The organism is Aminobacter sp. BA135 (genome assembly GCF_050859125.1).
Classification (GTDB): Bacteria; Pseudomonadota; Alphaproteobacteria; order Rhizobiales; family Rhizobiaceae; genus Aminobacter; species Aminobacter ciceronei.
Genome location: NZ_CP139572.1, coordinates 2,488,170 through 2,545,840, shown reverse-complemented (window position 1 = coordinate 2,545,840; position 57,671 = coordinate 2,488,170). Strand labels below are relative to the sequence as shown.

Below are 57,671 nucleotides of genomic sequence, written 5' to 3'. Positions count from 1 at the left end.
GACGAACTGTGGCCGGCGATGGCCGATTGCGCCGCGAATATGGGCGTCGACGCTGTCATCCTGTGGAGCGGCCAGTCGGGCTCGTCGTTCGACGAGGCCTCGCTGCACCCCTATCTCAAGATGCCGCGCAAGGAAGCACGGCTCGAAAGCCGCGTCGTCACGACAGTCGAGTATCGCGGCGTCTCCGATGTCTATGCCACCGTTGCCGAAGCCGACGCACAAGGCCTTTATCGCCTGCTTGTGGCGCGCGGCGTGATCGAGGACACCTGGATCGAGACCCAAAAGACGTTCGCCGGGGTGGTCGCGCCGATCGACCATATCGAGATGGTGCCCGCTCCTTGCGCCGGCGCCATCCTCTACCACGTCAATCCGGGCGACACTGTCAAGGCGGGAGCCCATATTGCGACGATCGTGCGCGCGGCCGGCGAGGACGGCGGCAGGGTCGAGGTGCTGGCACCGCAGGACGGCTACATCCTGACCCGCCGCTCGCACCGCGCCACGCGCGCCGGCGACGACCTCGTCAAACTGGTCGGCGTGGCCCCCAGCAGCGATGCGCGAACAGGCGCGCTGGAGGCGTAACCTAAGCTGGCGAGCCGAAATGCAAGCAGGCAGCGGACCAAGGAGCCCTGCCCGCCGAAGCGGGCCCTACGCCTCAGCCGCTCTTTGCCTTCTTCGGCGCGCGGGCAGCCTTGACCGACATGTTCAGCGCCACCGCTGCCTGAACCAGCGCCTTCAGCGCCGTTTCATCGAGCGTGTCGCCCTCATGGATGTCGATGGCGCGGCGGGTGTTGCCATCGAGGCTGGAGTTGAACAGGCCCGACGGGTCCTCGAGCGAAGCGCCCTTGGCGAAGGTGAGCTTGACCACGCTCTTGTAGGTCTCGCCGGTGCAGATGATGCCGGCGTGCTCCCAGACGGGAACGCCGCGCCACTTCCACTCCTCGATCACTTCGGGGACGGCCTGCTTGATGAGGGCGCGGACGTGAGCGAGCGTCTCGCCGCGCCAGTCGCCCAGGTCCTTGATCCGCGCATCGATCAGTTGCGAGGCGTTCGGGCCTTCGCCGCTCTTGCCGTCCATGGTCATCTCCTCATTTCCATGATCGTTGTCCGCGAGGCCGGCGTCCGCCAACGCCCTGCCGCGCAGCCCAGCTTCGCTCGCCTGTCGGCGAGCGCGTTGCCTTATGCGCCGTACACCAGCCTGTCCTGCCTCGCACGCAGCTCGGCGATCTTCGAACCTGGCGCAACGGCGGCGTTGGCCGTGGTGATCAGTTCGCCCTTCTTGATCGGGGCCGTCACCGTGCCGCCCTGCAGCAGGCCGCAAGGGATCGCTTTGGCAGCACGGGCCTCGCCCGCCGTCATGATCCAGGCGCGGTAGGTGTATTCGCCGATGGCATCGAGCGCATCGCCCGGCTTCAAATCCTTCTTGGCCACCGCGCAGACGTCGGCCACGGGCTTCGCCAGCGGCACCATGTCGGCCTTGCCGTAAAGCACCACACGGGCACAGGTCAGCGGCACCTCGAGCGAGGTCAGGTGGTAGGGCCGATGGAAGGTGAAATACGGGCCATGGCCCATCTTCAAATCTTCCATGCGCTCGCGGATGCGCGGGTGTGACATGTCGGCGATGACGAAGACACCTGGAGCCACACCCTTGCCGATCGAATAGTCGACGACGCCGACCTTAGAGAGAACACCGCCGTCCTTCTCCGGGACCAGAACCTTGTTGAGCTCCGGCAAGGTCGCAGCCGGGCCGTGCATGCCGGCCTTGTCGGGCACCAGACCGGTGGCATTGGCGATCGCCGCCATCTCGACCATAGTCTTGGAGCCGTCGACGAACTCGACAAGCATACGCACGTTCATGTTGCGGCGGGCCGCTTCCTCGGCATAGTCGTGCGGCACCGCATCGATGTTGAGCGGGTTGTTCTTGCCCTTGCCGGCAGCGACGATGGTGTGGCCCATCGCCGAGACGAATTCGATCAGCTCCATGCAGGACGACGGCTCGTCGCCGGCGCCGAGCGAATAGGTGACGCCGAGCCTGTCGGCCTCGCTCTTCAGATAGGCGCCGATGGTGACGTCGGCCTCGACATTCATCATCACCAGATGCTTGCCATGCTCCATGGCGCGCAGGCCGATCTCGGCGCCGACGGCAGGAACGCCCGTCGCATCGATGACGACGTCGATCAGGCCGCTGTTGAGGATGAGATCAGCATCGTTGGTGACCGCGACCTTGCCGGCTTCGATCGCCTCGTTCAGCGCCGAACCGGAGGCAACTTCGCGGGCGTGACCCTTCTCCTGATAGGCGATGTCGACGGCGCGATGCGCGTTGGGCAGGTTGAGCTCGGAGATCGCGCCGACCTCGATGCCGGGCATGTGCGCCACCCGCGCCACAATGTCGGTGCCCATCTCACCCGAGCCGATCAGGCCAATGCGGATCGGCTTGCCGGACTTGCCACGCTCGGCAAGATCCCGCGCCAGGCCGACAGGGGCTACGTTGATGGTCATCCGATGGTTCCTCCCGAGCACGCTGATATGTCCAACCTAAAGCGCGACGGGTATTGAATTATGGCGCCCTGTCAACTCGAATGTCGCCGGCACAGTCTGGGCTGCCGTTTGTCAGGAGCATGGCAGCTCAATCTGGCCCGCCTGCCGCTTTGCCGCTATGGTCATCTGGCTTTGTCAGCATCTGGATTATCCCCGGGAGGAGCCGGGATCCCGAGCCGGCATTGCCGGGAAAAGCCAGTGTTTGAAATGCGATAGCAGCCGATCCGGAATCGATCCCCGAAGATCGGCACTGCGGGAGGAGAACATGGCAGAGAAAGTGCTTGTCCTGCTCGGCACCAAGAAAGGTGCCTTCATCGCCGAAAGCAATGCGGCACGGCAGAGCTGGAAACTGCGCGGACCGTTCTGCGAGACCTGGCCGATGAATCATGTCGTCGCCGACCAGTCGACCGGCACCATCTGGGGCGCCGGCGGCAATGAGTGGTTTGGACCGGCGGTTTGGAAGTCGACCGATCTAGGCGAGAGCTGGACGCATTCGTCGGAAGGGCTCGCATATGCCGAGGGCGAAGAGCCGATCAAGGCGGTGTGGAGCCTCGCCAAGGGTAATGGCAGCCTTTATGCCGGCGTGCAGCCGGCCGGCCTGTTCCGCAGCGACGATTCCGGCCAGAGCTGGCAGCAAATAGACGGCCTGCAACAACACCCGTCCCGGCCGCATTGGAACCCCGGCGGCGCCGGCCTCATCCTGCATTCTCTGGTACTCGATCCCGACGACCACGACCGCATCTGGATCGGCATTTCGGCGGCCGGCGTGTTCTACACTGGCGATGGCGGCGCGACCTGGGAGCCGCGCAATCTCGGCACCCGCGCCGATTTCATGCCCGAGGGCGAAAACTACCCAGAATTCGGCCAGTGCGTGCACAATCTGGTGATGGCGCCGGGCATGCCCGACCGGCTCTACCAGCAGAACCATTGCGGCATGTACCGGTCAGACGATGGCGGCAAGCGCTGGGTGAGCATCGAAAAAGGCCTGCCCTCGACCTTCGGTTTTCCGGCGGCAGCACATCCGCGCGACCCCGAAACGCTCTATCTCGTGCCGCTCAACGGCGACAGCGCCGGCCGCTACATGCCCGACGCCAAGGCGGCGGTCTGGCGCACCCGAAACGCCGGCAGCGAATGGCAGGCGATGCGCAACGGCCTGCCGCAGGAAAACGCCTATATCGGCGTGTTGCGCCAGGCGATGGCAACCGACCGGCTCGACCCCGCCGGCGTCTATTTCGGCACCAGTTCGGGCGCGCTGTTTGCCAGTGCCGACGAAGGCGAGAGTTGGGTCAACGTCACCCAGCACCTGCCGGCAATCCTGTCGGTCGAAACGCTGGTCGTAGACTGAGCGGCGGCCGTGGACAACAGCCCTGCCCCGGAAAGCCGAAAAGCAGCGCTCGCCACCGTCGTGGTGCGCCTGCCCGGGGTGCTGGTCGATCTGTTTCCGGGTGCTTCGAGGCGCGTCGAAGTTCCGGCTGAAACCGTCCGCGACATGGTCGACGAGCTCGACAGGCGCTGGCCCGGTATGCGCGACCGCATCTGCGACAGCCGCCCGGCGATCCGCAAGCATATGAACGTCTTTGTCGAAGGCGAACGCGCCACACTGACAACCAGGCTCAAGCCCGGTGTCGAAGTCTTCGTATTGACGGCGATCAGCGGCGGTTAGGGCCGCCGTCGAAATTGGATTCCTCTGTGCCGGCACATCGGCTAACATCCCCAAGCTATTGATCAAGCGGGGATACCAGATGCGGAAACTCGGTCTTCTCTTTGCAATGATGCTGACCTTTGCGCCTGCCGTGCCGCAGGTCGTAGCAGCCCAGGAGCGCATGGAAACGCTGCGCATGCGCCCTGGTGCTACGCAGACGACGGTGCGCGGCATTGTCTTCGGCCCGATCAGCGCCTCCTACCGGCTCGAGGCGCGAGCCGGCCAGCGCATGAGCCTCGACCTCAATTCGCGCAACACCTTCCTCTATTTCAACGTGCTCGACCCGCGCGGCCGCGCCATAGCGCGTGAGCAGACGCAGTGGGACGGACGCCTGCCCGCCTCCGGCCTCTACACCATCCAGATCTATTTGGTGCGTGCCGAAGCGCGGCGCAATCGGCCTGCCCCCTTCTCGCTCAGCGTCTCGATCTTCGGCCGCGGTGGCGAGCCCAGCCCCGGCCCGAACCCGGGTCCTGGCCCCGGGCCCCATCCGCGCTCCTGGCGTGTTGTCGGCGTGACGCCCAACGACGTGCTCAACATGCGCTCGACGCCTTCGCCGCGCGGTTTCCTGATCGCCGAAATCCCGTTTGATGCCAGCGGCCTGCGCAATCTCGGCTGCCAAGATCGCCAGAGCTGGTGCAAGGTTCGCTATCGCGGCCAGGAAGGCTGGGTCAACGGCCGCTTCCTGCGCCCGGAATAAGATCGTCGCGGAAGGGCCACCGGCGAAACGGTGGCCTCCATCAGGCGCTTCAGATTTCCGGCACGGGATCGACGAGAAGCGGGCCGCTGTGCAGGTAACGCGTCGTCTTGCGCTTGGAGGCGATGTCGGTCCAGACGCGGCCAACCTGCTCGGCGGTCAGCCCGGCAGCACGGCCGACTTCTTCCGCCGCAATGCCGTTGTTGAGCCCGTAGAGGCACAGGTCCATGCGATCATAGGGCAAGGAGAAATAGAACTCCTCCTGCGTCTGCTGTAGCGAATAGGTGTCGGTGGTCGGCGGCCGCCGGCGGATTTCCTCCGGCACGCCGAGATGGGCGGCCAACTGGTAGACCTGCGACTTGTAGAGATGGGCGATCGGCTTGACGTCGGCGGCACCGTCGCCGTTCTTTACGAAGAAGCCCTGGTCGTATTCCAGCCGGTTCGGTGTGCCGATGACGGCGTAGTTGAGGCGGTCGGCGTGGAAATATTCGACCTGCTTGCGCGTCCGCTGCTTCATGTTGGTCGAGGCGACGATGCCGAGATAGACATGCGGCGGCATGCGCAGCTTGCTCTGCTTGCCCTCGGGATCCTGCACCACCAGCGACGAAATGTTGTAGCCTTCATTTGTCAGCGCATTGGCGATGACGATCTTGCACGCCCAGCCGGCGCCGTATTCGGGCACCAGTTCACGGATGAAGGCGTCGCGGCGCTCGTAGCAGCCCATTGCCTTGAGCGTCGGGCCGATGTTCTCGACGACCGCTGCTATGCCGAACGTTTCTGCGACGAGGCGTCCGAGACGCAGGCTTTCGGGATCGGAATCGTCCTCCGGCATGAACAGAGCAAAGACGTTCTTGGCGCCGACGGCGCGCACCGCGAGGGCAGCGCTGACGCTCGAATCGACGCCGCCCGACAGGCCGAGCACGAGCCCGCGCCGGCGGAGCGTGCCGGTCAGTTGGCTGCGCAAGGCAGCTGATATTCTCGTCGCCTCGGCTTCGGGATCGATGGTCAGCATCGCCGCGCTGAAACTGCCGGTTTGCGCCAATGGCATGTTCATTGCGTCGGCTCCATGGATTCGGCGGCGAGACGCCGGCTGACCTTGCCGGTGTCGGTCCGGGGCAATTCGGATCGGAACTCGATGATCTTGGGCACCATGAAATCCTCGAGATTGGCTTGGCAGTGGCGCAGGATTTCACGCTGGGTCAGGTTGGGATCGGAGAGCACGATCAGCGCGCCGATGGCGTGACCGAGGATAGGGTCGGGTATGCCGATGACCACCGCCTCGGCGACACCGGGACAGGCGTGAAGAACGGCCTCGACCTCCTTGGGCGCTACCTTTTCACCACGCGTCTTGATGATGTCGTCCTTGCGCCCGACGAAATAGAGGAAACCTTCGGCGTCGCGGCGGAACAGGTCGCCGGTGTAGAGCAGCTTTTCCCACGGGTTGAAGCCCGGGCGCAGCATGCGGTTGGTCGCTTCCGAATTCTCCCAGTAGCCCTGCATGACATGCGGCCCGCGGATGACCAACTCGCCCGGTGTATCAGGCGGCACCGGCTGGCCGAGATCGTCGACAACGAAGGCTTCGGTGTTGGGAATGGCGATGCCGACCGATCCGGGGCGCCGGTCGAGCTCCGCCGGCGGCAGGTAGGTGCAACGCTTGCACTCGGTCAGGCCATACATGGAATAGAGCCGGGCGCCGGGGAACAATTCGCGCAGCCGGGCGATATGGGCCGGCGGCAGGGCGGCGGCGGTGTTGGTGACGTAGCGCAGGCTGGGCAGGAAGCCCGGTTTGATGTCGCGCATCTGCAGGATCAGCGCCGCCATTGTCGGCACGAGCGGGAAGCCGGTGACGTTCTCGGCGCGGATGACGTCGAAGATCGCCTGCGGGAAGGAGAACGACTTCTCCAGCACCAGCGTCGCGCCCATCTTGATCGACATGATCAGCTGGTACAGCCCGTAATCGAAGGCCAGCGGCAGGACGTTGAGGATGATGTCGTCTGGTGTGTTCTCGAGATAGGTGGTGATCGAACCGGCCGCCGCCTCGATGTTGCGGTGGGTCATCATCACGCCTTTGGGCCGGCCGGTTGAGCCCGAGGTGTAGATCAGCATGGCAAGGTCGACGTCGATGCCGCCATGAAGGGGCAGTGCGGCACTGCCTTGCAGGCATTCTTCGAATGAGACCGCACCTTCCGGTGCCTTGCCGCCGGCAGCCGTTGACACGACGATCAGTTCGCCGCCGTCATTCGCCTCGGTGACGACCGGCAGCAGCCGGGCCTGGGTCAGCACGGCGCGCGCGCGGCAGTTGCCGATGATGAAATCGAGCTTGTCGGCTTTGGTCGACGGGTTGATCGGACTGAAGACGGCACCGGCCTTGGCAATGGCGAACACCGACACCGCGGCTTCCCAGCAATTGTCCATGAAGACCAACACGCGATCGCCACGGCCGACGCCAAGATCGCCGAGCCTTGCTGCCAGCCGGTTCGACATGCTGTCGAGTTCGGCGTAGGTCAGGCGCATGTCGCGGGCAATCAGCGCGGTCTTGTCGCCCCGCAACCGTGCACTGTCGCGTAAGAATTGCTCCAGTCGCATTGCCCCCTCCCGCGCGCCTCAGGCCGCGCCAGCTGCCTGCTTTACCGGTTGCGTTGCTGCCTGCTTCGCCTCGATGAAAGCGGCGATGCGGACCAGCGAGTCGAGATTGGCTGGAACGATGTCGGAATCCGCCATTTCGAGCCCGAATTGGTCCTCGATATAGGTCACCAGTTCCAGCACGCCGGTGGAGTCGATCACGCCGCTTTCGATCAGCGAAACGTCATCGGCGAGCGCGTAGGACGTGTCCCCGAACAGGAAGTTGTCGATGATGAAGGCTTTGACCGTGTCCTTGATCTGCTGCGTCATGCTCTCTCCTTTTGTTTCATCGTCAGGCGGCCTCGGTGACATCGGACCTGGATCCGGCGAACGACCGGTGCCACAGCTGCGTCGACAGGATGCCGACAAAGGCAGCGTTGTCCCGGAAGCCCGATACCGCTTGCTGCCGACACTTTTCAGTCAGCTTCCTTACCGTGGAAACGTCGAAAAATCCTGAATCGGCGATCGCCTCGGAACTCATCGCCTCTCGCAGCCACGGCTGCTCGTCGGTGCCGACGAAAGATTGCGAATCCGGAGCGCGGTAGGGCTGCTTCGTGCGTTGGCCGATCGACGGCGGCAACAGGTCCTTGGTCGCCTCGCGCAAGATGTGCTTTTCGACCAGCCCCTTGAGCTTCATGCCGGGTGGCAGCCGGCTGGCGAACTCGACAAGGCGATGGTCGAGGAACGGGAAGCGGCCCTCGATGCCATGCGCCATCGACATGCGGTCACCCTGACTCGACAGGATGTAGCCCGGCAACAGGTAGCGGCTTTCGAGATATTGCGCCTGGTGCAGCGGATGCCAGCGGGCGAAACGCTCCGGCAGTTGCGAGGCGAGCTCGGCTGCCGCGTCATAGGATGCGAGTTTGGCGCGCAGGTCGCCGGAGAAGAACAGCTTGGCAGCAGCCGTGTTGCGCATGCGCGGACGATGCGAATAGAGCGGATCGTCGAGGCTGTCCTTGCCGGCGCCGAAGAAGGCGGCGAGATAGGACGCCGACTGCTTCTGCAACCCCGGCAGATAGGGGTAGAGCTTGCGGAACAGATGCGGCCGGCTGGCCGAACCGGGCTGGCGGTCGCAGAAGCGCCGCACCAGCGTCTCCTTGAAGATGTCGTAGCCGGCGAAGACCTCGTCGGCGCCCTCGCCCGTCAGCACCACCTTGATGCCCTTGGCGCGCACCAGCCCGGAGAGCTGATAGAGCGGCGCCGGTGCCGTGCGGATGACCGGCCGCTCCGTGGCATTGATCACCTCCGGGAAGATCGAGGCGATGTCGCCGGGCCCGACATTGACCGCGCTGTGGTGTGATCCGATGGCCAGCGCCATCTCTTCCTGGAATTCGCTTTCGTCGTGCTCGGCACTGTCGAAGGTCACCGAAAAGGTGCGCAGGCCCCCGGTCGCCATCGGTGCTGCCAACGCCGAGACGATGGAGGAATCGAGACCGCCCGAGAGATAGGAGCCGACGGTAACGTCGGCGCGCATGCGGATGCGGGTCGCGTCGGTCAGAAGCTCCCGGAGTTCCTCCGCCGCCTGCCTTTCGTCGCGCGGTGCACGGCCTACCTCGGCATCAGGGAAATCAAGCTGCCAGTAGGGACGCGTGGTGAGCCCGCTTTTGTCGGCGATCATGATGTGGCCGGGTTCGAGCTCGAACACGTTCTTGAACGCAGTACGCGGCGCGATCGGCGCCCACAGCGTGAAGATCTGGTCGAGCGCGATCTCGTCGAGTTCGGCGGTGAAGCCAGGCACCCGGGCAAAAGCCTTGACCTCGGAGGCAAAATACAAGGTGCCGCCGACTTCGGTGTAGAACAGCGGCCGCACGCCCATCCGGTCGCGGGCAAAGAACATGCGCTGCCGCGGCGCGTCCCAGATGGCGAAGGCGAAGTCGCCATTCATCAGGTCGACGCAGTCGGGGCCCATCTCCTCATAGAGATGCAGGATCACTTCGGTGTCGCTGCCAGTGCGGAAGCGGCGGCCGCGCGCCTTCAGTTCGTCGCGCAGTTCGACATAGTTGAAAATCTCGCCATTGAAGGCGATGTGGAGATCGCCGGAGGCGCTGGCCATCGGCTGCTGGCCGTCGCCAAGGCCGACGACCGACAGGCGTGCATGGCCAAGGCCAGCCGACGGACAGACGAACACGCCCTGCTCGTCGGGCCCCCTGTGGGCGATGCTGGCCGTCATGCGCCGCAGCAGCTGATCAGCCGCCGCCGGCTCGACATTCCCGAGATACCCGACAAATCCACACATACGCCGGACTCTGTTTCACTAGTGCGACAAGCCCACGTGTTAAACGCAGGTTAACCAATGGCAGGAAAGCACACTTCCGATATCAAAACACATCACAAAGCCGATAGTCTCGGTTTCGCGGCCGGAGATACGGTAGTAGATATTGATAGAAGGTTCTTTGTGTAACGAATTGTATGAACAAGTCATGTTGATGACAATTGCCCCTGACAGAAGCATTGATCGGTTGACGATCCAGGGCGCTGGGGTTGTCATGGAGCGGGCAAAGGACTTGGCGAGGGCAACCATGCATATCGTTGAGAACAACGGCGACAAGTCTGGCATCAGGCTGCACAAATTCATGGACATCGAGCTCGAGCTCGGGGACGACGTGCTCGTGCCGCGCGAGGAAACCGAAATCCTTGGCCGTGCCGCGCTCGGCCTGCTCGACGGCCGCGATCCGGCTGCCCGAGTGATTGACATGTGCTGCGGCTCCGGCAATCTCGGCCTGGCGATCGCCGCCAAGATGCCGGGCGCGCGCGTCTGGAGCGCCGATCTGACCGACAGCACCGTCGCCACCGCCCGTCGAAATGCCGACCGTCTCGGACTGGCCGACCGGGTGACCATTGCCCAGGGCGACCTGTTCGGCGCGTTCGACGGGACGGACCTAGCCGGGTCCATCGACCTTGTCGTCTGCAATCCGCCCTACATCTCGTCTGCGCGCCTCGAAGGCGATCGCAGCGAGTTGCTGGCTTCCGAACCGAGGGAAGCCTTCGACGGCGGCCCCTACGGTCTGTCGATCCACCAGCGGTTGATCCGCGATGCGGCACCCTTCCTCAAGCCCGGCGGCTGGCTCGCCTTCGAATTCGGCGTCGGCCAGGACCGCCAGGTGGCAGCCCTGCTTGCCCGGGCGCGCGTCTATGCAGCAGTGGAATTCGTGTCCGACGCCGCCAAGACACCGCGCGCGGCGATCGTCCGCAAGCTCGATCCCGCGTGACCGGGAGCCCGACCTTCACCCTTCCTAGATGTTTCCCGCCTAAGCCATTGCTGCCGTGACATGACCGAGGCTTCGCCCGATGCCTGAAATTCGTCCATTGCAGGCCGCCGATATGGCGGTTGTCGCAGACATGTTCCAGCGCGTGCTGCGCAAGCGGCGCACGCCGACGCCCGCCTCGCTGCCCGGCTATCTCCAGCGCCTCTATCTCAGTTCCACCGACGCTACGGTGGGGTCGCCATCCCTGGTCAATGTCGCCGACGACGGCAGCATTTCGGGCTTCATCGGCGTCACGTCACTGCCCATGCGGTTTGGTGACAGGAAGCTGAACGCTTCGATCTGCGGTTCGCTGATGGTCGACGAGGACCAGCGCAACGACCTGTCCGGCGCAAGGCTGCTCAAGGCATTTCTCGCCGGTCCGCAGGACCTGTCGTTCAGCGAGACGGCAAGCGACGTTACCGCCAATATGTGGACGACGCTGCGCGGCTCGATCCTGCCTGACTACAGCCTCGACTGGATCAAGGTATTCAGACCGGCAGCCTTCGCCGTTGCCGGTGCCAGACAGCGCCTGCCCATCGCACGCCTCGGCACGCCGCTGGCCCGCGCCGTCGATGCCTGTCTCGGCCTACGCCGCAGCGGCGAGTTTTCGCGCTGGTTCGGCGCCGGCGACGCGGCGGCCTCGCAAGGCCGCTACACAGTGGGAAGCATCGATGCCGACGGCTTCGCCGTACTGCTCGGCAAATTCACCTCGCGCTTCGCCGTTCATCCGGATTGGAACGAAAACGCACTGTCACGCATCATGTCGGATGCCGCGGCCAAGACGGATTTCGGCGACATCTACCGCTGCACGGTTGCGGCGCGCACAGGTGCCGTCATCGGTGCCTTTGTCTATTTCGGCCGGCCCGGTGGCATCGGCCATGTGCTGCAGGTTCTGGCCTATCCCGGCCAGGCTGGTGCCGTGATCGACTGCCTGATCAACCATGCCGCAGGTGCTGGCCTCGCCGGTCTCAGGGGCAGGACGCAGCCGGCCCTGCTGGAAGCCATGCTTGGGCGGCGCATCATCTTCATCAATGTCAATTCGACCGTGGTGCATTCGCGTGATCCCGAGCTCGTCCGGCAGTTCCAGACCGGCAACGGCTTCTTCAACGGGCTGGTGGGCGAGCACTGGAGCCGGATTTTCGGCGACCATTTCGACTGACGTAATCTAGAACGCGTAGGACAGGACGTCCCCGGCCTGGCTGCTCATCGGGCCGAAGCGGCAGGCATTGGGCACCGACCTGGCCGCGCAATAGCGGCTGACCGCGCGCGTCGTCGTGCCGCTGAGGACGCCGTTGACGGGTCCGTTGTAATAGCCGGCCTGCTTGAGTTGCTGCTGCGCCAGATAGATGTAGCCGTTCGGATGGGTCGTCCGCATCATGCGGACCAGCGACTGGCGCTGCTCGGCAGAAAGTTCGTGCATGCGCGCCACGATCGACTGGTAGCCCTTGGTGTCATTTGCGGCGGCGGCAAACAGCATCTCCTCGACGAGGCGATCGCCGCGCGACAGCCATGGCGACACGCCTGTCATCAGTTGCTCGGCGCGTTTGGCATCTGCCTTGATGAAGGTGGTGCGGCCATAACGGCGGCCGTCACGATAGTAGCTGATCAGATGACGCGCCGCCGCGACGTTGCCGGCGCCGGCTGCCTGTTCAAGCAGGGCTACGGCTGCCTTGGCGTCACGCTTGGTGCCCATGCCGTAAAGCATGGCGTCAGCGAGCGCGGTCGCAGCATCGTCCAGACCCGTCGCTTCGGCCTCACGCAAGGCGGCAACTCCGTCGGCCGGCTTGCCCGCATTGCGCAACAGGCTTTCCGACAGCGCCGAGCCGAGGATGAGCAGCCCGTAAGCATCGCCTGCCTCGGCCGCCTGGCGATAATAGCCGGCGGCCTTCTTGCCGTTGCTCTGCAGCAGCTTGCCTTCGCGATAAAGATCTCCGAGCCTGATCAGCCCTTGCGTCCGCCCGAGCGCCGCCGCCTCGGCATACCAGCGCATCGCCGCCTGGACATCGGGCGGGCCGCCATCGCCCCGGCTCAAAAGGTCGCCCATCACGATATGCGCCTCGGCTTCGCCGCTCTCGGTCGCAGCCTTCACCATAGCCCGGCCGGCAGCGACTTCCTGAGCTATGCCTTGCCCGCGCGCCAGCATGGCGCCGGCGCGGACGGCCCCAATGACATCGCCGAGCCCGGCGGCCTTGCTGTAATAGTCGAGCGCCTTGGGCAGATCCACGGCAACGGTCATGCCGTCGCTGTAGAAGTCGCCCAGGCGCACCAGCGCTTCCGGCTCGTTCAGGCCGGCTGCACGCTCATAGGCGGCGATTGCGCCGTCTGCGTCGACGGCACCCGACTGTGGCTCACGCAGCAGGTCACCAAGGCTGATCAGTGCCAGCGGATTGCCTGCATCGGCGAGCCGGCGGACCATGTCGCGCCCGCCCGAGACGTCGCGCAACGTACCCAAGCCATGCGCCGTCATCTCGCCCACCCGCAAGGCTGCGGAGATGTTGCCGGTGTCCGCAGCGCGCTGGTAGTAGGCAAACGCCGTGACAGGGTCCCTAACGACCGGAGCAGGCGTGGCGCCGCTGTAGACATCGCCAAGGAAAGTCAGCGCTTCCGCATCGCCGTCATCGGCCAGTTCCTTGATCGACGCCAGTCCGCCCTCGACGTCCTGACGCGTGCCCTGACCACGGAACGTCAGTTCGGCGACACGCAGCTTGCCGACCTGTTGCCCGGCCTCGGCAGCCTTTTCGTAGTAGCCGAATGCCTTGGCGTAGTCGGGCTTGCCGGTGCGGCCGCTGCCGAAGAGATCGCCGAGGCGCAGCAATGCGTCGGGATGCCCGAGCGCGGCTGCCTTGGCATAGGCTGCCTCCGCCCCTGGCATGTCGGGCACGCCGGCATCGGCATCGCTCATCAGGTCGCCCTGGGAGACCAGCGCATAGATGTTGCCGCGATCGGCAAGCGTTCGCACCAGCGCCAGCCCGGCTGCGCTGTCCCTGGCGATACCTTGGCCGCGCGCCAACATCTCGCCGCTGCGCAGGATGCCGGTTTCGTTGCCGGCCGCGGCGGCACGGCGGTAGTAGTCATAGGCGCGCGGCAGGTCGAGCGGGATCGCCCTGTTGTCGGCATGGCTGTAGAGGCCGCCAAGCGAGGCGAGTGCTGCCCCGTCGCCGGCCGATGCCACTTCCTCGATGGCCAGAAGCCCAGCGCTGATGTCACGTTCGGTGCCTTCGCCCAGCACGCGCATTTCACCGACGCGAAGCCGCGCCGCAGCACTGCCGGCATCCGCCGCCTGGCGGTAATAGTCGAACGCCTTGGCCGGATCGCGGTTGGCGTTGTCGGCGTTGCTGTAGAGATCGCCGAGCCGCAGCAAGGCGTCGGCGTTGACCGCTCGCTCCTGGGTAACAGCGCCTGGCGTGGCCGGCGCGCCCGCGTCGGGCGCGGTTTCCGCCGACAAGGCGGTGCTCGCCGAAAGTGCGGCGAACACCGTCATCAGAGCCACATGGCAGATACGCGACAATGCCAACTCCCTGACTGGCGCCTGGCATGCGGCGCCAGCAAAACTCAGTTCTGCACATCTCCCGCTGAAGCCGCCGGATTCTCCGCATCGACCGCCTTCAGATAATATTCGGCCGCCTTGCCACCGTCGGCCAGAACGCCTTTGCCGTCACGGTAGAGGTCACCAAGCCTGAGCAAGGCATCAGCGCGTCCCTGCCGGGCTGCATTCTCATAGGCCGCGACAGCGGCAGCACCATCGACCGGCCCGACCGCGCCGGACAGATGTAGGTCGCCAAGCACGACATAGGCATAGGGATCGCCTGCGACGCCGACCTGCCTGACCAGCTCGAGACCGGCCGGAATGTCCTGGCGCGTGCCTTCGCCGCGTGCGGTCATCTCGCCCTGACGCAGCCTACCGGTCTCGTCGCCGGCCATGCCGGCACGGCGGTAATAGTCGAACGCCTTGGCGGGATCGGCTGGTGTCGTCCCACCTAACCGATAGATGTCGCCGATGCGCACCAGCGCATCGGGACGCCCCAGCGCCGCTGCCTTCTCATAGGCCAGCACCGCTTCCTTCGCGTTGACCTTGCCGGTCGAGCCGTCGGCCAGAAGGGCGGCCAGCGACATCAGCGCCTCGCCATTGCCGGCATCCGCCACCGCCTTGACCATCTGCAGGCCGCCCACGACGTCCTTTGACGTCCCTTGTCCGCGCACCTTCATTTCGCCGGCATGGACGGCGCCCATCACGCTGCCGGCCTCGGCAGACTTGCTGAAATAGCCGAACGCCGTCACCGGATTGGCCGGCAGCAGTCCGCCTATGCCGCGCTGGTAAAGCCCGCCGAGCAGGTTCATCGCATTGGCATCGCCTTCGTCGGCGAGCGAGTTCATCTGCGCCAGGCCGGCGGCGACATTGCGATCGGTGCCCTGCCCGAGAACCGTCATTTCGCCGACGCGCAGCTTACCGGCCAGATTGCCGGCCCGCGACGCCCTGACATAATAGGCGAATGCCTTGGGTGGGTCGGAGGCGATCGCGCCGTTGCGGCTGTAGAGATCACCGAGCCTGACAAGTGCGTCGCTGTGGCCGAGCGATGCCGCCTTTTCGTAGGATGCGACCGAGGCGGCAAGGTCGACGGGGGCGACCGCCGCATCGCTGAGCAAATCGCCGAGCGCGATCAGCGCAAAGGTATCGCCATGATCGGCAAGACCGGTCAGCATCACCCGCCCAGCTTGATAGGACTGGGCAGTGCCGCGTCCCCGCGCCAGCATCTCGCCGGTGCGCAGGATGCCTGTCTCGTCGCCGCTGTCGGCGGCGCGGCGGAAATAGCCGAAGGCCTTGCCGAGATCGATGGCTATGACACCGCCATCGGCGCGGCTGTAGAGTGAGCCGAGCAGGACGAGCCCTGCCGGGTTGCGCGTGCGCGCCACCACCTCCTCGATCATCGCGAGCCCGGCCTGGACGTCCTGTGTCGTACCCTGGCCGGTAGCTGTCATCTCGCCGACGCGCAACTTGCCGACGTCGTAGCCAAGGCTGGCGGCCTTGCGGTAATAGTCCAGCGCCTTGTCTGGCTCCATCGCGACCATGCCCTGGGCGCCGGGGCGATAGAGGTCGCCAAGCAGCACCAACGCCTCGGGATTGCCGGCATCGGCGAGTGCTGCGATCATCGCCAGCCCCTTGCCAGTGTCGCGCGCAACACCTTGCCCGCGCGCCAGCATCTCGCCGACACGCAGCTTGCCGTCAGCGTTGCCGGCCTTGGCGGCCTGGTCGTAGAACAGATAGGCGCGCCTGGCGTCGGCCGCGACCACCCTGCCCTCGCGATAAAGGTCGCCGAGCCGCATCAGGGCTTCCGAGCTGCCCATATTCGCCGCCTGCATGTAAAGCTTCGATGCCGCGAACGGATCGGCCGGCGCGTCCTTGACGACGCCGATTAGGTCGGACGGTGAGATGACTGCGTAGATCGCGGCGGGACGGCCTGGGTTGTCGAGGCCGCGATAATAGGCAAGCGCGGCTTCCGCCGCCGCGGCCGTAGTCTTGCCGTCGCGGTAGAGGTCGCCCAAGGCGATGTAGGACGCCGCAAGCGCAAGAACAAAGCCATCCCGGCTTTCTTCGCTGGGCTTGGTGGCCTGGATTGCGTGGGGAGCGGCCGGGGGCGAAAGGCCCAACGCCGGCGATGTTGGAGCCTGTCCGGCGGGACTGGCTTCAGCACTTCCCGACACAACAACGCTGGCAACCAACAACCAGCCGATACGCATGGGCCCAAGCTCCCAACAGTGCGGACGCATCCAGGATGCGCCGCAGCTAATATGAAACAGTCATTGCATTTTTCCGGCAAGAGCATTCTTGAGCGGCACCGTTCACGAAGCCGTATCCTCCGATGCCTCCGCCCGCTTCTTCATGTTCATGCTTCGACGCGCGCATCACTTGATCCATTCGCCCATGCCGATCCCGTGGTCGTTTGGCGCAAAGACGCTCGCATCGGCAGTGGCGCGCACCAGCCGGAATCGCGCCGAGCTGCGCAAGGCCTTTTCGATCGCGTCGAGCGAGCCTTTCGGCATAACGCCGAGATCGTCGATATAGGCCTTCTGGCTGCGCGTGATGATGATGAAGGCCGAGCCCGCCGGCACCGCCCGCAGCCAGTCCCCGAGCTCGGCCGCCGGATCGGCGAGAACCGCTGAAATGGACTGCTTGCTCTCGTTGGAGATCGGCACATAAGTGAAGTTCTCGTAGTTCATGAACTGTTCGGGATAGTTGGGCGCGCCCTCGACAAGCACCGAACCGGCCGGCGCGTTGCTGTAGAGCCATTCCGACGCCTCCACTTCGGCCCGTGAGAAGGTGTACTGGCGGTCCTTGCCGTTGTTGGCGAGGACGAAAGCGACCGTGAGCACGGCGCCGAACGTGCCGATGGCAAAGCGCGCTATGGCGTCGCGTTGCGTGCCCGACCACGGGAAAAACACTGCCGCGGCAAAGAAGGCCAGGAACGGCAGTGCAAAGAGATAGACGCGGAACACGATCTCGCCGCCATAGGAGGTGGCAACGATCATAAAGGCGGGCGCCAGCGTCAGCACGATGGCCGGACCGTCGCGGAACCCCGCCACGAGCCGGCGCAGGCCGCCAAGAACCGCTGCCAGCGCGATCGCGCCGGTCAGCGCCCGCGACGCCCAGGACACCACCACCTGTCCTTCACTGACGATCGAGGTATCCACAAGGCGCTCGCTGATCTCGTTCGAGGTGTCGCCGAAACGCTGAACCAGCTCGGGCAGGATCGAGGCCATGTAGCCGTCGGCGTAGAACAGCAGCCAAGCGACTTCGACGAGGCCGGCAAAGACGAGGTAGCCAAGGCTCAATTGTCCGACGACCCAGAGGCCGCCAAGGGCCATGAGCACGACGATCGGCGTGAGCGGGTGGGTCGCCGTGATCATCACGATCAGCGCCATGGCCGCCAGTGAGGCTACGGCGGGCAGTTTTGGCGTGACGGCCAGCGTCACCGGCGGCTGGCCACGCGAGACGAAGGCGAAATAACGGCCGCAAAGCTTGGACAAGCCACGCCCGTTCGGGTCGGCCCAGCCGGGCACGATCCTGAGCGGGCCAACGCAAAGCGCGACCAGCAAGAGATAGAACAGAAAGGCGACGCCCTGCGGTGAGAAATAATCCTGGCCGATCCAGTTGCCGATGACGAACAGCCAGACCCCGCCCCACACCAGCCGTGGGTCGGCGGTGAAGCGGCGATAGATCTGCGGCAGCACCAGCACATAGAGCAGGTTGAGCGCCGGCGGCGAAAAGCGAGCGATGTCAGCCAGCTGGATAGGTTTGATGTCGAACAGGTTGGCGATCGCGGCGCAGAAGACGAACAGACCGGGCCAATTGGCATAGGCGGCGAGGAACGGCGCCTTGGGATCGATCTGGCCGTGCCGCTGGACGTAGTCGACGACACCGACATGCTTCCAGGCCCAGGCGTAACGCAACTCGTCATAGACGATGGCCGAGGTGCCATGAAGCAGCAGCACCAGCATGACGATCATCAAAAGCGGCATGCGGGTTTCGCAGACGCCGCGCTTCAGGCTGAAGGCGAAGCCGAGGCCGACGGCGGCATAGGCCACCCAGATGATACCAGGCAGGACCGAGATCAGGCCGTAGTCGTCGACACCGGCAGGATCGGTGACGAACAGGACGGCCAGCCACAAGGCAAAGGCGAGGCAAAGACAGATCAACGCGAGGTTGAACGGCGCTGTCGAGACACGGCCAGCATCCGCCAGGGGCTGCGCCTTCAGCGCCGGCGACATGGCAAGACTGGATTCCCGCGTCATCACATTCATATTGCGCCTCCATCGGTGGAGACGATCCTGAGAACACGATCGACATTGGACGCAATCCAGAGCCGGCCGACGCCCGAATGCGCCGGGCGCCGCACCCGCTCGCTAACCTGATGCAGCCAGACGAGGCCGACCATGGCACGGATCGCCGCGCCATCGCCGCTCCAGTCATCGTCCCCGTCCGAGCCGATGCCCAGCCACTGCCGCTCGTCGTCGCGCCACTCCGGCGTCCACAAGAGATCGGCAACGGCCGCGCCGAGCGGCTCGCTGCTGGTCATCATGCGCATGGCGACAGCCAGAACGCAGCCGTCGAAGCCACGTGGCGCGTTGGATCGCGCATTGCCCCATTCCAGCAGGCTGGCAAGCCGGGCGGCACTGCCCTGCCTCGAGGCGAAGTTCAGGTTTTGCGGCCAAAGATCGCCATGGCACCAGCCGAGACGCACCTGGCGACCGAGCCAGTAACGCCGCTGCTGGCCAACGAAACGTTCAATCGCCCGACGCCGTGCCGCTGCCAACATCGTCGACCCGCCGAGCTGCGCAAGCTTTGCCACCGGACGTTCGACCCATTCGTGCAACCAGACGTCGTCGATGGTCCGCATGGCGGCTGTCTGGCCGTGCAAGATGGCCACGGCCTTCGCCGCGGCTTCGAGGCCCGTCTGCCGCTCGGACGCGTCGCGCAGCAGCACACGCCCATCCGTCCCAGGTGCCATCGCCTCGATGCAATCTACGGCACCGCCGATGCGGGTGACTGACAGCCTCGTCGGCAACATCGGCCACAGCGCCTGAAGACGCATATCCGCGCGCAGCAGGTCGAGATTGTCGACCAGGCGCTCGAGATAGGCGGCGGCGATCGGGTCGCGCGCGCTGCGGAGAACGGCATAAGTGCCTTGCGACCGAACGGGCTCGTGCCGCACCGCCTCGTCCAGCACCGGTTCGCCGAGATAAATGATTTCCGTTCCTTCGGGTCCATGCTCGGATTTCAGCGCATGCCAGCCCGAGGCAGCGGAGCTTCCGGTCTTTGCCAGGAGCGGCCGGAGCTCGGCGTAACCAGGAACTGCAATACCCTTGTTGCGGCCGAAAGGCAGGAACTGGGACGAGAGCGACTTCAGCGAAGCGGCAACCGCCAGCCCCCAGTCGTGCATGCTGTGGCGGCGGCTGGTGACGAGGGCGAGCGCGCCGACGCCAAATGTGACCACCAGCATCGCCAGCAGCCAGGCATGCGCCATGCCGATCGGCCCTTCACTGCGCACCAGAAGCGCGCCGGCGCCGAGGGCTATGACCAGCGTCGCGACTTCGGCCGCCGCCACCGAACGCATCCAGCCCTTGGTGCGGGCGATCGACAGGTAGATCGAGAGCACGGCCGATACGACACTGGCCAGTGTGAACACCCTGAGGATCGCAGCACCTTCGGTGGCGTAGGCCGCACCGAACACCGACATGATGGGATGGGCGAACACCAGCATCAGCGCGACGAGGCCGAGCAGCGGCAGCACCGACATCACAGCCGCATCCGCCGCCAGCGCGCGCAGCCGGCCGGTGTCGCTGGCGCCCTCGGCGAGCAGCGACAGCCCCATCGAGCTGCCGACATAATAAAGCGAGGTGAAGATCGTCCAGGCGACGAAGAAGCTGGCGCTTTCGGCCGCGCCGACAAAATTGAGCACGACCAGCGGTGTCGCCGTCCAGGCCACCATCATCGACACCGAGCCGATGTAGTCCCAGCCGAAGAAGCGCGCCATGGCGCGGCGGTCAATCAGATTGGCATGGCCGGTTCCGGCTTGCGCCTTGGGCACGAGGCGCTTGAAAATCAGCAGGTTGACGGCGAGAACGAAGACCAGAACCGGTGCGGTCCACGACAGTGCGATGGCTTCCCATCCGAGCCCGGCGAGTGCCAGCGGGATGAGCATGGCGATCTTGACGACCTGGTAGATTGTCTTCGAGACCGGCACCCAGATCGACTGGCGCAGGCCCGACAGCGCACTGTCCTGCAGCGCGAACACCGACCAGACGGCGACGGTCGCCACGAACCACAAGATGACGCCCGCGCTCTCGGTCAGCACGTCGAGCTTGGGCATGAAGGCGCCGACGACCAGCAGGAAGACGATAGCGACGACGACCGAGGCGATGAAGGACGTGGCGTAGGCGAACAGGATCAACCGGCCGGCGCGGCCGCCGACAGTCGGCACGAAACGAACCAGCAGGTTACCAAAATTGAGCTGGGCAGCGTTGGACAGGTTGACGATGGTGGCGGTGATGGCGCCGCCGAGACCGATCGCCTCCTGCGAACAGTAACGCGCCGCCAGCAACCAGAACGCCAGCCCCAGCACCGCACTCAGGCCGCTGTTGGCGATCAGCGCGTAGCCGTTGCGCATCAGCGACGAGCCCATCAGCGCCTGCGGGAGGAGTGACCGCCAACCACTGCCGCCCGCCTGTGCCGTGGGCTCTCGCTGCCGCAGGGTGGGCGGGTGCGCGGTCATGACCCGGCACGCCGCCAGACACGAACATAATCGATCAGAAAATCGGCCGGGAATTTGGTCCTGGCGTCAGGCGACCCCGGCCAGTTGCCGCCGACGGCCAGGTTGATGAGCAGGTACATCGGTTCCTGCGAGATGCCGTCTGACTTGGCGTAGCGCCACATCTCCTTGCCATCGAGATACCAGACGACGGCATCCTTGCTCCATTCCAGGCCATAGGCATGCCAGTCGGCCGAAAGGTCGACCACCTTGGCGTTCTTGCCCTCGCTCTTCCAGTCCTTCTTCTTGTCGAGATAATGCAGGTGCATCTCGTAGACGTCGGGCGCATGACCCAGGACTTCGAGGATGTCGATTTCCGGACGCGGCTCCTGCGTCGACGGCAGAAGCCAGATCGCCGGCCACAACCCCTTGCCCTTGGGGATCTTGGCGCGGATTTCGAAATAGCCGTATGTGGTGGCGAAACGATCCGGCCTGGCGCGCTCGAGATAATCACGCCCCGTGGTCACCATACCCGAGGTGTAATCGAAGGTCCGCCCTTCATGGCCGGTCACCGTTTCCGGCCGCGCCGTCAGGCGCAGCACTCCATCGGCGACGCTGACATTGTCGGGCATGTACCACTGCAGTTCGTTGTTGGCGAGATTGGTACAGCCGTCCTTGTCCCACCAGTAGCAGCGGGTCCACTTGTCGCGATCGAGCTTGGGCTGGTCGAACTCTTCGGTGAAGATCCGCTCCCATTGCCCCTTGATCAGTGGCGGCTCGACGCCTTGCGCCAAGGCGCTCGCATGCCCGAACCACCAGACGCCCGCCAGCGCCACGCCCCACAACCCCTTACCCATGCACCAACCCGATAGGCCTGAACACACTGGCTCGTCGCGATAGGGGGGTGCCGGCCGTTGCCTGCGTGGTTCCGCGAAAGGCGGTTCGCGCGCATTGCCGGTTACCCGGAAATCTGTCGCTTACGATCTGTTAACTAGGACGGTTGCCAGACGCCGCGTCAAGCTGTTTCACCGCGTTCGGTAAATGACATGACCCATTCCAGCTCATATCCAAAATCATGTTCTGGGATTTTCCACGCATCGACTTGTTTGTCGAAATAGCGGCTATCTGTCCGGAATGCTTTATTTAAGTGGCTTTGACTTTGATTTGCGCTTTGGAGATTGTTTTCCATCACGAAGAAATAACAAAATTGTGATACACAATATCTTTATGGCAGTGCGGTAACCGTTTCTGAACAAAAGCGAATCCGGAAAGCAACTCCGGGGTTGCAAAGGTAGTGATATCTCACAAAATCTGCGACATTGGGTGGAAAGTGGGAGGCTTCTGACGGATACCGATCCGACAAATTTTGGCAGCGCACAGGACGTGCACGCCGCGGCGAGCACGCCGGCGGCTTTCGACGTGCAGAGCCCAGCGCCGCGCGACCTCTGGCATCGCCTGATGCTCGCCGATCCCGAAGCCCTGCCCTACCAGTCGCCGGCCTGGCTCGACAGCCTTTGCGCCCTCGGCAAATACCAGGACGCCAGCCGCGCCTACCGTTTTGCAGGCGGGCACCACTACGTGCTGCCGATGGTGCGCAACAGGCATCTGCCAGCCCGGCTGTCGGTCGCGGAGTCGATGCCTTATGCCTGGGGCCGCGGCGGCGTGCTCTCATCGCTGGTGCCCAAGGTCGAACATTTGCGCGCCATATTCGAGGATCTGGCGAAGCTGCCTTATCTCAGGATTTCGGTAAGGCCCAATCCGCGCCATGCCCATCTGTGGGCCGCCGCAGCACCTGCCCATGTCACCTCGGTGCCCGGCCTCGCCCACATCCTCGACCTCGATGGCGGCTTCGATGCCGTCTGGTCGACACGCTTCAAGAAGACGACGCGGACGCGGGTGCGCAAGGCCGAACGCGGTGGCATAGTTGTCGAGCGCGACACCACCGGCAAGCTGGTGCCCGTCTTCCACCAGCTGCTGCGCACATCCTTCGACCGCTGGGCCGACAAGCAGCACGAACCGCGCATGCTGGCACATCTGCGTGGGCGCAAGCGCGATCCGATGGAAAAATTCAGCTCGATCGCCCGGCATTTCGGCGAGGCCTGCCGCATCTGGGTCGCCTGGGTCGACGGCAAGCCGGCGGCGGCCGCCTTCGTGCTGCAATATGGCAACGTAAATGATGCCCGCGGCGCGATCGACCGCCATGCACTGGGCAGCTCAGGCGCCAACGACCTGATCCAGAAACTCGCCATCGAAGAGGCCTGCCACAGCGGCTGCCGCTACTACCATTTCGGCGAGACCGGCGCCTCGGCCTCGCTTGCGCACTACAAGCAGAGATTTGGCGCGACCCCACACGCGCACGCCGAATACTTCCTGGAAAAGCTGCCGATCACCGCCGTCGACGCCCGCGTGCGGCACGCGGCGAAATGGACGATCGGCTTCAAGGATACCTAGAGTTCTGTCCGGACGGAAAACGCTGTGCAGTTCTCCTGGAATCGCTATGTCCTGCCCCTCAGCCAGGGAACGCCAACAGCAGCATCCTTTGCGCGATCAGGTAGAATGCGGCGGCGAGCAGCAGCACCGGCACCACCTCGAACCAGAGCGGCCATCGCGAGCGGCCAGGGCGCAGGCTGGCGACTGAAACCTGCCGGATCGCGAGCGCGGCAATCGCCGAAACGGCCGCAACGAGCCCGGTCCGATAATTGCCAGCCACGTCTTCGGCGCGGAGCTGATCTTCCTCAATCTCGGCGCGCAGCTGCAACTGGCCGTCGGCGTCCACCGCCTCCGGCAGCCGCAGCCTAACATGCTTGACCGACGGATGTCCAAGCAGCGCCTCGCGGAAACGCTCGAGCATATCGGGATTGTATGGATCGCCCTGCTTGAAGGGCTGCAGGCGGCCCAGCTCGTCTTGTTTGAGACCGACAAGGCCACTGTAGGCGACGGCGCCAAACCGCGCCGACGCCCCCGGCTCGACGACGATACGGGCTGTCGCCAGCGCCTGCCCCGGGATCGGCAGCAACTCGCGTTCGGTGACGCGGACAAACGGATAGGAAGCGGTGCGCAACCGCCACAGCACCTCATCCTCGAGTGTTGCCAGCAGATCGCCGCGTGCGGGCTTGCCGACCGCCTCCATCATCTGCCGCGCAACGTCGTCGCGCACAGCATCAATGGCAACACCGTCGAGACCGTCGACCTCGACCATGCCGACGCGGAAAAGCGTGCCGGCCACGGGCTTTAGCGTGATCTTGTCGGGAGAGCGGAAACCAGTCGCAGCATCTGGCATTTCAACCCGGGCGTGGAGATAGCCCTGGCCGTGCATCAGCTCTTCCAGACGGTGACGTTCGGCTTCGACGGCAGGTTGCCAGCCTTGGATTGCCGCCCCCTCTGTGGCGCGCTGGAGTTCGGGAGCGTTCAGCGCCGAACGCAACACGCCGTCGAGACTGTCGTTGGACGTCGTCTCGAGTTCGATGGCTGGAAAATCGGCAGCAGTGGCCGGACCGGCAAACAGCGACAGCATCGCCAGCCAAGCCAGCGTCGCCACGATGGCCGGCAAGAAACATGCGCTTCGCTGGGCGTCTCGCGTTCTCACCCATTCAAAATACACCGCAACCACGCGCGCTGGAAATAGCCCTTAATTGTCCAGGCCCGTAGAGGTTGCTTACGCGGCCACCACGCGAGCGGATTGCCCGGCACGGTACAGCTCGCGCCTACTTCTTGTCGGGATCGTGCTCGGAACTGGGAGACGTTTCGCCCTCGTTACGACCGATCCTGCCGACGACGAGGGAGCCGCCGAGGGGCTGGCGTCGTAGCCGCGTCACGGCCACGACCTTGTCCATCTCGGCCTTGATTTCAGCCAACGTAGCCAGCGCCTCGTCCTCCCAGCGCTTCAACTCCGGATCAGGCATGCCTGACGCGGCCTCAGCCGTAGCCCGCGCTTCGCGTACGGTCAGGTAGTTCTTGTAGGCCTCATCCCACTTGCGGGTCAGGAGAACCCAGTCGTCGAAAGCGTCGGGGGCAGGAGGAGTTTCGGGTCGCTGTGGGCTAGGCAAGTTTGGTCCTCGAACAATCGGGCGCACGGAACATGTCACAGGCGCTGTGTCCGAACGCCGCTGATCGTGCTGGTGGCCCCCGCCTCCTGATTTCCTCCCAACCTAACATGAACGCCCCGGCCCGTCATTCAACCAGAGGCATTATCTCAGCGATTGCTAACAGACATATGTATGAATGTTGCGATTTCGCCGCACCGGCGCCAGGCGGCGGCAAGATCACGCTTTTCAAGCTGATCACAATATTGCGAACGGTTCGTGCACGGCATGGCTGGGTGCAACCATTACGGGACTGCGGCGTGCATCTCATCCGGAAATACCCGATTTTGCCGAGACTTCGAGTGAAAGGATTTAATATTAAAGCACCACCTAATACGCCGCGCATGAATTGACGTATGCCTGTCGCAGAGCGCATGCCAACGCGTTCGCAGCAGTTTAATTCAGATTAACATCTGTTTTTCTAATAATAAACATCGATGTGGAAAGTTCATACAAATCCACATCTATCAGATGAACCAATAGCGACGAAAGTTCACACGAATACTACATATGGTTTACAAAAACATAATATATGGTAAATTTCATATCGGCGAGTGGGGCTAACAAGACACTTGCGTCCAGATTTTTTGATCGGTAACGACCTCCCTGCGAAGTTGTGCTCGTCAGGCTGTGCTGTGCTGCGTCTGTAACATTTGGTTCGCGTCGTCATTGGATATGCCGCACCTATTTTGGGTTGGAGTAACCAGTATGACGGCGGCAGCATTTCCGCATCGGCCTGCAATGGAGGTCTTCAAGCTGGCAGGCTTGGCGACCAGCGGCACCCCGCGCATCAGTGTGGTGGTCCCGGCGAAGAACGAGGCCAAGAACCTCCCTCACGTCCTGCCGCACATCCCTGCATGGGTGGATGAGGTCATCCTCGTCGATGGCAACTCGACCGACGACACGATAGAGGTCGCAAGGTCGCTTCTGCCCGACATCGTCGTGCTGCAGCAGGATCGACGCGGCAAGGGTGCTGCCCTGCGCACCGGCTTCAACGCCGCAAAGGGCGACATCATCGTCACGCTCGACGCTGACGGCTCCGCCGATCCCGGCGAGATCCCGGCCTTCGTCGGCGCGCTGCTCGCCGGCGCCGACTTCGTCAAGGGCTCGCGCTTCATGCAGGGCGGCGATACCACTGACATGGAGTGGTATCGCCGGCTCGGCAACTGGGGACTTTTGACGCTCGTGCGCATCCGCTTCGGCGGCAAATTCACCGATCTCTGCTACGGCTACAATGCCTTCTGGCGAGACGTGCTGCCTTATCTCAACATCGAGGATGCGACGGGTTTCGAAATCGAGACCGAAATGAACGTCCAGGCACTGCGCGCCAACCTCAATGTGTTCGAGGTTGCGAGCAAGGAGTTCCCGCGCATCCATGGCGTCAGCAACCTGCGCACCATCCCCGATGGCTGGCGGGTGCTGAAGACGATCGTTCGCCTTGGCGTCTCCCGCCCGGCACGACCGGCCGTCCCGCCCCGCAGCACGGCCGGACAACACCAACCCAGCGTCTAGGCGAGCGATCATGACGGCGTCGGCGACTTCGGTATCAGTCATCATCTGCGCCTACGCCGACAACCGTCGCGAACAGCTTCATCGCGCCATCGCCTCCGTGCTCGCGCAACGCACCAAGGCGACCGAGATCATCGTGGTCATCGACCACAACATGCCGCTGTGGGCTTTTTTCTTCGCCACCTATCCGGCCATCACCGTCATCGTGAACGAAGGCGCGCGCGGCCTTTCGGGTGCCCGCAACACCGGCGTCAGGCGGGCGAGCAGCGAAATCCTGGCCTTCCTCGACGACGACGCGGTCGCCGCCCCGGATTGGCTGGAAAAGATGCTGCCGCACTATCGCAACCCCTCGGTCATCGGCCTTGGCGGCCAGGTGCTGCCGATGTGGCAGGTCGATCGTCCGCGCTGGTTCCCGGAAGAGTTCCAGTGGGTTGTCGGCTGCAGCTATCGCGGCCAGCCCGAAAAGGTCGAGCCGGTGCGCAATCCCATCGGCTGCAACATGTCGTTCCGCCGCAACATCGTCGAGTTGACCGGGGGGTTCCGCGAAGGCATCGGCCGCACCGCGGCCGATGCTGCCGGCTGCGAGGAGACGGAGCTCTGCATCCGCGCGCTCCAGGCCATTCCCGGCTCGCTCATCCTCTACGATCCTGATATGAGCGTGCACCATCAGGTTACCGCCGAGCGCGCCGCCTGGGGCTACTTCCGCAAGCGCTGCCTCGCCGAAGGTCGTTCCAAGACGCAGGTCGTCAGCGCCGTGGGCGCGCTGGACGGATTGTCCAGCGAACAACGCTATGTCATGCGCGTCCTGCCGGCAGGCGTTCTGCGTGGGCTTGGCGATGCGGTGCTGAAGCTCGACATATGGGGGCTGGCCCGCGCCGCCGGCATCTTCTTCGGCCTTGGCTACACGACGATGGGTTATGTTGGCGCCCGCTTGAGCCGTCCACGGAGGCAAGCATGAGCGTGCCCGAGTTTCACCCGATCAAGATCCTCGACGTCGACGTCTGCCGGCCGATGAACGATGTGCAGATGTTCGACGCGGCAACCGACCAGCGCTATGGCGGCGTCTTCTGCCTGGTCCGCCGCCAGGGCCGTCCGGTGACGATCATGGAGTTCGATTTCGACGAGGACGTGCTGACAACATTCGAGCTGCGCCGCCGCATCGGCGAGAACCAGGCTGTCCAGGACAGCAGCTTCCAGCACGACGCGCCGCTGCCAAAAAAGGATGGCCCGTTCGCCAGCGTCGTCATCGCCACGCGCGATCGTGCCGAAAGCCTGGCGCGATGCCTCGATTCACTACTGCTCCAGACCTATCAGCCCTTCGAGATCGTCGTCGTCGACAATGCGCCGTCCTCCTCGCAAACTGCTGATCTGATCGCCCGGCGTTACGGCGGTGCGCGCGCGGTGCGTTATGTCAGGGAAGACGTGCCGGGCCTTGGCCGCGCCCACAATGCCGGGCTTGCCAACCTGTCGTCCGAGCTGGTGCTGTTCACCGACGACGATGTCGTCGTCGACCCCAACTGGGTGGCGGCGATGGCCGCAAATTTCGACCGCGACGGCCGGGTCGGCTGCGTCACCGGCCTGATCCTGCCGGCAGAGCTCGACACACGCGCGCAATTCTGGACCGAGCGCCATGGCGGCTTCGGCAAGGGCTTTGCGCGTAAGGTCTTCGATCTCGCCGGCAACAGGCCGGCGGGGTCGCTTTTTCCCTTCACCGCCGGACAGTTCGGCTCGGGCGCCAACATGGCGTTCAGGACCGAGGCGCTGCGCCAGATTGGCGGCTTCGATTCAGCGCTGGGCGCCGGCACGCTGGCGCGCGGCGGCGACGATCTCGCCTCCTTCTACGCCGTGGTCCAGGCCGGCTTCCAGCTTGTTTACGACCCGCGTGCGCTGCTTTGGCACCATCATCGCCGCGGCGAGGACGGCATGCGCCGCCAGGCCTTCGGCTATGGAATGGGCCTCGGCGCCTATCTCACCAAAGTCGTCATCGACGAACCGGCGGCAGCCTTGCGGCTGGCGCGCGCCATGCCTGCCGGCATCGCCCACATGGCCGGCCCGACATCGCCCAAGAACCAGCGCCTGCCGGGCGACTATCCGAGCAATCTGGTCTGGCGCGAGAGGCTCGGCATCGCTGCTGGCGTGCCGGGCTATCTGCGCAGCCGCTATGCCGCACAACGCAGCCCGTCATCCGGCATCGCTCCCTCGGCAAACGGGCACGAGGTCGCCTTCAAGGGAGGATCGACAGCTATGCGCCCATCCGTGCCTATCCTTGTTTATCACAGCATCGACACCAGCTGTGCTGCGCCCTACCGGCGCTGGATGATGCTGCCCGACGAGTTCGAGCGCCACATGCAGGTGCTGGCCGAAGGCGGCTTCCGCCCGGTGACGATCTCGGCGCTGGCGACGATCTTCAGGGAAAAGCGGCCTTTGCCGCCGCGCACCGTCTGCATCACCTTCGACGACGGGCTGCAGGATTTTCTCATCGGCGCCATGCCCATCCTGGAACGCCACGGTTTTGCCGCGACGCTCTATGTCGTCTCCGGCTTGGTCGGCAAGACCAGCCAGTGGCTTGCTTCATCTGGCGAAGGCGATCGGCCGATGCTCGGGTGGGGTGATCTGCGCGCGCTGGCCTGCGAAGGCATCGAAATCGGCGCCCACACAGTCAGCCACCCGCAGCTGGACATCCTGTCGGCCAGCGATGCCGCACGCGAGATACATGACAGCAAGCTCGCCCTCGAACACGGCCTGAAGCGGCCAGTGCACAGCTTCGCCTACCCGCACGGTTATTCGAGTCGCACCACGCGCGCGCTGGTGCGCGGCGCCGGCTTCACCTCGGCGTGCCGGGTCAGGCATGCGATGACGACGACAACGGAAGACCCATACACCTTGTCGCGCATCGTCATGACCAGCGAGATCGGGCCAGCCGAATTGCGCCGCATGCTGACCCAGCCGGTGCTGCCGGTGGCGCCGCCGGCCGACCGGCTGGTGGCTTCTGGCTGGCGCATGGTTCGCCGCTTCCAGCATATGGCGCATGCCGGCGGCTAGGATCGAGTTGCAGAGCAATCGAAACGACAAGCCTGTTCAGGCGGCAGCCAGCTTGCCATCGGCTTTGACGATACGGTCGCGACCATTGGCCTTGGCGAGATAGAGGTTCCTGTCGGCGGCCAGGAGAAGCGCATCGAGGCTTTGGCCCCGCTGGTGTTTCGATACACCGATGCTGACAGTGACCTCGCGGCCGCTCATACCGACGATGGCTGATATCGCCTTGACCTTGCGCCGCAGGCGTTCGCACACCAGCGTTGCCTTGTCCTCGCCGGCACCCGCCAGCAGCACGACGAATTCTTCACCGCCCAGCCGCCCGGCAATATCCCCAGCGCCAATGCTCGAAGCCAGCGCCGCGCCGATTTCCTGCAGCACGGCATCGCCCATGGCGTGACCCTCGCGGTCGTTGATCGCCTTGAAATGGTCGGCATCGATAAAGAGCAGCATTCCGGCGCCCTTGCCATCAGCGTGGTCACTGACGATCTGCCTGGATTGAAGCAGGAAGGTTCGCCTGTTCAGCAGGCCGGTCAGGTCATCGAGGCGATTGGCCCGGTCGAGCTCGGCCGCGAGCTCGACCAGCCTGGCGCTGCGGCCCATGAAGAAATAGGACAACGGCCCCGCCACGGCGACAACGATCAGGCTTGTCAGCACGAGGTCGAGCAGCAGCCGGTCCGAGAAGAAGATCGAGTAGAAGATCAGGGTCAAAAGGTCGGCACCGAGCGTCGCGGCGGCCACGATCACGCAGGACTGCCCCAGCACCGACAGGCCGTTGAACCGTTCAGCGATGCGACTTGCCCCAACCATTCCCTGGCCGCCCTCCCTGTTGCGGCTTGGGATTAGCAGCAATTGGTAAAGGCCAGCCTGACTGGCTTTGTTAATTGTTTGTTTCGCTGGGCCTTCGGGTAGGCGAGGCAGCTGAGATACGTGTCAGCCAAAGCGCTCCATTGCGTAAGGCGCAGGATCGGTGAATGCCTTTTCGCCCATCATCATTTCGGCGAGCAGGCGTCCGGTGATCGGGCCGAGCGTCAGGCCGTGGTGGTTGTGGCCGAAGGCGAACCATAGCCCCTTGTGCCTGAAGCCCCGGCCGATCACCGGCCGCATGTCGGGCAAGCACGGGCGCGATCCCATCCAGGGTTTTGGCTCGATGCGCTGCCTGAGCGGGAAGATCTGGCGCGCCAGAGGCTCGGTCCTGTCGAGCTGGACCGGACTGGGCCTGCTGCCGCGCGAGGCGAACTCGACGCCGGTGGTCAGCCTGACGCCCTGGGCCATCGGCGCCAGCACGAATCCGCCATCGGCATCGACGACGGGATGGTTGAGCAAGGCGTCGCCCTCGGCTTCGAAATGCACGTGGTAACCGCGCTTCATCACCAGCGGGACCTTGTAGCCAAGCGGACGCGAGATCGTGTCCGTCCAGGGCCCAAGTGCCACGACCGCTTCCGGCGCCTCGACCCGACCGCTGCCGGCAGCGATGCTCCACCCTGTTTCCTCCCGTTGCAGATGAAGCGCATCGCCGCGCAGGAACACCCCACCCCGTTCGACAAAATGACGGGCATAGGCCTTCACCAGTGCGCCCGGATCGGCAACGGTGGCCGGATCGAGCCAGTGCACGGCGCCAACCACGGCATTGGTGAGATGCGGTTCGCGCTGTTGCAGCGCCTTACGGTCGAGGACTTCGTAGTTCAGCCCGAATGGGTGAAGGGCGGTGGCGGCTTCCCGCGCCTGCTCGAAGGTCTTTTCATTTCGATAGACCTCGAGCCAGCCGGCCCGGCGCAGTTGTGGCAATGCGCCGGCCTCCGACATCAGCGCCTCGTGCTCGCTCACCGACCGCTCGATCAGCGGCTGCATGTCGGCTGCGGCGCGAGCCAACGGCTTGGGCGCCGACTCGCGCCAGAACTGCCACAGCCACGGTGCGATGCGCGGCATCTGCCGCCAGTCGAAACGCACCTCAGTCGACAGATTGAACGCATAGCGCATCAGCTTCGAAAGCTCGCGCGGCGCACCATAAGGCACGACGCTGGAGCGTTCGATCAGCCCGGCATTGCCGTAGCTCGTTTCCTCGCCGGCGTCGCGGCGGTCGACGAGGATGACGGAACGGCCGCGCCGCTGCAGCTGCAGTGCGACCGAAACGCCGATGATCCCGGCACCGAGCACGATGACGTCGGCCTGCTGGATATGTGGCTGCGCCATCGGTTTCCTTGCTGTCATTGCCATACACTCAAAGGGTCATGTCACGGTCGAGCGGGAAGATCGGTCGTGCGACATTGCGATAGGGCATCCTGGAATAATCCATGGTGCAGAGTGCGCCGCTGTCGCAGACGATGACCTTGCCGGCGATAGGTTCGAAGGCAGCGCGGAAATGCTGCATCGACTTAAGCCCGACCACGCGATGCCGCGCCGGATCGATGCCAAAGGCCCGGAACTGCTGGAGGTCGCGCATCTGCGACGGCTCGGTAACGACCAGCACGGCGATGCCGTCGATCTGCACCACGGCCGTCGGGCCAAACGAGAACTCCAGCCCGCCCAGCTGTTCGCCGTCGCCGATCAGCTTGCCGTCGCTGATGACGAGCAGCTTGCCGGTCACTTCGAGCGGATCGCCGCCGAAGCGCGGATCGGTCTTGCCGCCGAGCCTGAGCTTGACGGTGTCGCCGACCGTGGCGCGGTGCAGTTGGTTGGCCGTCTCCGGATCGACGATCGGGCCGAAGCACGCATCATCTACGCCGACATGGAGCAGCGCCCCAAGCAAGGCGGTGGCATCGCCATAGCCGCCGGCGCCGGGATTGTCGGCATAGTCCGCGATGATCAGCGGACGGTCGCCGCGATAATCATGCGCGATCTCGGCAGCCTGCATCACCGTGTAGAAGGTGTTCAGCACATTGAAGCGGTTGTCCCAGATCTCGTCGGCGATGCCTTCGGCGAAGGTGCGGTGCCGCGCCGGGTCGCCGTCATAGGTGACGAGCACGGTCGGCCCAACCTCGGGAATGTCGGCGTTGGGAAATGCGCCATTGATGCTGACGGCAAGCGCACCAGGCGTCTCTTCATAGGCGCGGGCTCTGGCGATCCACTCGACCATCGGCCCGATATCTGTACGACCGGCATTGGCCTCCTCCAGCATCGGCCGGCGGACCAACAGCGTCTTCGGACGAATCTCGCCGGCCATCGTGCGCTGCAGCAGCTCGCCAGCGTGGTGGGCGATCGCCCGCATGTCGATGTGCGGATAGGTCTTGAACGAGATCAGTATGTCGGCGAGCTCGCACATTTTGGCCGTGACATTGGCATGCGGGTCGAGCGTGACAGCGATCGGCAGGTCCGGCCCGACCACGGCGCGCAGCTGCTCCAGCAGTTCACCTTCGCCATCAGGCGAGAAGTCGGTGACCATTGCTCCGTGCAGGCCAAGCAGGATGCCGTCGATCTTGCCCTTGTTGTCGGCAGCCGCCTTGACGATGGCGCCGCCGATCCGGTCGAAGGCATCGCGCGTCACCGGTCCTGCCGGTTCGGCCGCGGTGCTCAGAACATGCTCGACGGCCCAGCCATATTTGCGGCCGATATCGAGGAAGCCGGCAATCTCGGTATTCGCGTCGCCCCTGGCGCGAATGGCGTCGTCGCCGAACAACACGCCTTCGACGGTAAACGCGTCATAGCCGGTCTTGCGGACGCTGAACGTGTTGGTCTCATGGGCGAACTCTGCGGTCAGAACACGAAAGCTCATTATCGGTCTCCATCTGGTCGTTCAGGCATTTCGAATCGAACAGGCGCACTTATCCATTGCGTCCCTCGCCGAGGGATACGCAGCGCCTGATCAGGCTCAGCAGTTGGTTTGACGTGTCAGCAACGGTGGCCGCGCCGGCTGGCCGCGGCCACCGTTGCGGCTACTCCATGTGGAAGCGCATTTCGCTCACCCGGTTCTCGGTGTCGCGGCTGATCGTCCAGTGCAGGTGATAGCCGCCCATCTCCAGCCGGTAGCGTCGGCCGCCGCCGCCTTCCTGATGGGTGAGCTCGAGCGGCATTCCAGCCACCGCAACGCCGCTTGCCGCGATCTGCTCGAACCAGCCGTTGCTCCACAGGCGCCAGGCCTCTTCGCCAAAGCTCTCGCGCGGCGCACGGCGCTCGACGATGGCCTGCAGCAGCTCGTGGTCGCGCCTGGTCAGAGCTTCGTTGCCGTCGGCGATCGGCTCGTAGGGTGCGAGCGCCGGATCGACGATGCCGGCGATCTTCTGGCCTATCCGGGCGACCTGGGCCTCGTCAGTGTTGCCGAGCACGCAGACCGACAGCTTGCGCGCCGGGAAGCGAGCGATCTCGGCGCGAAACCCGTCCCAGGTGCCGCCATGCCGGATCTTGCGATGACCGCGTATCGTGGAATTCTGCCAGCCCAGCGCATAATTGTTGAACGACGGCTGGCCGCTCTTCATCAGCACCGGCTCGGACACCAGCGCGATGCTTTCAGGGCTCAGCACCGTGGGATTGTCGAGCTCAAGCAGCCAATGGGCGATGTCGCGCGGCGAAAAATAGAGCCCGCCATCGCCGGTGCGCTGCAGTGTCGGCGCCGCCCAGTAGCGGTTTTCCAACTTGCCGTCGCGGATACAGTGGCCGGCGGCGCGGTTCGGCACGATGTCGAACCATGAGGCCTCGCGCGCCGTCGCCATGCCAATCGGCTCGAACAGCCGTTCGCGCAGGAGCTCGTAATAAGGCTTGTTCGAAACACGGGCGACAACCAGCCCGGCCAGGATGTAGCCGGTATTGCTGTACTGATAGCCCTCGCCCGGTCGGTACATGAACGGCGAACGGCGGGCGAGGTCGATCAGTTGCTCGTCGCTATGGTCCTGCCACAGGTTGAGCGGCACGGCGCCACCCTCCCCGCCTTCGCCCGCCGAGAAGGCGATGTCGAAATTGCCGAAGCCGGCCATCATCGACAGCAGGTTGCGGATGGTAATGCCGGACCAGCTTTCGGGCCCTTCCGGAATATAGCGGATCAACGGGTCGTCGAGCTTGATGCGGCCGTCCTGAAGCAAAAACATCACCGCCGCCGAGGTGAACATCTTGCCGGTCGAGCCGGAATGGAAAACGGTATCAGGCGTCACCGGCACCTGGTTCTCGACATTGGCAAGGCCATAACCTCCGAGATGGACGATCTCGCCATCATGGACGATGGCGACGCCGAGGCCGGGAACCTGGCTGTTGTCGATTTCCAACTGCAGGTAGCGGTCGAGTTCTTCAGTGTAGTTCATGCTGATTTCCTGGTCTTCAAAGTCATCTGCAAACGATGCGAAGCGCCTGAAGCGTCTCGATGATTGGCGTTCATGCGACCGACCTCTCGTCGACAATCGCGTCGGGTACGGCAGTGAGCGGATGGTGACAGGCGACCTGATGCACGCCGCCTTGTGACCAAAGCGTCGGCAGCTCGCGGCGGCAGAGATCGGTGACGCGCGGGCAACGGTTGGCGAAGGCGCAGCCGGTCGGCAGGTCGTAGCCGCTGGGGATCTCACCGGCGAGCCGCGTCACCGTACGGCGCCGCTTCGGATCGGGTTCGAAGGTGCTGTCAAGCAGCGCTCTTGTGTAGGGATGCTTGGGCGCCGCGGTGCTCGGCAGGACTTCGACGATGCGGCCGAGATACATGACCAGGATCTGGTCGCAGAAATAGCGCACCAGTCCGAGATCGTGGGAGATGAACAGGTAGGTCAGCCCGAGATCCTGGCGCAGCCGCTCCAAGAGCGACACGATCTGCGCCTGCACCGAAACGTCAAGTGAAGCCGTCGGCTCGTCGAGCACCACCAGCGACGGGTTGAGCGCCAGGGCACGTGCGATGCCGATACGCTGCTTCTGGCCGCCCGACAACTGATGTGGATAGCTTGCCGCCAGCGCGTTGTTCAGACCGACCATGTCGAGCAGCGATGCGACGGTCTCATCGGCGGATCTTGGCATTGCGCCCTGGACGCGGAACGGTTCGAGCAGCGCGTCCCGGATCGAGTAGCGCGGATCGATCGCCGAATAGGGATCCTGGAACACCAGTTGCATGCGCTGGCGCAGGCGACGCATGTCTTGCCGCGACAGCGATGCCATGTCGACACCGTCGAACGTGACCTGCCCCTCGCTGGGCGTGATCAGGCGCAGCACCAGCCGCGCCAGCGTTGACTTGCCGCAGCCGGACTCGCCGACGACTCCGAGGATCTGACCTTTCTTCAACGCGAAAGAAACGTCGCTGACGGCATGGAACGTCTTGCGCTTGCGGAACAGCCCGCCATCACTGAAACGGCGGCTGAGCCCGTTGACGGTGAGAAGATCGCTCATGCTGCCTCCGCCACGTGGCAGGCCACGCCATTGCCGCTGACGCCTATGCGCAGCTCGGGGATCTCGATGCGGCAGCGGTCGGCGACACGGGCGCAGCGCGGATTGAACCTGCAGCCGGGCGGCTGTGCTGCGGCACTCGGGACCACGCCTGGGATGGCGCTCATCGTGCCGCGCGCCATATCGTGCCTGGGGATGCAGCGGATCAGCGCCTGTGTGTAGGGATGACGCGGTTGCGCGAAGAGTGCGTCGACCTCGGCCAGCTCGACCACGCGGCCGCAGTACATCACGGCCACGCGGTCGCAGGCCTGGGCGACGACGCCCATGTCGTGGGTGATCAGAATCAGGCCGAGGCCGCGCTGCCGCACGAGGTCAGTGAGGATCTGCACGATCTGCGCCTGCACCGTGACGTCGAGCGCCGTGGTCGGCTCGTCGGCGATCAGAAGCTCCGGGTCGCCGGCAAGCGCCATGGCAATGACGATACGCTGTTTCATGCCGCCGGAGAGCTGGTGCGGAAACAGGTCGTAGACCGAGGCGGGATCTGGGATGCGCAGGTCGGCCATCAGTTCCAGGCTTTTTGCCCGCGCCGCACTCCGGCCGAGGCCGAGATGCAGGCGCGCAGCCTGATCGATCTGCGGCCCGATCCGCATCATCGAATCGAGCGAGGTCATCGGGTTCTGCGTGATCAGCGCGATGCGCCCGCCGCGCAGCCTCCGCATCTGCCGCTCCGGCAGCCCGACGAGATTGGTGCCGTCAAAGCGGATGGTGCCGGCAGCGACCTGGCCGCCGATGCGCGGCAACAATCCCATGATCGCGGTTGCCGTTAGCGACTTGCCCGAACCGGATTCACCGACGATGCCGAGGATTTCGCCACGGTCGACGCTGAGCGTGACCTGGTCGACCGGCGCGAAGGCACCAAAGCTGATGCGCAGCATTTCCAGATCCAGCAGCATCGTTACGCCTCCCTGAACTTGGCGCGGACATCGAGCGCAGCGATCACCGCGTCGCCGAACAGGTTGATGAAGACGACCGTCAGCGCCACGGCGAGACCGGGAAGCAGGATCACCCAGGGCGCAATGAACAGCTGGGCCGTGCCGGAGCTCATCATTGCGCCCCAGCTCGGTGTCGGCGGCTGGGCGCCCAGACCGAAGAAGCCGAGAGTTGCCTCTAGGATGATCGCGTCGCCCGTTGCCAGCATCGCGGCCACCAGCACCGGCGCCAGCGCGTTGGGCAGGAGATGCGAGAACAGGACGTGGGCGTGGCCGGCGCCGAGGCTGATTGTCGCCTCGACGTAGGTTTCGCTCTTCAGCGACATGATCTGGGTTCGCGTCAGTCGGGTGAACTGCGCGAGGTAGGCGATGGCGATGGCGATCACCACGCCTTCCAGCCCGGGCCCGATGATCGCCACCAGCATCAGCGCGATCAGGATTTCGGGGAACGACCATGTCAGGTCGATCACCGTCATGACGATGCGGTCGAAGGTGCCGCCGAAATAGCCGCAGGTGGCGCCGAGGACGAGGCCGAGCGCCACGGAGATGCCGATCGCTGTGATGCTGACCGAGAGCGAAGTGCGGGCCCCGGTGATCATCCGCGACAGCACATCGCGTCCGAACTCGTCGGTGCCGAAAAGATGCGTCAGCGACGGCGCCTGGTTCATGATGCCCAGGTCCTGCTGGTCGTAGGGATATGGCGACAGCCACGGCGCAAACAGCGCGCCGATGACCAGAAGCAGCAGAAACGCTCCCGATATGCCGCCCTTGAAGGTCGAGACGGCCTTGAGCAGTGCCAATACACGATGTCTGATCATGCCCGTGCCTCGCGCTGGCGTGGATCCATCGCCGCCTGGACGATGTCGCCGATCAGGGCGCCGATGATGACGGCCATGGCCAGCATGAGAAGGCAGCCCTGAACCAGCGGGTAGTCGCGCTGGTTGAGCGCCCGGATCAGCAGCGAGCCGAGGCCGGGACGGGCGAAGACATATTCGATCGTGACGGCGCCCCCCAAAACCCAACCTATGCGCAGGCTGAGGATGGTGACGACCGGAACCATGGCGTGGCGCAGCACATGGCGCAGCTGGATGATGAAGGGCGGCAGCCCCTTGGCGTGCAGCAGTGTCACGAAATCCTGCCTGGAGGTCTCGATCATGGCGATCCGCGTAACGCGGGCCACGAGTGCGATACCGCCGAGGCCGGCGGCGATGGTCGGCAGGATGAGCGAACTCCAGCCGCGCGCGCCCGACACCGGGACCCAGCCGAGCCAGACCGCGAAGACAAGGATCAGCAGCAGGCCGAGCCAGAAGCTTGGCACCGTCGAGCCGAGCAGAATGAAGCCGGTGATCGTGTCGTCGACGCGGGTGCCCAGGTAACTCGCCGCGATCACGCCGGCGGCGATGCCGGTCAGCGTCGAAAACAGTAGTGCTGCGATGCCCAGCTCGAGGCTGTAGGGCAGGTTCCGGGCGATCAGGGCGCTGACCGGGCGCCCCTGGATGATCGAGGTGCCCAGGTCGCCGGTCAGCAGCCGCCCCATCCAGGTGACATATTGCTCGACCAGGCTGCGGTCGAGACCGTACTTCGCCGCAATCTGCAGGCGCTGCTCCGGCGTCGAGCCGGCGCGCATGAGATTGTCGATGGGGTCACCCGGCACCAGATGGATGATGAAGAACACCACCAGTGAGACGACAAAGAAGACAGGCAGCAGCAGGACGAGCCGCCTCAAGGTGAAGCCGATCATGACGTTCTGCCGACCCGCTCAGCCAATGACCTTGATGTCGACGGCCGTTGCCTGCACCAGCTGGGTGCCGCGCAGCTTTGCCGGCACATCGAGCATGGTCTTGTTGAACGCATAGTTCTGAACCGGCTCGTGGATCGGCACAAACAGGAAGTTGCCGATCAGGTTCTCCTGATACTTCCTGAAATTGGCCACCCGCTCGTCCTGCGTCTTCGACTGCTGCATGGCGACGTTGCGAAGCTCTTGCGATTTCTCGTCCTGCCAACCGGAGGAGTTAGGATAGGGGATGTTGGTGGTGCTGAAGAACCAGTCGAGAATGTCGGCGTTGTTCCAGCCATACTGACGCACCGCGAGCTGATGCTGGCCCTTCTTGAGCTGGTCGACGACCGTCGTGCTGTCGAAGATGTCGATCTCGACAACCATGCCGATTGCCTTGAGCTGCGCCTGGACGATCTCGGCAGTACGTTTGATCGCCGTCTCCGACTGCGCCGTCAGCTTGATCGTCAGCGGCTTGCCGTCCTTGACCCGGATGCCGTCATCACCTCGCTGCCAGCCGGCTTTGTCCAGAAGCTCGTTGGCCTTGGCCAGGTCGTGGTGGATTTCCAGCTTGGGATCGATCTTCGATTCCACCAGCGTGCTGATGAGGAACTGATGCGCTTCGAGGCCTATGCCGTTGAAGACGCTCTTGAGGATGGCGCCCTGGTCGACCGCCAATGCGGTTGCCTGGCGCACGGCGGCGTCGCCGAACGGCTCGGCTCGGGTGTTGAACGCGAGATAGGTGATCCCGAAGCCAGGCAGGCTCCGGAAGTCCAACATCTCTTCTGCCTGAAGTTGCGGCAGGAACTGGTCCGGCACGCCGAGCAGCAAGCCGACGCCGCCTGTCTTCAGTTCGAGGAAGGCCGTCGAGGCGTCGGGAATTTCGCGCAGGGTCAGCCGCTTGACGTGCGGGGCTCCCTTGTTGTCCGAGAGGTCGCTACCCCAACTGTAGTCCTCATTGGCGACCAGCACGGTTTCCTGCCCGACGGCAAAGCTCTCGAACGTGAAGGGTCCGGTTCCGACGGCCTCGGTCACGCCAAAATTGTCGCCGGCCGCGTCGTAGGCCTTAGGAGACGGGATGCCCATGAAGGACGATGCCAGATTGTAGATCAGATTTGGCTCCGCCCGCTTCATGACGAAGCGAACAGTATAGTCGTCGACGACCTCGACACGGTCGACGGCGTCGACAAGGTACTCGTTCGGGCTGCCTTTGAACTTGGGGATCCACCACGCTATGGTCGCGGCATTGAACGGTTCACCATCATGAAAGCGAACGCCTTGCCGCAACTTGAAGGTCCAGTTCATACCGTCGGGACTGTTCTCCCAGGATTCGGCGAGGTGGGGATGATAGCTCTGGTCGACATCCTGCTCGATCAGCCGGTCGTAGATCAGGGTTGCGACGGTGCTGAGCAAGGTGGCGCGAATTGGATCGTGATGAGGGGCGCCGATTTCGGCATTGCCGAGAGCAAACACGGCCTCCGGTTCTGATGCTCGCGCCGAATATCCCCCAGCCAGGCCGAGGCCCGCGGCCAGCGTGACCACCGATACCGAAGCAAGAAACCCACGTCGATTCATGTTCAACCTCCCTTGGAAAATCGGCAAAAGCCCGCCATGCCGCGGAAGCAGCATTTTCTCGACAACAGACAAGAATTCGCGATGTGGCATGGTCATGTGACCTGAGCCAGATGCGCGTCGTTTCCTCCCGGTTGCTGTGCGGTACTGGCAATATCCAGCGGCTCAGCAACGTTTTTCTTCCCCGCTCCTCAACGAGGGTGCGTTCAAGCTATTTTGAAAAAAAACAAACGTCAATCGATTCTGTGATAGAATTCTTACAAGAAATCCCGCCCCGCACAGGGAGAGCAAAATGACGGAATCGGTTCGCCGCAGGCTGGTCGAAAGCCTGGCTACCGCCACCAATGCCGAGAAGGCGCTTGCCAACTACATGTTGGCAAACCTCAACGGCGTGCCGTTCGAGACCTCGGCAACCTTGGCCGCCAAGGTCGGCGTCAGCGAGCCGACTGTCGGGCGCTTCTGCCGGACGCTGGGTTACGCCCGCTTCAAGGACCTCAAGGAGGATCTCCGCGACAACATTGGCTCCCAGCCCTGGCTGGCCGGCGACCGCCTGAAGGAGTTCCGCGACCGCAGCCAGAACGGCGATGCCCTCGCCCGCAGTCTGGAGCTGGAGATCGCGGCGTTGCTGAGGATCTACGAGCTCGCCAACACCAAGGAATGGGCCCGCGCCGTCAAGCGCCTGGCGACCTCGCCGCAGCTCTTCGTCGCCGGCTTCCAGACGGAGCGCGGCATCGCCCAGTACTTCGCCAACCAGCTGCAGTATCTCCGCCCAGGCGTCCAGCTCGCCGACATTGCCGGTGGCAACTTTTCGGAGATCTTGCTGAGCCCATCCAAATCGACATGCCTGGTGATTTTCGAGGCCCGCCGCTATTCGCGCCTGAACCTCCTGCTGGCGCAGGAAGCCAAAAAGGCGAAGATCCCGATCACGCTGATCACCGACGCCTTCTGCGACTGGGGCCGCGACCTTGCCGACGAAATGTTCGTCGTGCCCACCGAATTCGGCATGTTCTGGGAATCGACAGCGCAGATGGCCAGCCTCGGCAACCTCTTGATCAACGGCATCTTCAACGAACTCGGCGTCGCGATCGAAGGTCGCATGAACAAGGTCTCGGAACTGCACGGCAAGATCACCGGCTATGTCGGCGACTAGCCGAAGTGCCCAAGCCTTGTTGCTTCAATCCTCTGGCGTCACCTGCCCCAGGATCCAGTCGAACAGCTGATTGGTCAGCTGGCCCGCCGCCTTTCGTTCGGGAACCACGAAGTAGTAGCTCTTTTCGGTCTGCAGCGGCATATCGAGAACGACCTGCAGCTTGCCGTCGCGCAGCTCGCTTTCGACGAGATAGCGCGGCAGCAGCGCCACCCCCAGGCCGGCAACCGCCGCCTCGATCAACATGGTGAACTGGTCGAAGCGATGGCCCTGATAGGCGCCTTGCGCCTCGACGCCGGCGGACTGGAACCAGTTGGCCCAGGCCTTTGGTCGCGTCGCCATGTTGAGCAGTGGCGCATGCGCCAGCGCTTCGGGCGAGCCGATGTCGCGGCCTGCGAGAAACTCCGGACTGGCCGCCGGCACGATCACTTCGCGGCAGATATAGCGGCACACGGCATTGGCCCAGACCGGCTGGCCGTAATGGATCGCTGCGTCAAACCCCTGTTCCTCCAAGTCGAACTGCTCGGCGCGCGACACCACGTTGAGCGCGATGCCGGGATGGGTTTTCAGGAAGCCCGGCAGCCGCGGCACCAGCCAGCGGCTGCCGAAGGTCGGCAAGGTGGCGAGGCTGAGCAACGATACGCCCGAACTGGCCATCGCCCTCAGCATCGCCGCCTCGCCCTGCTCAAGCAGCTTGCGCGCGTCGGGCAGGAATTTCTGACCGGCCGCCGACAGCACCACGCGCTGGCGCACCCGCTCGAACAGCAGCAGGCCGAGCTGGGCCTCGAGATCGCGGATTTGCCGGCTGACAGCGCTTTGCGAGAGGTTGAGCTCGCGCCCTGCCAGCGTGACGTTGCCATGGCGGGCAGCGGCCTCGAAGGCCTGCAGCTTGCCCAGGTCGGGAAGGAGCGTGCGCGCAGCAGTCATTCGGTTTCCGCATCAACTTAGATGGATTCAGCGCAATTCAGTGCCGACAGAACCGTATATAGCATTGTTCAAGCATGAAGTCGCCCATGCCGAACGTGAAACAGAGGGTTCGAATGTCTCCGTCTCCCTTCTTGTCGCCTGATGCCATCCGCGCCGCCTTCTCGGCCGCCATGTCGGCGATGTACCGCGATGAAGTGCCCGCCTATGGCACGCTGATGGCCCTGGTCGCCGACGTCAACGAAGCCACCCTCGCCAGCCAGCCGGCGCTGCGCGCCAGCCTGGAAGCGACAGAGACGCTCGCTCGCATCAGCGAGGAGCGCCACGGCGCCATCCGCCTCGGCACCGAAGCCGAGCTCGCCATGATGCGGCGTGTCTTCGCCGTCATGGGCATGCTCCCGGTCGGCTATTACGATCTCAGCGAAGCCGGAGTGCCGGTGCACTCCACCGCCTTCCGGCCGGTTGGCGAGACCGCGCTCAACATCAACCCGTTCCGGGTGTTCACCTCGCTGCTGCGGCTCGACCTGATCGCCGACGAGGGCCTCCGCGCCACCGCCGAACAGACCTTGGCCCGCCGGCAGATCTTTTCCGACGCGGCCGTGGCACTCGTCGACAAGGCTGAACGTGACGGTGGCCTGTCGCAGGAGGATGCCGGACTGTTCGTCATTGAAGTGCTCGACACGTTCCGCTGGCACAGCGAGGCAAGCGTCGATCAGACGCTCTACGCCAGACTGCACGACGCGCATCGTCTCATCGCCGACGTCGTCTCGTTCAAGGGCCCGCACATCAACCATCTGACGCCGCGCACGCTTGATATCGACGCCGTGCAGGACCAGATGCCATCGCGCGGCATCGTTCCCAAGGCCGTCGTCGAGGGGCCGCCCAGTCGCGCTTGCCCCATCCTGCTGCGCCAGACGTCGTTCAAGGCCGTCGAGGAGCGCGTGTCATTTCCGGACGAAAACGGCAAGCTCCAGACAGGCTCGCACACCGCGCGCTTCGGCGAGATCGAGCAGCGCGGCATAGCGCTGACGCCCAAGGGTCGTGCCCTTTACGACAAGCTGCTGAACCGGGCCCGCGCCTCCGTGCGCCCCGCCCCTGATGGTTCCAACGCCGACGCCTATCGCGCAGTGCTCGCCCTGAGCTTCGACGAATTCCCAGACGACTGGAACACCATCCGCAAGGCCGGCCTCGGCTATTTCCTCTACACTGTCGACGACGCAGTCGCCGGTGCGCGCGGCAGCGACATCGAAAGCCTGATCGCCGCCGGTGCGGTGCGTTTCGACGCAATTGTCTACGAGGACTTCCTGCCGGTCTCGGCCGCCGGCATCTTCCAATCCAACCTGGGTGACGACGCTGTGCAGGAGTTCGCGGCCAGCCCCAACCAGCGCCTGTTCGAAAAGGCGCTGGGCGCTGTCGTCCTCAACGAGTTCGAGCATTATGCCGGCATCGAGCGGGCATCAATCGAGCGCTGCCTAGCGACGCTGAAGGCGTTTTCGGACGCGGCTTGATGCTGGCGCGCGAACACATCGACAATCTCGGTACCCTGCTCGGCCCGGGCGGGCTGTTGACCGGCGAAACCGAGATGGCCGGCTACGAAAAAGGCGCGCGCTACGACTGCGGACGCGCCGCCTTCGTCGCGCGGCCTGTTTCGACGGTGGCCGTCTCGACTGTCGTCGCCTATTGCGCGCGCCATGCCATCCCGCTGGTGCCGCAATCCGGCAACACCGGGCTCGTTGCCGGTTCGACGCCCGACGACAGCGGCACGCAGGGCGTGTTGAGCCTCGATCGCCTGCGCTCGACCTTCGAGCTCGACCTCGACAATCGCAGCTTGCGCGTCGACGCCGGCTTCCGCTTGTCCGAAATCAACGCCCGGCTCGAACCGCACGGCCTGTTCTTCCCAATTGATCTTGGCGCCGACCCGATGGCAGGCGGCATGGTCGCGAGCAACACAGGCGGCGCGCGTTTCCTGCGTTTCGGCGACGTCCGCCGCAACACGCTGGGCATGAAGGTGGTGGTCGGCGACGACGCCGGCACCGTTGTCGATTTCGGCGCCGGACTGCGCAAGGACAACACCGGCGTCGACTGGAAGCAGCATTTCATCGGCACGGCAGGTGCGTTCGGCGTCATCACCGAATGCATCTTCAACTTGGAAAGGCTGCCGCAGCAGGTGGCGACCGCCTATCTGGTGCCGCGTTCACCCGAGCATGTGACCGTCTTGCTCAACGCCATGGAAGAGCGCCTAGGCACCTATCTCAGCGCCTTCGAAGGCATGTCGGGCGCAGCGATCACCCGCACGCTCGCCCATGTCGAAGCGCTGCGCAATCCGTTCCCCGGCGGGGCCGTGCCCGATTTCGTCATCCTCGCCGAGGTTTCCAGGTCATGGCTGCCACGCGCGGCCGAGCAGCCGCTCGACGCCGTGCTCGAAGAGGTGCTGGCGGACATATGGAGCCTGCCGGAGGAGCCGCTGGACGACGCCTTCGTCGGTCCCGCGCACGAAATGTGGGCGCTGCGCCACGCGCTGTCCGAAGGCGTGAAGTCGTCGGGCTATGTCGTCGGCCTCGACCTGTCATTCCGCCGCGGCGAGCTGATGCGCTTCCGCCAGCGCATGAGCGACCTGCTGGCCCTGGAATTCCCCGCTGTCGCCATCTGCGATTTCGGCCATGTCGGCGACGGCGGCGTGCATTTCAATCTTGTCGTGCCAAAGCTTGCGGACGGGACGAACGACATGGCAACCACCGAGGCGCTGCGCGACCGTGTGATCTCGGTCGCCGTCGAGGAGCATGGCGCGAGCTTCAGCGCCGAGCACGGCCTTGGACGCCGCAACCAGCATTTCTACGACCGCTACACGCCGGACAAACTGAAATCGATGGCCGCGCAGCTGAAACAGGCGGTCGCCCCCGCTCCGATCGGCACGGCCCGGCTGGGCTGATCATGGCGCACAGCGCCGCAATGAACCCGACAAACAAAAGGACAAGATAATGACCATAGCAAAAGAAACCGCCGCTCTTCTGGAGCGGCTTGGCGTTGCGGCAGCTGCCTTCACCGGCGGCGACCTGATCGTGCGCAGCCCGGTGACGGGCGACCAGATCGGCGCGCTCAGGTCGATCTCATCGGCAGAAGCGGAAGCCGTAATTGCCCGCGCCGACGCCGCCTTCAAAGCCTGGCGCAACGTGCCGGCGCCAAAGCGCGGCGAGCTTGTCCGCCTGCTCGGCGAGGAGCTGCGCGCTTCAAAGGCCGATCTCGGCCGCCTGGTCTCGATCGAGGTGGGAAAGATCACCTCCGAGGGCCTCGGCGAAGTCCAGGAGATGATCGACATCTGCGACTTCGCCGTCGGCCTGTCGCGCCAGCTTTATGGTTTGACCATTGCCACCGAGCGTCCCGGCCATCGCATGATGGAAACCTGGCATCCGCTCGGCGTCACAGGCGTCATCTCGGCCTTCAACTTCCCCGTTGCGGTGTGGTCGTGGAATGCAGCCCTGGCCTTTGTCTGCGGCAATTCGGTGGTCTGGAAGCCGTCGGAAAAGACGCCGCTGACCGCCCTTGCCTGCCAGGCGATCTTCGAGCGTGCGGCAAAACGTTTTGGCGCTGATGCGCCCGCAGGCCTGTCGCAGCTTTTGATCGGCGACCGCGCCATCGGCGAGGTGCTTGTCGACCACCCCAAGGTGCCGCTGGTCTCGGCCACCGGCTCGACCCGCATGGGCCGTGACGTCGGCCCGCGTCTGGCCAAACGTTTCGCCCGCGCCATCCTCGAGCTCGGCGGCAACAATGCCGGCATCGTCTGCCCTTCGGCCAATCTCGACATGGCGCTGCGCGCCATCGCCTTCGGCGCCATGGGCACCGCCGGCCAGCGCTGCACCACCATGCGCCGCCTGTTCGTCCATGACAGCGTCTACGACCAGCTCGTGCCGCGGCTGAAGAAGGCCTATCAGAGCGTCTCGGTCGGCAGCCCACTGGAAAGCTCGGCGCTCGTCGGCCCGCTGATCGACAAGGCGGCCTTTGACGGCATGCAGAAGGCGCTGAAGCACGCGACTGAGGCCGGCGGCGAAATCACCGGCGGCATGCGCGTCGACCAGGGCCATGACGGCGCCTATTACGTCAAGCCGGCTTTGGTCGAGATGCCTGATCAGACAGGTCCGGTGCTGGAAGAGACTTTTGCGCCGATCCTCTATGTCATGAAGTACTCCGACTTCGATGCTGTGCTCGACCTGCACAATGCGGTCGGCGCCGGCCTGTCGTCGTCGATCTTCACGCTCGACCTGCAGGAAGCCGAGCGCTTCCTCTCGGTCGAGGGTTCGGACTGCGGCATCGCCAATGTCAACATCGGCACCTCGGGTGCGGAGATCGGCGGCGCGTTCGGCGGCGAGAAGGAGACCGGCGGCGGCCGCGAGTCAGGCTCCGACGCCTGGAAGGCCTATATGCGCCGCGCCACCAACACGGTGAACTACTCCAAGGCGCTGCCGCTGGCCCAGGGCGTCAGCTTCGACATCGACTGAGCAAGCCGACACCGGTTGCGGCGCTGGCATCGGCCACGCCACAGCCGCCGCATGACTTCGAGCGCCGTCCGCGAAAACGGGCGGCGTTTTCCAGAACCGGCCCCAGCCCGGCCGTCACGCGCGTTCCCGAGCCGGGTCAAGCTCTCCCAGTCACCCACGGACACCCGCCGATGCCCAGCACTCAAAAGCCGCACTCACATGGGCCACGCTCTCACGGGCTATGGCAAGCAACAGCACCGGCAGCACCGGCAACCTCAGCGCTCGGTGGACATGTATCGACCGACATCGTCATCGTCGGCGGCGGCTACACCGGCATGTCCTGCGCCCTGCATCTTGCCGAGGCAGGCCGGCAGGTGGTGCTGCTGGAAGGCCGCGAGATCGGGTTTGGCGGCGCCGGCCGCAATGTCGGCCTGATCAATGCCGGCCTGTGGCTCGCGCCCGACGAGGTCTCCGCGGCCCTCGGGCCCGATCATGGCGAGCGGCTGCTCAAGCTGCTCGGTGACGGGCCGGCGCAGGTCATGGAGCTGATCGACAGGCACGGCATCGACTGCGAGCTGGAGCGCAACGGCACGCTGCATTGCGCCGTCGGCGCTTCGGGCCTCGCCGAGATCAGGGAGCGCGAGGCGCAGTGGCAAAAGCGCGGCGCGCCGGTCAAGCTGCTCGACGCGGCCGAAACCGCAGCACGGCTCGGCACGTCGGCCTATCTCGGCGCTTTGCATGACGCACGCGCCGGAACGCTGCAGCCGCTGGCCTATGCGCGCGGACTGGCGACCGCCGTCGTCAAGGCCGGCGTGACGCTGCATACGTCCAGCCCCGTCGAGACGGCGGAACGCAAGGACGGGCGCTGGCACCTGACCACCCCAAGCGGAAGCATCGACGCCAATTGGGTCGTCGTCGCGACCGATGCCTACAGCACCGGCCCGTGGCAGATGGTCCGCACAGAGCAGGTCCACCTGCCCTATTTCAACCTGGCGACACAGCCGCTCGCGCCTGGGCTGCTGCGCAAGATCCTGCCTGGACGCGAAGGCGCGTGGGACACCAAGACCATCCTCTCTTCCTTCCGCATGGATCGTGCCGGGCGCCTAGTGTTCGGCAGCGTCGGCGCTTTGCGCAATTCCGGCACCGCCATCCACAAGGCCTGGGCCCGCCGCGCCCTGTCAAAACTGTACCCCGAGCTCGGCGACATCATCTTCGAGCACGAATGGTACGGGCAGATCGGCATGACCGGCGATGCCTTGCCAAGATTCCACACATTCGGCCCCAATGCCGTCGGTTTCTCCGGCTACAACGGACGCGGCATCGCCCCCGGCACCGTGTTCGGCCGCGAACTCGCACTGCTGATCACGGGCGAGAAGACCTACGCCGACCTGCCCCTCCCGGTCTCCGACGTCACGCCCGTCCCATTCCGCCGGAGCCGCGAAGCCTGGTACGAAGCCGGAGCCCAGGTCGCCCATCTGGTCTGACGCCAGTCAGGCAAGCCTCAGCTCCGACGACGCGCACGCCAACTGCATGGAACGTCATTCAGCGGCGGTCGGCGCCGGCCTTCTTCCTGAAGTTGGGCCGGCGTTGCTCGTCGGCATCTGTCGCTCCTCACGGGGAGTTTTGCGAGCGCCCTCGATCGGCTGTCAGCGGTTCACCAGTCTCCCGCCGACCAGAGTCGTCCAGTAGCTGATACCGTGGACGATCGCGCCGTCGTTGAAGTCGTAGGCGGGGTTGTGGAGGCCGGCGGAGTCGCCGTTGCCCAGCCAGATCATGGCGCCTGGGCGCTTTTCCAGCATATAGGAGAAGTCTTCGGCGCCCATCGTGCACTGGCAATTGCCGTTGACCTTGTCGGCTCCGGCGACGTCGGAGGCAACTGAAATCGCGGCCTTGGTCATCTCGGGATCGTTGACGGTCACCGGGTAGCCGGGGCGCCAGTCGATCTCCGCCTGGGCCTCGAATAGGCGCGCTGTGTTGGCGACGATGTCTCTGAAACGCTGCTCGACGGCCTTGCGCGTCTTCGGGTCGATCGTGCGGATCGTGCCGCCGACGACGGCCTGCTCCGGAATGACGTTCAGCGCCAGGGAATTGCCACCTGAGATATAGGTGACCGACACGACGACCGGGTCGAAAGGATCGACGTTGCGCGAGGCGATCGACTGCAGCGCCGTCACCAGATGCGCAGCGATCAGCACGGGATCGCGCGATTCATGCGGCGAAGCGGCATGAGAGCCCTTGCCGATCAGCTTGACCACGAAGCGATCGGCGGCCGCCAGCATCGGACCCGGCCGGATGGCGAAGGAGCCGACAGGCAAACCCGGCTCATTGTGCATGCCGAAGACCTCCTCGATGCCGAAGCGCTCCAGTAGCCCCTCCTCGAGCATGACGCGCCCACCGGCGCCGCCCTCCTCTGCCGGCTGGAAGATGAGCACCGCCGTGCCGGCAAAATCCCGGGTCGAGGCAAGGTGGCGCGCGGCACCCAGCAGCATCGCCGTGTGGCCGTCATGGCCGCAGGCATGCATCTTGCCGGGGTTCTTCGACGCATGGGCCAGGTTGGTCTGCTCGGCGATCGGCAGCGCATCCATGTCGGCGCGCAGGCCGATGGTACGGCCGGCACCCAGTTTGCCCTTAACCACCGCGACGACGCCCGTCTTGGCAATTCCGGTGACGACCTCGTCGCAGCCGAATGACTTCAGCTTGTCGGCGACGAAGGCCGACGTCGCGGGCAGATCGAACAGCAGCTCGGGATTCTGGTGGAGGTGGCGGCGCCACTGCCCGGCTTCTTCGGCAATCGTCTCGATCGTCTGTACTGACATCTTTTCCTCTCAGGCGACTCAATCTGGAGTGTCGGCGCCCTTGGTCGATGACCCGCGCCTGCGTTCACATCTTCGAGGCCTAGGACGAAACGCTTGCCTTCACAAGACGCCAGTGCCACTGACGGCCAAAGCCACGAAAGACGGTTCGCCATGCCTGTGATTGAACAGATTGCTCAGTTTGCCCAAGATCTCACCGCGATACGCCAGGATTTCCACCAGCATCCCGAGCTCGGCTTCGAGGAGCATCGCACCTCGCAGCGCGTGGCGGATCTGCTTGCAAGCTGGGGTGTCGCGGTCGAGCGCGGCATCGGCGGCACCGGCCTCGTCGGCGTCATCGACGGCAACAGGCCGGGGCGCAGCATCGGCCTGCGAGCCGACATGGACGCGCTGCCGATGGACGAACTGACCAACCTGCCCTACGCCTCGAAGAACCCCGGCGTGTTCCATGGCTGCGGCCATGACGGGCACACCACCATGCTGCTTGGCGCTGCGCGCTACCTCGCCGGCAACCGCCATTTCGCCGGCCGCGCCGTGCTTATCTTCCAGCCGGCAGAGGAAGGTCTCGGCGGTGCGCGCGCCATGCTGCGCGACGGCCTGTTCGACCGCTTCCCCTGTGACGAGCTCTACGGAATGCACAATTCGCCCTATCAGGAGCATTCCCAGCTGACGATCCGGCCGGGCAAGGCGCAGGCCGGCGCCAGCTTCTTCGACATCACGATCCACGGCCGGGGCAGCCACGGCGCCATGCCCCAGGCCAGCCGCGATCCGATCACCATCGGCTCGGGCCTGATCAAGGAGATGCAGGAGATCGTCTCGCGCAACACCGACCCGACGCATCCCGCTGTCGTTTCGGTGACGCAGTTCCACGCCGGCTCGGCCTACAACGTCATTCCGGAAACGGCAGTGCTGCGCGGCACCTTCCGCTACTTCGACGACGCCGACGGCGTGATGATCGAAAACCGCATCCGCAAGCTCTGTGCCGGCTTTGCGCTCGCCCACGAAATCGAGATCGTGGCCGACATCCGCAACATCTTCGACGTGCTGTCGAACGATCCGGAGCGGGTCGGCAACCTGATCAAGGTGGCCCAGGAGATCGTCGGCGACAAGGCACAGCCGAACGCGGAACTGACGATGGGATCAGAGGACATGGCCGATCTCCTGCGCGTCGTTCCGGGCGCTTTCTTCAATCTCGGGCACGGCGGAACCGTTCCGCTGCACAATTCCGGATTTATTTTCGACGACACGATCCTGCCCGTCGGCGCCAGCTTGCTGGCCCGGCTTGTCGAGGTACGCGGCGCCGCGTGAGGCGCCCGCGCCAATAAAATCAATTTCTTGATCTGAGGACTTCGCTCAATCCCGGCATCGCTGTCGGGATGGGCGGAGCTTTGCCGTTGCGATCCGCGCTGCCGCCTGGCTGGCGGCATCGCGAAGTCGGCTCATTTTTTAGCTTGACCGAATGCAAAGACGAGAGCATTGGTTGCGTAAAGTGGAACTTGAGTTCCATTAAATGGAACGACTCGGAGGAGCAATGTCGGTCCTGAACAATGCCGCAGACGTGCTGAGGTGCTTCGGCAACGACTGTCCCGACCTGACGGTTTCGGACGTCGTGCGGCTGCTCGGCATGCCGAAAGCAAATGCGTCGCGCCTGCTGAAGGCGATGCGCGAGGCGAACATGCTGGAGACGATCGGCGACAGTCACCGGCATCGCCCGGGTCGGCTGATGCTCGATCTCGCCGCCGCCTACCGCCGTTCCTCGCTGCTGATCGGCCGCGCCAGCGAAGTCGTCGCCGAAGCCAGCAACACCTTTGGCCATACCGGATACATCTCGGTGCGCGACGGCAAGGAAGTGACTGCCGTCGCCGACTTCCAGGGCACCAACGCGCTCCGCGTCGTCAGCAACATCGGCCGCCGCCTGCCTGCCCATCTCAGTGCGACCGGTCGGTCGCTGCTGGCGCGGCTTGGCGAGGAGGCAGTGCATGCGCTCTATGCCGGGCACAGCGCTTTGCATGACCTGAGCGAGCAGCTTTCGAAAGTGCGGCACCAGGGCTTCGCCTATTCGAGCCAGGAAGCCACGCCCGGCGTCGACGCCATCGCGATTTCGGTCGCCGATCCCCGCACCGACGAAGCCGTCAGCCTCTGCATCGTCTACCCCCACGCACTCGTCGACACCAAAGGCCGTGACGAGATGATTGCCGCCCTCGCCAAGGGGGCCGCCCGCATAGCCGAGGACCTGGGCGACAGCGCCTTCGTCGCCCCCCGGATCTGAAGAAAAGGACATCAGTAATGAGTGATCTGCCCAACCGCTGGCGCGTGGGGTTCGACATTGGTGGAACCTTCACCGACTTCGTGCTCTATGACAGCCAGAACCATTCCGTCACGCTGCACAAGCGCCTGACCACGCCGCACGATCCGTCCCAGGCGGCACTGCTCGGCCTGCAGGAACTGCTGGATTTGCAGAGCATCCGGCACGCCGACGTCGGCGAGATCGTTCACGGCACGACGCTGGTCACCAACGCTGTCATCGAACGCAAGGGCGCGCCGGTCGGCCTGATCACCACGCGCGGCTTCCGCGACCTGCTCGAGATGGGCACCGAGCAGCGCTACGACATCTATGACCTGTTCGTCTCCTTCCCCGATCCGATGGTCAGCCGCGACCTGCGCCTCGAGGTCGACGAGCGCATGAATGCGTCGGGCGAGGTGGAAACCGCACTCGACGAAGCACAGGTCCTGCAGGCGGCCAAGGCGCTCGTCGCGCAGGGCTGCGAGGCGGTCGCCATCGCCTTCATGCACTCCTATGCCAATTCGGTGCATGAGCGCCGCGCCGCCGACATCATCCACGCCGCCTTCCCCGAGCTGTCGATCTCGATCTCGAGCGAAGTCGTCGCCGAAATGGGCGAGTACCAGCGCATTGTCACCACCTGCGCCAACGCCTTCGTGCAGCCCTTGATGCACCGCTATCTGACCAAGCTAGAGAAATCGCTGCGCGGTGCTGGCTTTGCCGGCGCGCTCAGGCTGATGCATTCGGCCGGCGGCCTGATGTCTCTGGAAACCGCACGCGACTTCCCGATCCGGCTGCTCGAAAGCGGCCCGGCCGGTGGCGGTCTCGCTACCGCCCTGTTCGGCAAGGCTGCCGGCCTGTCCGACGTCATTTCCTTCGACATGGGCGGCACCACCGCCAAGGCCTGCATGATCGAAGACGGCCGCGCCGAAATTTCGCCGATGATGGAAGCCGCGCGCGTCCACCGTTTTGTCAAGGGTTCCGGCCTGCCGATCAAGGCCCCCGTCATCGAGATGATCGAGATCGGCGCCGGCGGCGGTTCGATCGCCGCCATCGACGACGTCGGCCTGCTGAAGGTCGGCCCGCATTCCGCCAGCTCCGATCCGGGCCCGGCCTGCTACGGCATGGGCGGCAAGCAGCCGACGGTCACCGACGCCAACCTCACGCTCGGCTATTACGACCCCAACTTCTTCCTCGGCGGTCGCATGAAGCTCGACCTCGAGGCCGCCCGTGCAGCGATTGCGCGGGTGGCTGAACCGTTGAACCTGACCATCGAAGAAGCCGCGCTCGGCATCCACAAGGTGGTGGTCGAAAGCATGGCCTCGGCCGCCCGCGTACACCTTGTCGAACGCGGCAAAGATCCGCGCGAATACTCCATGGTCGGCTTTGGCGGCGCCGGTCCGGCCCATGCGGTCGACGTGGCACGTGCCATGGGCATCAGCTCCGTGCTGATCCCACCGGCATCAGGTGCGGCATCTGCCCTCGGCTTCCTTGCCGCCCCACTGTCCTTCGAGGGTGTGCGATCGCTGCGTGTCGAGCTGAAGACTGGCTTTGACACGGACGCCGTCAATGGCGTGCTGACCGCCCTCGAAGACGAGGGACGGCACCAGCTGACCCGCTCCGGCATCGCCGCAGGCGACATCGTTGTCGAGCGCAGCGCCGACATGCGCCTCGTCGGCCAGATGCACGACATCAGCGTGGCGCTGCCCACGACGACTCTTGGCGAAGCCGATCTGCCGGCCATTCGCGAAGCCTTTGTCCGCGCCTACTCGGCCCGCTACGCCGAGCCTTTCGAGGGCGCGCGTTTCGAATCCGTCAACTTCCGCGTCCGCGTCGCCGGCCCGACGCCGCAGTTGTCGCTCACCGGCGCCACCGGCGGCGGCGATACTGCAGCTCGGATCAAGGGCCATCGCGTCTGCTGGTTCGACGAAGGCAAGTTCGAGACGGCCGTCTACGATCGCTACGCGCTGCGCAGCGGCGACACCATTGCGGGTCCGGCAATCATCGAAGAGCGTGAATCCACAACCGTTGTCGGCCCATCCGACAGCGTCACGATCGACGCCGGCCAGAACCTCTGCGTCCAGGTCGGTGCGCTCAAGGCCGCCGATGCGTTCGTCACCGACGACATGACCCGCGCCGAGGCTGTCGCCCGCATCAAGGGCGATCCGATCGGCCTCGAGATCATGTGGTCGCGTCTCGTCAACGTCGTTGAGGAGATGTGGCTTACCGTCTGCCGCACCGCCTTCTCGCTCGTCATCGCCGAGGCGCAGGATTTTGCCTGCGAGCTGCTCGACAAGGACGGCGAGACGCTGGCCCACAGCCCGCGCGCCATGCCGGTGTTCAACCTGACGCTGCCGCGCGCGGTCAAGGCCCTGCTGGAGCGCTATCCGGCCGAGACGCTGAAGCCCGGCGACGTGCTGATCACCAACGATCCGTGGCTCTGCGCCGGTCACCTGTTCGACATCGCCATCGTCACGCCGGCCTTCCGCAATGGCAAGCTCGTCGGCCTGATGGGCACGGTCGGCCACGTCTCCGACATCGGCGGCACCAAGGACTCGCTGCATGCCCGCGAGATCTATGAAGAAGGCCTGCAGATCCCCCCGATGAAGATCTTCGAGGAGGGACGGCCCAACGAGACCCTGATCCAGCTCATCCGCCAGAACGTCCGCAACGGCGAACAGGTGCTGGGCGACATCTTCTCCTTCGTCGCAGCCAACAAGCTCGGTGCGGAACGTCTCGATGCCTTCATGCATGACTATGGCATGCATGACCTCGGCGCCCTCGCCGAAGTGGTGCAGGGCCTGTCGGAAAAGGCGATGCGCGACGCAATCCGCGCACTGCCCGATGGCGAGTACCGCTCGGTCATCACCAACAATCCGCTCGGCGAGACCATCACTTACCCCGTCCTGGTCAAGGTCGAAGGCGACAGCATCACTGTCGATTTCGACGGCGCCCCGCCGCAGTTGCCACAGGGTGGTCTCAACTCGACGCTGAACTATACTGCAGCCCATGCGACCTACCCGCTGAAGTGCATGCTGACGCCTGCGGTGCGCGGCAATGCCGGTTGCTATCGCCCGTTCACGGTGACGGCACCAGAAGGTTCGATCCTGAATCCGACATATCCGGCGGCCGTGAACCTGCGCACCCGCACCGGCTGGTATCTCGCGCCGAACATCTTCGCGGCCCTGTCATCGGCCTCACCCGAAATGGTCCAATCCTTCACCGGGCTTGCGGTTGCGGCGAACGTCTACGGCCAGACCAAGGATGGGCAGTTCTATTCGGACATGCTCTTCTGCGGCGGCGGCCAGGGCGGCTCCGAGCGCGGCGACGGCCACTCTTCGCTGTTGTGGCCGACCTCGGCTGCCAACACCTCCATCGAGCTGATGGAAAGCCGCGTGCCCGTGCTGGTGCTGGAGAAGGCGTTCCGTGCTGACAGCGGCGGTGCCGGCAAGCAGCGCGGTGGCCTCGGCCAGGTCGTGCGCTTCCGCAAGCGCGAAGAGGACGGACTGGAGATGCTCGTCTCCGTCTACCCAGAAGGTGTCGACAACCCGATCGACGGCCTGTTCGGCGGCCAGGCCGGCGGCGGTGCCCGCGGCCGGGTGCTCTCCACCGACGGCCGCGTGCTGCGCGACTGCGGCACCGGCGAATTGGTGTCGCTGCATCGGACCGACCAGGTGGTCGAGCTCGTGCTCGCCGGCGGCTCCGGCTACGGCAACTCCGCCGAGCGTTCCCCGGCAGCGATCTCCCGCGACCTCGCGCTTGGCTTCGTCACGCCCGACCACGTCGCGCTCAACTACCGCCACGAACCGGGAACGTCCGGCACCGTGGCACCGCAGGAAAATGTGGCCTGGGCCTGACTGCCCCATCGAGATCCGGCGGCGCCCAGCCAACTGGCGCCGCCCATTTGCAATGACGACCAGACATTCGACAGGAGCAATGCAATGACCTCTGACCAGTTCAACATCTCGCGGCGCGGCCTTCTGGCCCTCACCGGCGTCGGCCTCGCCACCACGGTTTTCCCGCGTCAGCTCTTCGCCCAGTCGGGCGGCGTCCTGATCATCGCCGCCGGCCAGGACATCCCCAATTTCGACCCGCACACCGCGACCGGCTATTCCGCATCGTTCTTCATGCGCAACGTCTATGACCCGCTGGTGCGCATCTCGGGCAACCCGCCGGTGCCCGCCCCCGGCATCGCCGAGAGCTGGACGGTCAGCCCCGACGGCACGGAATTCACCTTCGTCCTGAACAAGGCCGCCAAGTTCCACTCCGGCAATGCCGTTACGGCAGACGACGTCGTCTACTCCTTCGCCCGTGCGCTGAAGCTCGCCAAGGGCAACTCCTGGATGATCCGCGATATCGTCACCGCCGAGGGCGTGACGGCCGTCGACGCCGGCACGGTCAAGTTCAAGCTCACCGCCCCCTTCGCGCCGTTCCTGCAGGTTCTGCCCTGGATCTTCATCGTCGAGAAGGCGGTGGTCGAGGCCAATCTCGGCAGTGATTCAGGCGAAACCTATCTTATGACCAATGCGGCCGGCTCCGGCCCATTCTCGGTTGCCCGCTTCGAGGTCGGCACACTCTATCAACTGGCCCGCGCGCCTGAGGCCTGGCAGGCCGGCGGCGGCAACCTCGAAGGCGTGATCTGGCAGATCGTCCGCGAAACCGCCACCCAGCGCCTGATGATCCAGCGCGGCGAAGCCCACATCGCCACCGACCTCACCAGCGAGGATATGGACGCGCTGAAAGGCGCCTCGGGCGTTGTCAGCGTCATCGAGCCGGAATACCGCACCTTCTCGATCAAGATGAACACCCAGCACGGCCCCTGCGCCGACATCAACCTGCGCAAGGCGATCTCCTACGCCACCAACTACCAGGCGATCCTCGACGCCGCGGGTTATGCCGACCTGATGAAAGGCCCGCTGCCGATGGGCATCCTCGGCTTCGACGCCAACCTTGCCGCCTATGGCACCGACATGGCCAAGGCCAAGGAGTTCATGGCCAAGTCGGCCAAGCCGGAAGGCGGCTTCAAGCTCAAGATGTACCACGTCTCGGGTCTTGAGCAGCAGCGCCGCTGGGCGCTGATCATGCTCGACAGCCTCAAGCAGCTGAACATCGACCTCGAGATCGTGCCGATGAACTGGCCCGACATGGTCACCGCCTGCAAGTCGCCGGAAACCTTCCCCGACCTGTTCCCGGTCTACCAGACGGCAAACTACGGCGACCCCGACAACATCGCCTATGCGGCCTACCACTCCTCACGCAACGGCGCATGGCAGAACGCGGTCTACAAGAACCCCGAAGTCGACGCTCTCATCGAGGCCGGCCGCAAGGAAATCGACCAGGCAAAGCGCGTCGCGATCTATGGCGAATTCCAGAAGAAGGTCGTCGAGGACGCCCCCGACGTCTTCGGCGTTCTGGAGCGTCGCAAGCTCGCCATGCGCGACACCGTGAAGGACTACCACTTCACCCCGGTCGCCTCCAACGCCATCGAGGCCTGGGGCCTGTCGCTCGGCTAAGTCGAACATTTGGCGGGCCTCCGGGCCCGCCAAAGCTCCAACCAAAGGACATCGGCAATGCTGCATTTCATCCTGCGGCGGCTTCTGCTGCTCATTCCGGTCATCGTCGGACTGACGATCATCATGTTCGCCATCGCTCGCCTCCTGCCGGGCGATCCGGTGGCACTCGCCGCAGGTCCGAACGCAACGCAGGCCGAAATCGCAGCGCTTGCCGTGGAGTATGGCCTGGATAAGC

At 64.7% G+C, this 57,671-nt stretch carries 45 protein-coding genes (2 of these 45 cut by a window edge); 20 read left to right on the top strand and 25 right to left on the bottom strand.

Annotation, left to right across the window (positions count from 1 at the left end; genetic code table 11):
* Window positions 1–579, top strand: the 3' portion of a protein-coding gene (locus tag SLT36_RS12355) for a peptidase M14 (protein ID WP_432287793.1). The gene continues 480 nt to the left of window position 1, outside the view; the window shows 579 of its 1,059 coding nt (coding positions 481–1,059); the start codon falls outside the window, past its left edge; the stop codon is at window positions 577–579.
* Between the two features lie 73 nt (window positions 580–652).
* On the opposite strand, the gene SLT36_RS12350 is transcribed toward SLT36_RS12355, so the two are convergent.
* Window positions 653–1,075 carry a DUF1801 domain-containing protein gene (locus tag SLT36_RS12350; protein ID WP_432287791.1) on the bottom strand — a complete coding sequence of 141 codons (423 nt, stop codon included), beginning with the start codon at window positions 1,073–1,075 and terminating at the stop codon, window positions 653–655.
* Window positions 1,076–1,176: 101 nt separating this feature from the next.
* Window positions 1,177–2,496, bottom strand: a complete 1,320-nt coding sequence (locus SLT36_RS12345; protein ID WP_432287790.1) for an NAD(P)H-dependent oxidoreductase — start codon at window positions 2,494–2,496, stop codon at window positions 1,177–1,179.
* 304 nt (window positions 2,497–2,800) lie between these two features.
* Between SLT36_RS12345 and SLT36_RS12340 the strand changes: the two genes are divergently transcribed.
* The 3 genes from SLT36_RS12340 to SLT36_RS12330 all read left to right on the top strand — a co-directional run bounded on the left by SLT36_RS12340 (window position 2,801) and on the right by SLT36_RS12330 (window position 4,934).
* A complete protein-coding gene (locus SLT36_RS12340; RefSeq protein WP_432287789.1) occupies window positions 2,801–3,880 on the top strand; it encodes a WD40/YVTN/BNR-like repeat-containing protein in 1,080 nt (359 codons plus the stop codon).
* Window positions 3,881–3,889: 9 nt separating this feature from the next.
* Window positions 3,890–4,198 carry a MoaD/ThiS family protein gene (locus SLT36_RS12335; RefSeq protein ID WP_432287787.1) on the top strand — a complete coding sequence of 103 codons (309 nt, stop codon included), beginning with the start codon at window positions 3,890–3,892 and terminating at the stop codon, window positions 4,196–4,198.
* 79 nt (window positions 4,199–4,277) lie between these two features.
* Window positions 4,278–4,934, top strand: a complete 657-nt coding sequence (locus SLT36_RS12330; protein WP_432287786.1) for an SH3 domain-containing protein — start codon at window positions 4,278–4,280, stop codon at window positions 4,932–4,934.
* Window positions 4,935–4,983: 49 nt separating this feature from the next.
* Here the strand turns inward: SLT36_RS12330 and nadE are convergent, their stop codons facing one another.
* From nadE to asnB, 4 genes are read right to left on the bottom strand one after another with little or no spacing between them, the layout of a single operon-like run.
* Entirely contained in the window at window positions 4,984–5,985 is a 1,002-nt protein-coding gene (gene nadE, locus SLT36_RS12325; protein WP_432287784.1) for an NAD(+) synthase, read from the bottom strand.
* Window positions 5,982–7,517, bottom strand: a complete 1,536-nt coding sequence (locus SLT36_RS12320; protein ID WP_432287782.1) for a class I adenylate-forming enzyme family protein — start codon at window positions 7,515–7,517, stop codon at window positions 5,982–5,984. Before SLT36_RS12320 ends, nadE begins: the two co-directional genes overlap by 4 nt.
* An 18-nt stretch (window positions 7,518–7,535) precedes the next feature.
* A complete protein-coding gene (locus SLT36_RS12315; protein WP_432287781.1) occupies window positions 7,536–7,823 on the bottom strand; it encodes an acyl carrier protein in 288 nt (95 codons plus the stop codon).
* A gap of 22 nt (window positions 7,824–7,845) precedes the next feature.
* Window positions 7,846–9,789, bottom strand: coding sequence for an asparagine synthase (glutamine-hydrolyzing) (asnB, locus tag SLT36_RS12310; RefSeq protein WP_432287779.1), 1,944 nt, complete (start codon window positions 9,787–9,789; stop codon window positions 7,846–7,848).
* 283 nt (window positions 9,790–10,072) lie between these two features.
* Between asnB and SLT36_RS12305 the strand changes: the two genes are divergently transcribed.
* Together SLT36_RS12305 and SLT36_RS12300 are read left to right on the top strand one after the other, a co-directional pair.
* Entirely contained in the window at window positions 10,073–10,762 is a 690-nt protein-coding gene (locus SLT36_RS12305; protein WP_432287777.1) for a N5-glutamine methyltransferase family protein, read from the top strand.
* A 79-nt stretch (window positions 10,763–10,841) separates the two neighbouring features.
* A complete protein-coding gene (locus tag SLT36_RS12300) occupies window positions 10,842–11,957 on the top strand; it encodes a hypothetical protein (protein WP_432287776.1) in 1,116 nt (371 codons plus the stop codon).
* A gap of 6 nt (window positions 11,958–11,963) precedes the next feature.
* Here the strand turns inward: SLT36_RS12300 and SLT36_RS12295 are convergent, their stop codons facing one another.
* From SLT36_RS12295 to SLT36_RS12270, 6 genes are all read right to left on the bottom strand, one after another.
* Window positions 11,964–14,306 carry an SEL1-like repeat protein gene (locus SLT36_RS12295; RefSeq protein WP_432287774.1) on the bottom strand — a complete coding sequence of 781 codons (2,343 nt, stop codon included), beginning with the start codon at window positions 14,304–14,306 and terminating at the stop codon, window positions 11,964–11,966.
* 44 nt (window positions 14,307–14,350) lie between these two features.
* Entirely contained in the window at window positions 14,351–16,534 is a 2,184-nt protein-coding gene (locus SLT36_RS12290) for a tetratricopeptide repeat protein (protein WP_432287772.1), read from the bottom strand.
* Between the two features lie 165 nt (window positions 16,535–16,699).
* The gene (locus SLT36_RS12285) at window positions 16,700–18,595 is read right to left on the bottom strand and encodes a hypothetical protein (protein WP_432287770.1); all 1,896 of its coding nucleotides are present in this window, start codon (window positions 18,593–18,595) and stop codon (window positions 16,700–16,702) included.
* A complete protein-coding gene (locus SLT36_RS12280) occupies window positions 18,592–20,976 on the bottom strand; it encodes a hypothetical protein (RefSeq protein ID WP_432287768.1) in 2,385 nt (794 codons plus the stop codon). Before SLT36_RS12280 ends, SLT36_RS12285 begins: the two co-directional genes overlap by 4 nt.
* 86 nt (window positions 20,977–21,062) lie before the next feature.
* Entirely contained in the window at window positions 21,063–21,899 is an 837-nt protein-coding gene (locus SLT36_RS12275; RefSeq protein WP_432287766.1) for a glycoside hydrolase family 16 protein, read from the bottom strand.
* Between the two features lie 158 nt (window positions 21,900–22,057).
* On the bottom strand, window positions 22,058–22,231 hold the full coding sequence (locus SLT36_RS12270; RefSeq protein WP_432287765.1) for a hypothetical protein: 174 nt from the start codon (window positions 22,229–22,231) through the stop codon (window positions 22,058–22,060).
* 194 nt (window positions 22,232–22,425) lie between these two features.
* Here SLT36_RS12270 and SLT36_RS12265 point away from each other — a divergent pair, with 194 nt between their 5' ends.
* Window positions 22,426–23,493, top strand: a complete 1,068-nt coding sequence (locus SLT36_RS12265) for a GNAT family N-acetyltransferase (RefSeq protein WP_432287763.1) — start codon at window positions 22,426–22,428, stop codon at window positions 23,491–23,493.
* Window positions 23,494–23,551: 58 nt separating this feature from the next.
* On the opposite strand, the gene SLT36_RS12260 is transcribed toward SLT36_RS12265, so the two are convergent.
* Both SLT36_RS12260 and SLT36_RS12255 read right to left on the bottom strand, forming a co-directional pair.
* Entirely contained in the window at window positions 23,552–24,580 is a 1,029-nt protein-coding gene (locus tag SLT36_RS12260; RefSeq protein WP_432287761.1) for a hypothetical protein, read from the bottom strand.
* Window positions 24,581–24,746: 166 nt separating this feature from the next.
* A complete protein-coding gene (locus SLT36_RS12255; RefSeq protein ID WP_432287760.1) occupies window positions 24,747–25,088 on the bottom strand; it encodes a hypothetical protein in 342 nt (113 codons plus the stop codon).
* A gap of 744 nt (window positions 25,089–25,832) precedes the next feature.
* Here SLT36_RS12255 and SLT36_RS12250 point away from each other — a divergent pair.
* Genes SLT36_RS12250 through SLT36_RS12240 form a run of 3 tightly spaced genes read left to right on the top strand, consistent with a single transcriptional unit; the run spans window position 25,833 to window position 29,675 of the window.
* Window positions 25,833–26,636 carry a glycosyltransferase family 2 protein gene (locus tag SLT36_RS12250; RefSeq protein ID WP_432287758.1) on the top strand — a complete coding sequence of 268 codons (804 nt, stop codon included), beginning with the start codon at window positions 25,833–25,835 and terminating at the stop codon, window positions 26,634–26,636.
* 10 nt (window positions 26,637–26,646) lie between these two features.
* Window positions 26,647–27,591, top strand: a complete 945-nt coding sequence (locus SLT36_RS12245; protein ID WP_432287756.1) for a glycosyltransferase family 2 protein — start codon at window positions 26,647–26,649, stop codon at window positions 27,589–27,591.
* A complete protein-coding gene (locus SLT36_RS12240; RefSeq protein ID WP_432287754.1) occupies window positions 27,588–29,675 on the top strand; it encodes a glycosyltransferase in 2,088 nt (695 codons plus the stop codon). Before SLT36_RS12245 ends, SLT36_RS12240 begins: the two co-directional genes overlap by 4 nt.
* 36 nt (window positions 29,676–29,711) lie before the next feature.
* Here SLT36_RS12240 and SLT36_RS12235 read toward each other — a convergent pair whose 3' ends face one another.
* The 9 genes from SLT36_RS12235 to SLT36_RS12195 all read right to left on the bottom strand — a co-directional run bounded on the left by SLT36_RS12235 (window position 29,712) and on the right by SLT36_RS12195 (window position 40,289).
* The gene (locus SLT36_RS12235; protein ID WP_432287752.1) at window positions 29,712–30,476 is read right to left on the bottom strand and encodes a GGDEF domain-containing protein; all 765 of its coding nucleotides are present in this window, start codon (window positions 30,474–30,476) and stop codon (window positions 29,712–29,714) included.
* 123 nt (window positions 30,477–30,599) lie between these two features.
* Window positions 30,600–31,877 (bottom strand): NAD(P)/FAD-dependent oxidoreductase, encoded by a 1,278-nt coding sequence (locus SLT36_RS12230; RefSeq protein ID WP_432287751.1) that lies wholly within the window; start codon window positions 31,875–31,877, stop codon window positions 30,600–30,602.
* Window positions 31,878–31,887: 10 nt separating this feature from the next.
* Window positions 31,888–33,378, bottom strand: coding sequence for a M81 family metallopeptidase (locus SLT36_RS12225; RefSeq protein ID WP_432287750.1), 1,491 nt, complete (start codon window positions 33,376–33,378; stop codon window positions 31,888–31,890).
* 160 nt (window positions 33,379–33,538) lie between these two features.
* Window positions 33,539–34,894, bottom strand: coding sequence for a serine hydrolase domain-containing protein (locus SLT36_RS12220; protein WP_432287749.1), 1,356 nt, complete (start codon window positions 34,892–34,894; stop codon window positions 33,539–33,541).
* A gap of 70 nt (window positions 34,895–34,964) precedes the next feature.
* Window positions 34,965–35,954 carry an ABC transporter ATP-binding protein gene (locus SLT36_RS12215; protein ID WP_432287747.1) on the bottom strand — a complete coding sequence of 330 codons (990 nt, stop codon included), beginning with the start codon at window positions 35,952–35,954 and terminating at the stop codon, window positions 34,965–34,967.
* The gene (locus SLT36_RS12210; protein ID WP_432287746.1) at window positions 35,951–36,904 is read right to left on the bottom strand and encodes an ABC transporter ATP-binding protein; all 954 of its coding nucleotides are present in this window, start codon (window positions 36,902–36,904) and stop codon (window positions 35,951–35,953) included. Before SLT36_RS12210 ends, SLT36_RS12215 begins: the two co-directional genes overlap by 4 nt.
* A gap of 2 nt (window positions 36,905–36,906) precedes the next feature.
* Window positions 36,907–37,758, bottom strand: coding sequence for an ABC transporter permease (locus SLT36_RS12205; RefSeq protein ID WP_432287745.1), 852 nt, complete (start codon window positions 37,756–37,758; stop codon window positions 36,907–36,909).
* A complete protein-coding gene (locus SLT36_RS12200) occupies window positions 37,755–38,681 on the bottom strand; it encodes an ABC transporter permease (RefSeq protein WP_432287743.1) in 927 nt (308 codons plus the stop codon). Before SLT36_RS12200 ends, SLT36_RS12205 begins: the two co-directional genes overlap by 4 nt.
* 18 nt (window positions 38,682–38,699) lie before the next feature.
* Window positions 38,700–40,289, bottom strand: a complete 1,590-nt coding sequence (locus SLT36_RS12195) for an ABC transporter substrate-binding protein (RefSeq protein WP_432287741.1) — start codon at window positions 40,287–40,289, stop codon at window positions 38,700–38,702.
* 289 nt (window positions 40,290–40,578) lie between these two features.
* On the opposite strand from SLT36_RS12195, the gene SLT36_RS12190 reads away from it, so the two are divergent.
* The gene (locus tag SLT36_RS12190) at window positions 40,579–41,436 is read left to right on the top strand and encodes a MurR/RpiR family transcriptional regulator (RefSeq protein ID WP_432287739.1); all 858 of its coding nucleotides are present in this window, start codon (window positions 40,579–40,581) and stop codon (window positions 41,434–41,436) included.
* A gap of 24 nt (window positions 41,437–41,460) precedes the next feature.
* On the opposite strand, the gene SLT36_RS12185 is transcribed toward SLT36_RS12190, so the two are convergent.
* A complete protein-coding gene (locus SLT36_RS12185) occupies window positions 41,461–42,360 on the bottom strand; it encodes a LysR family transcriptional regulator (protein WP_432287737.1) in 900 nt (299 codons plus the stop codon).
* 113 nt (window positions 42,361–42,473) lie between these two features.
* On the opposite strand from SLT36_RS12185, the gene hglS reads away from it, so the two are divergent.
* The 4 genes from hglS to SLT36_RS12165 all read left to right on the top strand — a co-directional run bounded on the left by hglS (window position 42,474) and on the right by SLT36_RS12165 (window position 48,313).
* On the top strand, window positions 42,474–43,865 hold the full coding sequence (gene hglS, locus SLT36_RS12180) for a 2-oxoadipate dioxygenase/decarboxylase HglS (RefSeq protein ID WP_432287735.1): 1,392 nt from the start codon (window positions 42,474–42,476) through the stop codon (window positions 43,863–43,865).
* Complete coding sequence (locus tag SLT36_RS12175) at window positions 43,865–45,286, top strand: FAD-binding oxidoreductase (RefSeq protein WP_432287734.1); 1,422 nt, start codon at window positions 43,865–43,867, stop codon at window positions 45,284–45,286. Before hglS ends, SLT36_RS12175 begins: the two co-directional genes overlap by 1 nt.
* 49 nt (window positions 45,287–45,335) lie before the next feature.
* Window positions 45,336–46,850, top strand: a complete 1,515-nt coding sequence (gene amaB, locus SLT36_RS12170) for an L-piperidine-6-carboxylate dehydrogenase (protein WP_432287733.1) — start codon at window positions 45,336–45,338, stop codon at window positions 46,848–46,850.
* 170 nt (window positions 46,851–47,020) lie between these two features.
* Entirely contained in the window at window positions 47,021–48,313 is a 1,293-nt protein-coding gene (locus SLT36_RS12165) for an NAD(P)/FAD-dependent oxidoreductase (RefSeq protein WP_432287731.1), read from the top strand.
* 162 nt (window positions 48,314–48,475) lie between these two features.
* On the opposite strand, the gene SLT36_RS12160 is transcribed toward SLT36_RS12165, so the two are convergent.
* Window positions 48,476–49,645, bottom strand: coding sequence for a M20 aminoacylase family protein (locus tag SLT36_RS12160; RefSeq protein WP_432287730.1), 1,170 nt, complete (start codon window positions 49,643–49,645; stop codon window positions 48,476–48,478).
* A 150-nt stretch (window positions 49,646–49,795) separates the two neighbouring features.
* On the opposite strand from SLT36_RS12160, the gene SLT36_RS12155 reads away from it, so the two are divergent.
* The 5 genes from SLT36_RS12155 to SLT36_RS12135 all read left to right on the top strand — a co-directional run.
* A complete protein-coding gene (locus tag SLT36_RS12155) occupies window positions 49,796–50,950 on the top strand; it encodes a M20 aminoacylase family protein (protein WP_432287729.1) in 1,155 nt (384 codons plus the stop codon).
* A 223-nt stretch (window positions 50,951–51,173) separates the two neighbouring features.
* Window positions 51,174–51,911, top strand: coding sequence for an IclR family transcriptional regulator (locus SLT36_RS12150; protein ID WP_432287727.1), 738 nt, complete (start codon window positions 51,174–51,176; stop codon window positions 51,909–51,911).
* Between the two features lie 17 nt (window positions 51,912–51,928).
* The gene (locus SLT36_RS12145; protein WP_432287725.1) at window positions 51,929–55,780 is read left to right on the top strand and encodes a hydantoinase B/oxoprolinase family protein; all 3,852 of its coding nucleotides are present in this window, start codon (window positions 51,929–51,931) and stop codon (window positions 55,778–55,780) included.
* Window positions 55,781–55,864: 84 nt separating this feature from the next.
* A complete protein-coding gene (locus tag SLT36_RS12140; RefSeq protein WP_432287724.1) occupies window positions 55,865–57,436 on the top strand; it encodes an ABC transporter substrate-binding protein in 1,572 nt (523 codons plus the stop codon).
* 57 nt (window positions 57,437–57,493) lie between these two features.
* A protein-coding gene (locus SLT36_RS12135) for an ABC transporter permease (RefSeq protein WP_067960048.1) crosses the window boundary here: on the top strand, window positions 57,494–57,671 show its start. The gene runs 830 nt beyond the window's last position; the window shows 178 of its 1,008 coding nt (coding positions 1–178); it begins with the start codon at window positions 57,494–57,496; the stop codon falls past the right edge of the window.

Bases quoted from the DNA above. Each gene is read 5' to 3' on its own strand.
- SLT36_RS12150 (WP_432287727.1), top strand. From the start codon at position 51,174: ATGTCGGTCCTGAACAATGCCGCAGACGTGCTGAGGTGCTTCGGCAAC.
- SLT36_RS12340 (WP_432287789.1), top strand. From the start codon at position 2,801: ATGGCAGAGAAAGTGCTTGTCCTGCTCGGCACCAAGAAAGGTGCCTTC.
- SLT36_RS12315 (WP_432287781.1), bottom strand. From the start codon at position 7,823: ATGACGCAGCAGATCAAGGACACGGTCAAAGCCTTCATCATCGACAAC.
- SLT36_RS12345 (WP_432287790.1), bottom strand. From the start codon at position 2,496: ATGACCATCAACGTAGCCCCTGTCGGCCTGGCGCGGGATCTTGCCGAG.
- SLT36_RS12140 (WP_432287724.1), top strand. From the start codon at position 55,865: ATGACCTCTGACCAGTTCAACATCTCGCGGCGCGGCCTTCTGGCCCTC.
- hglS (WP_432287735.1), top strand. From the start codon at position 42,474: ATGTCTCCGTCTCCCTTCTTGTCGCCTGATGCCATCCGCGCCGCCTTC.
- SLT36_RS12220 (WP_432287749.1), bottom strand. From the start codon at position 34,894: ATGAACTACACTGAAGAACTCGACCGCTACCTGCAGTTGGAAATCGAC.
- SLT36_RS12155 (WP_432287729.1), top strand. From the start codon at position 49,796: ATGCCTGTGATTGAACAGATTGCTCAGTTTGCCCAAGATCTCACCGCG.
- SLT36_RS12215 (WP_432287747.1), bottom strand. From the start codon at position 35,954: ATGAGCGATCTTCTCACCGTCAACGGGCTCAGCCGCCGTTTCAGTGAT.
- SLT36_RS12165 (WP_432287731.1), top strand. From the start codon at position 47,021: ATGCCCAGCACTCAAAAGCCGCACTCACATGGGCCACGCTCTCACGGG.
- SLT36_RS12250 (WP_432287758.1), top strand. From the start codon at position 25,833: ATGACGGCGGCAGCATTTCCGCATCGGCCTGCAATGGAGGTCTTCAAG.
- SLT36_RS12205 (WP_432287745.1), bottom strand. From the start codon at position 37,758: ATGATCAGACATCGTGTATTGGCACTGCTCAAGGCCGTCTCGACCTTC.
- nadE (WP_432287784.1), bottom strand. From the start codon at position 5,985: ATGAACATGCCATTGGCGCAAACCGGCAGTTTCAGCGCGGCGATGCTG.
- SLT36_RS12305 (WP_432287777.1), top strand. From the start codon at position 10,073: ATGCATATCGTTGAGAACAACGGCGACAAGTCTGGCATCAGGCTGCAC.
- SLT36_RS12230 (WP_432287751.1), bottom strand. From the start codon at position 31,877: ATGACAGCAAGGAAACCGATGGCGCAGCCACATATCCAGCAGGCCGAC.
- SLT36_RS12270 (WP_432287765.1), bottom strand. From the start codon at position 22,231: ATGGAAAACAATCTCCAAAGCGCAAATCAAAGTCAAAGCCACTTAAAT.
- SLT36_RS12235 (WP_432287752.1), bottom strand. From the start codon at position 30,476: ATGGTTGGGGCAAGTCGCATCGCTGAACGGTTCAACGGCCTGTCGGTG.
- SLT36_RS12280 (WP_432287768.1), bottom strand. From the start codon at position 20,976: ATGGGCTCGTCGCTGATGCGCAACGGCTACGCGCTGATCGCCAACAGC.
- SLT36_RS12320 (WP_432287782.1), bottom strand. From the start codon at position 7,517: ATGCGACTGGAGCAATTCTTACGCGACAGTGCACGGTTGCGGGGCGAC.
- SLT36_RS12225 (WP_432287750.1), bottom strand. From the start codon at position 33,378: ATGAGCTTTCGTGTTCTGACCGCAGAGTTCGCCCATGAGACCAACACG.
- SLT36_RS12240 (WP_432287754.1), top strand. From the start codon at position 27,588: ATGAGCGTGCCCGAGTTTCACCCGATCAAGATCCTCGACGTCGACGTC.
- SLT36_RS12190 (WP_432287739.1), top strand. From the start codon at position 40,579: ATGACGGAATCGGTTCGCCGCAGGCTGGTCGAAAGCCTGGCTACCGCC.
- SLT36_RS12275 (WP_432287766.1), bottom strand. From the start codon at position 21,899: ATGGGTAAGGGGTTGTGGGGCGTGGCGCTGGCGGGCGTCTGGTGGTTC.
- SLT36_RS12200 (WP_432287743.1), bottom strand. From the start codon at position 38,681: ATGATCGGCTTCACCTTGAGGCGGCTCGTCCTGCTGCTGCCTGTCTTC.
- SLT36_RS12210 (WP_432287746.1), bottom strand. From the start codon at position 36,904: ATGCTGCTGGATCTGGAAATGCTGCGCATCAGCTTTGGTGCCTTCGCG.
- amaB (WP_432287733.1), top strand. From the start codon at position 45,336: ATGACCATAGCAAAAGAAACCGCCGCTCTTCTGGAGCGGCTTGGCGTT.
- SLT36_RS12290 (WP_432287772.1), bottom strand. From the start codon at position 16,534: ATGCGTATCGGCTGGTTGTTGGTTGCCAGCGTTGTTGTGTCGGGAAGT.
- SLT36_RS12175 (WP_432287734.1), top strand. From the start codon at position 43,865: ATGCTGGCGCGCGAACACATCGACAATCTCGGTACCCTGCTCGGCCCG.
- SLT36_RS12350 (WP_432287791.1), bottom strand. From the start codon at position 1,075: ATGGACGGCAAGAGCGGCGAAGGCCCGAACGCCTCGCAACTGATCGAT.
- SLT36_RS12160 (WP_432287730.1), bottom strand. From the start codon at position 49,645: ATGTCAGTACAGACGATCGAGACGATTGCCGAAGAAGCCGGGCAGTGG.
- SLT36_RS12185 (WP_432287737.1), bottom strand. From the start codon at position 42,360: ATGACTGCTGCGCGCACGCTCCTTCCCGACCTGGGCAAGCTGCAGGCC.
- SLT36_RS12145 (WP_432287725.1), top strand. From the start codon at position 51,929: ATGAGTGATCTGCCCAACCGCTGGCGCGTGGGGTTCGACATTGGTGGA.
- SLT36_RS12195 (WP_432287741.1), bottom strand. From the start codon at position 40,289: ATGAATCGACGTGGGTTTCTTGCTTCGGTATCGGTGGTCACGCTGGCC.
- asnB (WP_432287779.1), bottom strand. From the start codon at position 9,789: ATGTGTGGATTTGTCGGGTATCTCGGGAATGTCGAGCCGGCGGCGGCT.
- SLT36_RS12285 (WP_432287770.1), bottom strand. From the start codon at position 18,595: ATGAATGTGATGACGCGGGAATCCAGTCTTGCCATGTCGCCGGCGCTG.
- SLT36_RS12245 (WP_432287756.1), top strand. From the start codon at position 26,647: ATGACGGCGTCGGCGACTTCGGTATCAGTCATCATCTGCGCCTACGCC.
- SLT36_RS12330 (WP_432287786.1), top strand. From the start codon at position 4,278: ATGCGGAAACTCGGTCTTCTCTTTGCAATGATGCTGACCTTTGCGCCT.
- SLT36_RS12300 (WP_432287776.1), top strand. From the start codon at position 10,842: ATGCCTGAAATTCGTCCATTGCAGGCCGCCGATATGGCGGTTGTCGCA.